Genomic DNA, 57,671 nt, shown 5'->3' on the forward strand with positions numbered 1-57,671 from the left:
GAATAATAGGGTTAGCATGGCTGTCATTGGCAGTTGATATTGGACATAGGTGGCGGATTGCTTGAAAATTTCAACGCCAAAATATCCTGCTGGAATGCCCAGTGAAAAAGTGAACACCAGACTGATTAGGATCACCATTAAGCCTTCACTGCCTAATTGTAAAATCAGCTGACTCCGCGACAGTCCAATAGCTTCAATTAAGCTAATTTCCCGCTTTCTAGAATTCATGCTCGTTAAATTGGAATTTATTAAATTAAATATGCTAATAATCATTAATGCTGAAATAAGACCATTAGCCGCCAATTGAAGCACTTTCTTCATTCCATTGAACTCTTGATATATTTCTTGAAAAGAAGTGAATGTTATTCTCCGATCGGCATTTGCAATCCCTTTGAGGGTTTGCTCTACCTTCCCTTGTTGGCCTTGATCGGCTAAAACACTAATCTGCTTAATACGTTGATCTGAGTCCAATCGTTTAAACAGGTTCTGATGCGCAATAAGAGCTCCCCCCTCTGAAGTACTACCTTTATACGTAACATAATTGGGCAATACACCGACAATAGTGAATACACGTTCTTTCTTTCCTTCTCCATACTTTGCCAATCGTATTTTATCACCCACTTTGTACCTTCCATCTTCCGCGACCGCAATGAGATTATCACCATTTCTCAGTTCTGTAAGCATAGAATCATCTTTCCCGAGCATCTTGAGTGTATTTTTCATTAAGCCATCATCGTAAGCATAAATATCCGTACGAATTTCCGGGTTTTTCATACTCGCCATGTCCTTGAGATGAAGGTTTGCATCTTGTTTGTTATAGATCAAGACATCATACATTTCTGTTAATACTGTCTTGACACCAGTAATAGCATCTACTTGGTTTATAACTTTGTTATTTAACAGATCTAGGTTTACATCAGTTCCACGGTAAGCAGCAGTACTTAATTTATAATCACCAGGCACCATACTTCCAGCCATATTATTAATATTAATACTACTAAGAATACTCCAAGTGACCACAAAAATAAGTCCTGTCAGGGTAATCGATGTTATGGTAACCCAAGTACGTTTACGGTATCGGATCATTTGTGCCAATACCAGAGCAAAACCGCTAATTGAGTTTTTGAATTTTTTTTTGGTCTTATGACTTCTCTTTCCCAAGTCTTCAGCGGGATTATAACGAATAGCTGCAATCTCCGTAATTTTTCCTACTTTTTTAGCAGGAATATAAACAGAAAATACAACGAGAATCTGGCCTGTAATTAAAGCAATACAAGCAATGTTAGGAGACAGTTGAACATATAATTCGGAGCTACCACTAGCCATATTTCCTAAGAAGGGAATAAATGCTGCACTTCCCCCTACACCCAGCAAAAGCCCCATAGAACTCCCAACCAGCGGAATCATAAGTCCTTCCGTAAGAATCATCTTTCGCAGTTGATTAGGAGTCATTCCTATTGCTTTCATCATCCCAAATAAACGGATCTGCTCTGATATATATATATTGAATATGTTATAAATAACCATGGCTGCACTAATTATAATTACAAACACAACAAGGGTTACTTTCAGAATAGTTAACGGATTCTGCTCATATGCGCCATTGTAACGTTCATTTATTTGTATTTGATCATCTTTTAGCTGAGAGCCCTCACCAATTTTGTGAGCCGTAGATGAAGCATTAAAGTCTGAATTCAAAAGAGCAAATAGAACAACATCCGGGTTAGGACTATATTGCCTGGAAAGGTTTTGAGAAATAAACATTAGACCAGCTCTAACCGTTTTACGTACGGCGATATCATCAATAATGCCAACTAGCTTAAATTTTTTTGTTATATGTTCTGTTTCCCCTGCATTCATAACTTGCAAATTCAATGGAATTACTACTCCTATATTAGGAGAAAAGCCAAGTTCCTCAATTACCCATTTATCCAATACAATTTCGTCGTCAGTGACCGGAGCCCTCCCTTGCATTAATTGAATCAGTCCTTCATTAATTCCCTCTATATAACTTATAGCCATATTAATATTTAATTTTTCAAACGTGTCCGACTTAACATTTTTACTGATATAGGAAACATAGTGCTTTTTTATCTTCGGATTATTCTCAATAGCTTGTTGCTGCTCCGGCAACAAATGCTCATACTGCACATGATAGGCACCTAACTCATTAATCGCTTCTCGCTTGCTCCTCTGGTCGTCAGAGTAAAAATAAGTCAGCACCACAAAAATTAAGGCTACGGCTAAAGCAACTGTACCTACAGTCAATAAGGTCCGGCTTTTGTGATGACGTAGATTTTTCAGGGATACATTGTGGACAGTAATCGTATTTTTCATCCTTCTACCTCTACTGCTATGGAACCGTCCACCACTCGAACAGTCCGACCTGCAAGCTTAGCCACTTCGTCATTATGCGTTACAACAATCAAAGTCTGATTATATTTCTCTACGGATAAACGCAGCAAATCCAAAACGTTATTGCTAGAACGGCTATCGAGATTTCCTGTGGGTTCATCTGCGAGCACAATAGCCGGTCTAGCTGCCAATGCACGGGCAATTGCCACCCTTTGCTGCTGGCCGCCAGACAATACTGTGGGCAGACTGGCCCGCTTTTCATAGATCCCCAAAGTATTTAAAATATCTTCAATATAGGTAACATCTGCTTTCTTCCCATCCAGCCCAATGGGTAAAATGATGTTCTCCCACACATTAAGTGAGGGTACCAAATTAAAAGCCTGAAACACAAATCCAATCTGGCGGCGGCGAAACACTGCTAGTTGACTCATTGGCAATGTATAAATGGAAGTCCCATTTATGATGACCTCACCGCTTGTAGGAGCATCCAACCCCCCAATGATGTGCATTAATGTACTTTTGCCTGCACCAGACTGTCCAACAATAGAGATAAACTCACCTTTCGCCACTGAGAAATCAACATTGTGGATTGCCTTCACTTGACCTTCTCCACTGCCATAATATTTACATAATTTCTTTCCTTCCAGAATCATATCGGCGCCTCCCTTTATACGTGGATACAAAAATATCCTCCCCTAAGTGGTTCTCTAGGAAAGGATATCCAATAGTTATCTATTATTTATCAACTTTGGTGCAGCAAAATCGAAACTTTCACACAGGCGCCACCTGACTTATTGTTCGTTAGCTGAATACTGCCCCCTTGCTTCTCAGCCAGTACCTTGCAAATATTCAACCCCATGCCATAATGGCTCTCCTCATCTTCCGCCTTGCTTGTATAAAATGGCGTGGTAGCAAGCTTCAGATCCTGACTTGAGAACCCTTTGCCATCATCATTAACTGTAATCGAAAAGAATCCTTTAACAAATTCAAATCGTACAGAAATCGTCTGACTTGCATAACGAAGCGAATTGGCAATCATATTTTCGTATATCCTGGTAACCATTCCTGTATCAATGTTCAACGATTGTTCAGCGATTTGATTTTCAAATGATAATTCCAATGAATGTTCCCGTGCCAGAAATTCAGCCAAACTGCTTAGTTGTTTCAAAAAAACGGAAACCTCTACTTGGGTCCATGCTACCGAGATATCTTCGAGTTTTTGGGCCTCGCCCATAATTTGCACATAATTCTCCAGCCGTAATATATGTATACTCATGGTTGTTATGGTATCCAGTAGCTTCTCCTTGCTTATTTTATCTTCTGGCAGATATCTATTTAAAAAATCCGCGTAACCTCTTAATACTGTCAGCGGTGTCCGGAGATCATGTGAAAAAGCTGCATTCAACTGTTTTCTGTCCTCTATAGAACGCCACATCTGACGGTTGTTATCCTCCAAAGCAGCTCTCATGCTCTCAAAAGACCTGCACAGCTGCCCCATTTCATCTTCACTATAGTGCGGAATATGAAAATCCAAGTCATTATTGGATATTTTATTAGAAGCTTCGCGCAAAATCCCAATCGGTTGTTTGAGCTTATTATGGTAAAACAACCAGGAGGCCGACAAGGTAGCCAGCCCAAAAAATATCAAAATGGACCAGGAGTCCAGAAAACTGCATAACTTAATAATCTGTTCATCTGTATAAGAATAATCTGTATTGAAGTCCTTCATGTTGTAGACAATGGCTGGATTCTCAATGTCCGCTGAGGTGTAAGAGTCGTTATACTTCAGAAACATATTATTACGTATCTGGCCTGCCCCAGTAATAGTAATCACACTAAGGAGTCCGGCAATAAGGACAAATACAAGCATATAGATCATAAATGTCACCCTAATGGATAAGTTACGCCAACCTTTTATTACCCTACCCATTTATAGCCCACACCCCATACTGTTGAAATGTATATGTGATCACTAACCTCATTAAATTTAGACCGAATTCTTCTGATATGCTCTGCAACAACGATGCTATCCCCTTCATGATCCAGGCCCCAGACTTTTTCATAGATATGTTCTTTATCAAAGACTTGACCGCTGTTCATGGACAACAACTCAATAATACCAAATTCTTTCTTGGCAAAAGAAAGTGCGCGTCCTTTGTAATACACCCCTCTGGCGGAGTAGTCGATCACTAAATCATCTGAAAATCTGGTTTGTGTCTTAACAGATTGTCTTCGTTCACGGCGCAGATGTGCCTCTACCCTAGCTCCAAGCTCATCAATGCTGAACGGCTTCACAATATAATCATCCCCACCCACTCGAAAGCCATTAATTTTATCTGACTCTTCCACTTGCGCAGTCAGGAATATAATAGGGCAGGATACGAAATCCCGTATACGAGTGCACACCTCAAGACCATCAATCTCCGGCATATTAATATCCAGTATAATAATGTCTGGATTATACACTACTTTGCGTAATGCCTCCCCGCCGCTCCGCGCAGTTAAGACCTTATAACCATTTATCTCAAAATAATCTTTCAGCAGATTAACTATATCCGCCTCATCATCAACAATAAGAATTTGATTATTCATAGCTCATACTCCGCCTTCCTCGCCGGTACTTCCCCGTTCCCCGCCGAATATCGCTCCTTCCGCAAGCCCCGACACGAACCGCTGCAGCCAGGCATAGTACTCGGCCGCGTGCTCCAGCTTCTCCAAATCTCTGAGGCAGGCCTGCCGCTCCTCTTCGGGTGTGTCTGGTGCATGGGCCAGTGCCTGGAGGCCCGGGACCCCGGCTTCCATCGCTTCCTGCATGACATCGATCTCCCGCTGAAGCTTCAGGGTGAAGAAGTTCCGGAAGGCCTCGAAGAAGTCCGTCTCCGCTGCGTACAGCTCCTTCCGCTCACGCTTCTCCGGAAGCTTCGTGACCATCCGGGAGGCGATCAGGGAGCGGACTCCGTAGCTCATATTGCTTTTACTCATATTCATGACCTGCTTCATTTCCTCCAGCGTCATCGGCTTGTCCTCGAAGAACATCACTCCGTACAGCTGGCCGAAGGAATAATTCGCTCCATATAAATCCATGGTCTGGGCTATGGCATCGATCACCGGGCCGAGCAGCTGCTCCCGGGGCGAACGGTGCGGATGTTCCTCGCCGAATGCGGCCTGCTTCATCAGGTGGCACCTCATTTTCACATAGAATCGTTCTCTCTACCTTACACAATACCGCAGTTTTACCGCAATTTCCCTACAAATTTTACACAAAATCCGACCGGGCTTTACCCCCGCTTGACCACAAGCCTGCCTCATGAGTGTACAATTTTTTTTGAACAGAGGAGCTGTCCTCTGCATTATACCGCATCAACCAATGTGGATGAAATGGAGAATATGGACGAAAATGACACGTTCAAAATTATTCAGCGGCTTGAAGCCCGTGCTGTTCACTCTGCCGGCCATGATCCCTTTCGCCGTATTCTGGCTCGCGCCGCTGCTGTATGTGCTGTATCTCAGCTTCACGGAATGGGATTTCATGAGCCCGGAGAAAACCTTTGTCGGCTGGCAGAATTATACCGATCTGCTCAGCAACCCCGCTTTTTACAAAGCGCTGAGGGTGACCGTTCTCTTCTGCCTCGGCAGTGTGCTGCCGGTGATCCTGCTGGGACTGGGTCTGGCCCTCCTCATGAACAGAAAGCTGAAGGGCTCGGCCCTCTATCAGATCCTGCTGTTCTCACCTTGGGTGACGCCGACCGTCGCTGTGTCTATCGTCTGGTCCTGGATTTATCAGCCTGAAGCCGGGCTTGCCAATGCGGTGCTGAACTTCTTCGGCCTGGATTCCATCGGATGGCTGCAGGACCCCAAATGGGCATTAATCGGCGTCCTGCTGGTCACGATTTGGAAGTCGGTCGGCTGGGCAATGATCTTCTATCTGGTGGCGCTGCGCAATGTGCCTTCCGACCTGCTGGAAGCCGGGGAGCTGGACGGGGCAAGCCCGGTGCAGAAGTTCCTGCGGATTACATGGCCGCTGATCTCGCCGACTACTCTTTTCTTATTCGTGGTGCAGTTAGTCTCGGCACTTCAGGCCTATGACCAGATTAATGTCCTGACCCAGGGCGGCCCGTCCGGCTCCACCCGCACTCTGCTCTATCTGTATTATCAGTCCGCCTTCGAATCGTTCCAGATCGGAGAGGCCTCTTCCGTTGCTGTCGTCCTGGTCTTGATCTGCATGCTGCTGTCTGTCCTCTCGTTCGGGATCAGCAAGCGGACCACTCATTATCAATAGAAGCTATACCATCAACCCCTAAGGAGGTCTCACCGCTTGCCTATATTCACACGTATCAGCGGGCTGGTCCGCCAGATTTTTTTCGCCGCGCTTGCTCTTCTGATGGCCTTCCCGTTCTATTGGATGGTTACGAGTGCCCTCAAAACCAATGATGAGATCTGGCGCTCCCCGCCCACACTATGGCCTGAAGTGCCGCTGTGGGGTAACTTCGCCGCAGCCTGGAACGAAGCGCCGTTCGCCAGATATATGGGTAACAGTATCTTCGTCGCTGTCTCCATTGTCCTCCTGCAGACAATCAATTCCGGGATGATGGCTTATGCGCTGACGCATATGAAATTCCGCCTGAAGGGCGTTTTTGCCGGAGTGATTCTGTTCGGTTATATGGTTCCTGCAACGGCAGTCTACCTGCCCGGCTACCTGGTCCTCTCCGAGTTACACTTGCTGAACTCCTATGCGGGCCTGATTCTCTCCAACTGTGTGAGTATCTTCTCGATCTTCCTGATTAGGCAGGCCTTCCTTCAAGTCTCGCATGAGCTGGTGGAGGCCGGTGAAGTGGACGGTGCCTCGCATATGCGGATTCTCTGGACGATCCTTGTGCCGGTCACAAGATCCTCATTCGCCGTACTGGCGCTGATTACCTTCATTGACCAGTACAACAATTACTTCTGGCCGATGCTCATTACGAAGGACCCCAGCCTGCAGCTGGTCTCGGCCGGTCTGCGCAGCTTTTTCGTGGAAGGAGGTGCTTACGGACTGAAATGGCCGCTCATCATGGCCGCCAGCGCCTTCACGATTGCCCCGCTGCTGCTAGTCTTCCTGCTGGCGCAGAAAACGATAATGCAAAGTGTCAACATGACCGCAGGCTCAAGTAAAGGCTAAACCCTAAACTTCAATACCCAAGAGGAGAATGATGATGAACGTATCAAGTGGAAACAGCTTCGCCGTCCTTTTAAAGGACCGTACCGTTCCAGCGAGAAATTCTTCTATTTTCAAAAGGTTGTCTGTAGTATCCCTGATCGCCGGACTCTCCGTGCTCACCGCTTGCGGCGGAAATGCCGCTCCCAACAATGCAGTCACAGCGGACGGAGCAGCCGCCGCAGTCCCTGCTGCCAATGCCGCTCCGGCTGGAGGCGCACCGGTCACGATTGAATTCTGGTATGGGCTCGGCGGCAAGCTGGGTGAAAATATGGAATCGCTCATTCAGAAATTCAACGCCTCCCAGCAGGAGGTCATCGTCAAGGGAATCGTGCAGGGGGATTATACAGAGACTGAACAGAAGCTTCAGGCAGCGATTGCTGCCGGGCAGGTCCCGGCGGCGGTCCTCTCCTCCAATATCGATTGGGCGCGCAAGGGTTATTACGCCGCGATGGATGAGCTGATTGCCGGGCAACCGGACTTCAATAAAGAGGATTTCGTCCAGACCTTTCTGAACCAGGGCCAGGTTGACGGCAAGCAGTATTTCCTCCCGATGTATGGATCGACCCAGGTGATGTACTACCGTAAGGATGCTTTTGCGAAAAGCGGCATAGACGCCAGCCAGATTAAGACCTGGGAAGACCTCGCTGCGGCCGCGAAAAAAATGACCGTCTCCGAAGGTGGCAAAACCACCTTCTACGGCTGGGAACCGATGTGGGGCTCCGGCAATATGGTTGATGCCGCTCTCAGCAAAGGAGGCAGTATTCTTAGTGAGGACGGCACCAAGGTCACGATTGATTCCCCGGAGTGGATCGACGCCTGGGAGTTCTTCCGCAAAGCAATTCATGAGGACAAGACGATGCGCATTCATTCGGGCGGGCAAGGCTGGGAGTACTGGTACAAGACAATTGACGATGTGATGAAAGGCCAGGCGGCCGGATACACCGGCTCCAGCGGCGACCAGGGCGACCTCGATTTCAGCGTCGTCTCCGCTATGGAGCAACCGGGCTGGGCCGGAGCCGGCGAAGGCAAACCTGTCGCCGGGGCGAGTATGGCCGGTATTCCTGCCAAAGCCGGAGACGCCGAGAAGCAGGCAGCGATGAAATGGCTGACCTACTTCACAAGCTCCGAGAATACGGCCTTCTGGTCCATCAACACCGGCTACATCTCTGTCCGTGAGTCTGCACTCAAAGATCCGGCATTCGTCGCCTTCAGTGAGAGCAATCCGCAGATCAAGATTCCATTGCAGCAGGCGGCTCACGCTTCCCCTCCGTTCCAGGACCCGACAGGCGGCAAAATTAATGATGCCCTGACCATCGCAGCGGATAAGGTGCAGATTGAGAATATCCCGGCAGCCGAGGCGCTGAAGGAAGCGCAGCAGACGGCTCAGGCGGCACTGGATAACCTGAAATAGAACGGCTGAACTACGCATGCAGGAACAAATATACTGCCGTCTGATGAAGGCGGCGGTTTCTATCTGAATGTGAGAGCATCTTGACTATTCAAATTATGAAGGGGGACGCTGCGTGATTGAGCTTAACACTCCGCAAGGAAACTATCCCATATCGGCCATCCTCTTCGACAAGGATGGAACCTTACTACAGTTCGTATCCCTCTGGGGAAGCTGGGGCGAGTGCTTCCTGGACCAGTTCACCTGGAAGCTTGAGCAGCGCGGACTAAGCTTCCCTGAGCAGCACCGGGCCTCCCTGCTGGGAACGGTTCATGATGCCGCAGGGAAGATCACCGATTACGACCGCAACGGTCCGCTCGCCATGGGCACGATGAGCGATCTGTACGCCATTGCGTCCTGGCAGGGTTATTCTCTCGGCCTATCCTGGGCCGAAGCGGTCGAACTGGTGGACTCCTGCCGGAATGCAGCGGATGCGATGCTGGAGCAGAGCCGTCCGGTCCGTCCTCTTCCCGGGCTGGTGCCCTTTCTGGACGCGTGCGCAGCCCAGGGCACGCCTATGGCCGTAGTGACTGCCGACGAAACTGCGGCAGCCGAGAGTCATCTGCGCTGGCTGGGCATCCGCCAGTATTTCACCGCCGTGATCGGCACCGATCAGGTGGAGCGGGGCAAGCCCTTCCCCGACATGGCGCTGCTTGCCTGCGGGCGGCTGGGGGTATCTCCGGCTGAAGCCGCCGTGATCGGCGATACGAACGGAGATATGCGGATGGCGAAGGCAGCGGGCGCTGCGGCAGCCATTGGGATTGCCGGCGGAATTACCGCCGGGCTGGCGGCAGACACGCGGGCTGCCGGGACTCTTTTGCCGGATGCAGATTGTATCGTGTCCTCTTATGCGGAGCTTGGCGTACGAAGGATGGTACGATGAAGGCCGAAGGGGCCATGGCCTGGGTATTTCTTGCCTTAGCTATTGTCTTCGAGCTGTCTGGAACGGTCTCCATGAAGCTGTCGCATGGCCTCACCCGGCCCTGGCCCTCTGTGCTGATGTTCGTATTCTACGGAATTAGCTTCACCTCACTGAGTGTCGCCCTCACCTCCATCAAGGTTGGAGTCGCTTATGCCGTATGGTCCGGGGCGGGTATCCTCCTGATTTCTCTGGCGGGGGCATTGTTGTTCGAAGAGAGGCTGACGGGCTCCTCCCTCCTATGGGTGACTGTGATTGTAGCCGGAATTATTGGTTTGAACATTAGTACCAAGGGGCATTAGCCTAACGAATAAAAAATATTTCAAGGAGGCTTCGCTTGCCTATGAATACATTTGCCACACCCGGCGTTACTGAACCGCTGTTGACGTTCCAGATTATTACCGACACCCATGTCACGGCCGATCCCGAGCATGAGTACAATCAGAACTTCGGACGGGCGCTTGAGGATATAGCGGGACATGCTCAAGGCAGCAGCGGCATCATGCACATTGGAGATATAACAGACAATGGCTTCCCGGAGGAGTATGAGGAGGTCCAGCGTATTCTTGAACAGCATCAAGCCTCACTGCCGCAGCTTCGTTACACCTTGGGCAACCATGATGTCGGCCTCGGGCATTGGGAATCCCGCCTTGGGATGTATACTTCCCGGATGGGGATGCCGGGCCCCTATCATGACCACTGGATCTCAGGGTATCATTTCATCTTCCTCGGCACGGAGGAAGGGCTGCCTACGTTCTGCAATCTATCCGCTGAACAGCTGCAGTGGCTGGACCGCAAGCTTGGTGAACACGCACCAGACAAACCGAAGTCTAACGGGCAACTGCCGCCTGACCAGGAACAGACTTACCTGCCGGATCAGCCCGTCTTCCTCTTCCTGCACCAGCCGCTGAAGGATACGGTAGCCGGTTCACTGGAATCTCAGGAATGGTACGGGGTAACACAGGATCAGGAGCTGCGTACTATTCTGTCGCGGCACCCGCAGACCTTGCTGTTCACCGGACATACCCACTGGGAGCTGGAGGTCAGCAATACGATGTTTCCCGGCAACGGGCAGACGGCTACAATGTTCAATGCTGCTTCGGTGGCCTACCTCTGGACGGATGCAGATGAACACAAGAGCGGCAGCCAGGGCTATTATATAGAAGTCTATGCTGATAAAGTGCTTGTGCGGGGACGGGATTTCACTACCGGAACCTGGATTGAAGCGGCGCAATATGAGGTGGCGTATCCCGTTAACGCTCTAAGGTAATTCCGTTCGCGGAGCGTCCACCCAAGTGTCCACGCTACTCCTAATTACAATAAAAAGCTGTCCCAATCAGCCAGTTCATGGCGTTTGGGACAGCTTTTTCGTTTACTTTAATATAGCAGTCAATCCGTGTATCTTCTATTTAAAAGCAGGAAGCGCGATGTCCGCGTAATTATCCTCCAGGAACTTCTTCACTTCCGGGCCGCTGATCGCCTTCGCCAGCTTCTGGATGGCTTCGGAATCCTTGTTGTCCTCACGGGCAACGAGGGTGATGGTGAAGGCGGAATCTTCACGCTCGGTGATCAGCGCATCCTTCTTCGGAGTCAGGCCCAGCGGGCTGGCATAGGCCGGCGTCATCGCTACCAGATCCGCATCATCCAGCATCCGGGCCAGCATAAGCAGATCGACCTCCTCGAACTTATAGTTCTTCGGATTGGCAGTAATGTCAGCTTGGGTAGCCTGAATTCCTACCCCATCCTTCAGCGTAATCAATCCGGCATCTGCGAACATTTGCAGGGAGCGTCCAATATTGGAAGGATCATTCGCCATCACAAGCGTTGCTCCCTCGGGCAGATCAGCAATATTCTTGAAGCGTTTGGAGTACCCGCCGTAGATGGCATCATATACAGGCTGAACCGGCACCAGCTTTGCCCCTTTGCTGGCATTGAACTGTTCCATGTACGGGACATGCTGGAAGAAGTTCGCATCCACCTCTTTATTCGCCAGTGCTTCGTTCGGCTGCACATTATCGGACAGCACGACAACCTCCATGTCCACGCCTTCTTCCTTCAGAATCGGCTTCACAATATCGAGGATATCCGTCATTGGCGGAATCAGCGAGGCTACCTTGATCTTCACAGGTCCGGTGCTGGTTGCCGCCGGTGTCTCTTCCGCTTCTTTGCTGTTGCCGCAGCCTGCAAGTGCAAGCGTCAATATAAGCAGTACCAGTGCAAACGTGGTGGTTATTCTTCTTCCTGTTCTCTTCATGATATCTCTCAAGCCCCCATTATTGTATAGTATTCTAGCGTTTGTCCAGCAGTCTGGCTATCGTGCTTCCCGTGAACTGGATGAGCTGCACCAGCACAATCATCACGAGAATGGCATAGATCATCACCTCAGTCTCGAAGCGCTGATAGCCGTAACGGATGGCGAAATCACCCACGCCGCCGCCCCCGACAACCCCCATTACGGTTGAAAAAGAAATGAAGCTGATCGTAGACGCCGTGAGTCCCAGCACCAGCCCTGAACGGGCCTCTACATACAGAAATTTGAAGATGATTCCCAGCTTGGATGCTCCCATCGACAATGCCGCTTCAATCGTTCCCCGCGGAACCTCCAGCAGTGATTGCTCTACCAGCCGTGAGTAATAAGCAATGGCAACGATGGACAGCGGCACCGTGGCCGCCAGTGTGCCAATCGACGTACCTACGACCAGCCGCGTGAACGGAATCAGCGCCACCACCAGCAGCAGGAACGGAAACGAACGGATGACATTGACGATGCTGTTCAGCACCAGAGACAGCCCTCTATTCTCATACAACTGGCCTTTGCGGCAAAAATACAGCAGTGTCCCCAGCGGAAGACCCACCAGCAGCGCAGCGCCTATGGCAATGCCGACCATGACAAAAGTCTCGCCGATAGACTGCCACATCTGATCCTGGTATTTCAGCATACTCTCAAACATCGGATGCCCCCGTTCTGCCGGTGATTCTCTCCCGGAAGGAGCCTGAATGCGTTCCCGGCGGGAGGAAGCCGCCCTCGCCGCGGGAGAAGGAATCTACGATCCGTCCGCCCTCCATGACGGATACCTCAGAACAGATGCTACGCACAACGTCCAGCTCATGGGTAACGATCACGATGGTTACGCCCAGGGAAGCATTGATATGACGCAGCACCTCCAGAATGTCCGCCGTGGTGCCCGGATCCAGCGCAGATGTCGGCTCATCGCACAGCAGCAGCTTCGGACTATTGGCCAGTGCGCGGGCAATCGCTACCCGCTGGCGCTGTCCGCCGCTGAGCTGGGCCGGATATTGCCCGGCTTTGTCTGCAAGGCCTACGAATTGCAGACATTCCTCCACCCGCTTCATCCGCCCTGCACGCGGCACTCCGGCAAGCTCTAGAGAGATCGCCACATTCCGGCTGACGGTAGCATTACCGATCAGGTTAAAATGCTGAAAGATCATACCGATTCTCTGCCGCTGCCGGCGCAGTTCCTTGTCCGGCAGCTCCGTAAGCTGTTGCCCGTCAACCGTAACCGTTCCTGCATCGGGCCGCTCCAGCAGATTCATCAGCCGCAGGAGCGTGGACTTCCCCGCCCCGCTGGCGCCAATAATACCGTGAATGGCACCCGCCTGTACTTCAAGTGATACCTGATCGACAGCCGTATAAGGGCCGTCCTTCAGAGTGAAGCTCTTGCTAACCTGAATCAGCGAAAGAATATGAAGCCCTCCCCTACAGACTGCCTGGACATGCTCCCTGAACCTCAGGACTTATTGTACTATAATTATTTAAAATCTGTTTCATTAAAAATCTCTTTAAATAATAAGGTATTTCTTCCGCTGTGTCATCATTTTTTTCAAAATGATTGCTAAGCCTTTGGAAGAGCAGAGCATTATAAGGATGCTCGCGGCTCTATGGGATTATTCAAGGGAAGCAGGATAGTACCACAAAAACGGGTGCAGTCCCTGGTAGGACTGCACCCGTTTTGCTATTTTGCATACATAAGTCTATTCGCTCTGAACGCTTATTCTTTCACACTGCCGACATTAAGACCCACTACGAAATACTTCTGCATGAACGGATACACCAGCAGTATAGGTACGGAGGCGACCACTGTGATAGCTGCCCGGATCGAAATCGGCGTGACCATCGCCCGTGCTGAATTCTGATCCATCCCCACCCCGTTGGTTACGGTAGGGTTCCCGTTAGAGTTCATCGTTGAAGACAGCAGCTTCATCAGCTCATACTGCAGTGTACTCAGATGTTGCTTGGAGGAGGTGTAGATGAAAGCATCGAACCAGGCATTCCAGGCTCCGACCGCCACGAACAGTGCAATGGTCGCCAGCACCGGCTTACAGAGCGGGAAGACGACCCGCATGAAGATTTTGAAATCCCCGGCGCCGTCGATTCTGGCCGATTCCATCAGACTCTCCGGTATAGTCCCGATGTAAGTGCGGATGACGATCATGTTGAACGCGCTGATCATCGATGGAATAACATAGACCCAGAAGCTGTTCAGCAGGCCCAGGTCCTTAATCAGGAAATAGTTCGGGATCAGACCTGCGCTGAAATACATCGTCAGCACGAAGACTACAGTAATAAACTTACGGAATACGTACTCCCTGCGGCTTAAGGTATACGCCAGCATGGTTGTCAGAAAAATATTAAGCAATGTAGAAATCACTGTACGTGCCACTGAAATCAGGAAAGCATCAAAGATCGTTCCGGTAGCAAAAATCGCCTTGTAATTCTGAAAGGTCCACTGTCGTGGCCATAAGTAAATGCCGCCGCGGATCGTATCATTTCCTTCATTAAATGAAACAGCAATGGTATTGATGAATGGATATAAAGTCACAACCACCAGACAGACCATGAAGACCGTATTGAAGGAAGTGAACAAAAACGGTTCAAGTCTGCCGGTGCCTAGGTTTCTTTTCGCCGTAAAGCCTGCTTTATGCCCAGGGCTAATCTGCCGGTTATCCGCCATTATAACAACCTCTCTTCCCCAAGCCGCTTGGAAATCCCGTTAGCCATAAGCAGCAATGTCACGCTGACCACCGTTTTGAAAATCCCGCCAGCGGTTGCGAGTGAATAATTCCCTTGTGCAAGTCCGTATTTAAGCACGAAAATATCTATCGTTTCGGCCCAGTCTACTACCAGTCCGTTGCCGAGCAGGTACTGCACTTCAAAGCCTGCTTCCAGCACATGTCCTATGGACATAATCATCAGAATAACAATGGTTGCCTTGATGCCAGGCAGGGTTACGTGCATCATTTTCTTGTAACGGTTCGCTCCGTCAATCTCGGCAGCCTCATACAGGGCAGGGTCAATGGAAGCGATGGCTGCCAGATAAATAATCGTATTCCAGCCTACTTCCTTCCACACATGTGAAGCCCCTACGATTCCCCAGAAATATTTGCCTTCACTGAGCCACAGAATCGGCTCTTTAATCAGATGCAGCTTCATCAGAACGATATTTACAATCCCGTCATTGATGGACAGCGAGGTGGCCACAATACCGGTAACGATAATCCATGACAGGAAATGGGGCAGATAGGAGATCGTCTGCACGGTTCTTTTCCAGAATACTTTCTTAATCTCGTTAAGCAGCAGCGCCAGCACGATGGCTGTAACGAAGCCGAGGATCAGATTGATAACCCCCATGGCCAGCGTATTGCGCAGGACACGAATGAAGTTATCATCGGTGAACAAAAACTTGAACTGCTTCAGTCCCACCCATTCCTGCTCGCCGAAGGACTTGGCCGGTCTGTAGTTCTGGAACGCCATGGTCCAGCCCCACACAGGAACGTAGGCAAAAAGGATAATGTAGAGCATTAAAGGCACGGACATCCAGATCAGCTGTTGTTGATTCTTAATCACGCGCCAGGTAATCGGCTGCTTTTTCTTCTTGTTCTTCTTCGGACGCCGGACGCCAGTATCTATTTCTAAGGTCTCATCCATATTCGTTGTCTCCTACTCCATCAAATTAATGTAAGGCGGAAGGCCGGTTGACGGCCTTCCACCTTCTAAAACCCGGTACCAGACCTTACATTATTTACTCCAGTTCTCAATTCTCCACTTAATCTGCTCATTGATCTTGTCTTCGTAAGCCTTCACATTGGCTTTCTCGATCTGTTCCGTATAATCGGTCCATACGGAATCGAATTCGGCCGGCTTGGCAAGAATGGCTTTCGGCAGGAACTTGGTCTGCAGCTCATTTAGCTTGGTACTGGCGATTTTGGCATCCGAGCCTTCAATCAGGTCGATGGACCAGGCAGGATAATACACAGGATTTGGCGGCGGATCGCTGAAGAAGTCCACGTAGGAATTGAAGCCATAGGCATCCAGAACTTCCTTATCGTACGGCTTCAGACCTGCTTTGTATTCTTCCGGCTGTGCAGCGGCATCCGTGGAGTTGCCGTCGCTGTAGCTTCCTTCGGTCTTAGGCAGATATTCGAACAATGATTTGGCCTTGTTGGCCAGCTGCCAGGTTGCATCGGCTGCATCATCACGCTGCTTCTGGGTTCTCATGAATCTGCCGTTCTCAACAATATAATCCTCGCCTTCTACACCCCAGGAGAACAGCTTCTGCCACTTCTCATCCATCAGGGTGTCGAGCAGCTTGATAATCTTCACCGGATCTTTGGCATTAATGCTGATGCCGAAGCCATTGTTAAGATTGAGCACCGCAAGATCGCGGTAGTGGTCTTTGGTCGACTCATCGTATACCAGCGGAAGACCTACATAAGTGCGTTCAATTTTATTCTGAGTCGTCAGTGAATCCTCAGCAGCGTTGAAGTTCCAGTGCTGGTCGAACATCCCCAGAACGGTTCCGCTGGACAGCTTTGCCATATACTGGTCGTAGTTCTGCACAAAGGTTTCTTTGTCGATAATGCCCTTCTCGTTCATCTCGTTCAGCTTCTGATAGTACTTCTTGGCATAATCCTTATTGGCAAATACCTCGGCCACGCCGTCCTTCACGACTACGCCGCCATCATTCGGATGTCCGATCAGATGCTGAGGTGCGTTGAACAGCCCCCAGTTTTTCCAGTCATAGTTCAGAATTTCGAACCCGATGGTCGGGCTTCCGTCGATTTTGGGATACTTTGCTTTATATTGCTCAATCAGGTCAAAGTACTGATCCAGTGTCTTAACCTTCGGATAGTTGAATTCCTTAAGCACTGCTTTTTGAATCCAGAAGGCCGGTCCTGAATACCATGAGCTGTTGACCTTACCGTTATATACACCGTAGTTAGGCAAAATATAAATATGTCCGTCATTCGGGTCCTTCATCATGTTCCAATATTCTGCATAATGCGCTTTCAAATTCGGCGCATGCTCTTCGATCAGGTCTTCAAGCGGGATATAAGCCCCTGCTGCTGTAAGCTTGGTGCTCCCGGTCATAAGGTCCGGATAATCCTGGCCTGCAATCATAACGCCCAGCTTCTGGTTAATATCACCTGCCAGGAATTCCATATCGAAGCTGGCACCGGTCTCCTCTTTGATCTTCTTGTAGATCTTGTTGTCCGGTGTCGGCTGTTGCCCGGCTACCCCGATAAATGCGCTAACCTTGAACGGTTCAACCTTTCCTCCCGTGTTAGCTGAAGCAGAATCCGCTGTTGTAGTCGCCTTTGCTTTGTCAGTTGTAGCAGCATTCTTGTCGTTGCCCCCGCCGCAGCCTGACAGTGCGAAGCTAAGGGTTAATAGCGCAACCAGGGAATACTTAAACGTCATTTTCGACTTGCCCCCCATTAAAGCACCTCCATAGTGTTTGTCTTTAATTTGTAAGCACTTACACAAGTAAATTATAGAGGTGAACTATCCGCTAAAATACGACCGAACTAAAGGTGTACCCCCGAAAATTTTAGAACTTGGCATGCCGGTACTCATTCGGGCCCATGTGCAGCTCCTTCTCGAACCGCTTCAGAAACTGTCCATAATTGGCATAACCGACACGTTCGGCAATCTCTGAGAGCTTCAGCCTGCTCCCGCGCAGGAGCTCAGCCGCAGCCTGAATCCGCAGATGATGCAGCTGCTCATTGAAGGTCATCCCGTTCTTCTTAATCAATAATTGCCCCAGGTATACCGGATGCAGGAAGAAGATCTCGGCCAGCTTCTGAATGCTCAGACTCTCCTGATAATGCTCCCCGATGTACTGGTTGATCTCCCGGACAATCCCATGCGACTTATAATTCTGCTCTTGCACCAGCAGATCTATGGCCTTCCCGCCGTAGGACAATAAGCGGCTGAGCAGCCCGCTCAGCGGGGTCATCGCCTGCTGAATCTCTGATACCTCAACACCCGAGGCCACTCCGCCCTCTTCGCCTGCGGCTTCTGCCCCGGGTGCGAGTGCGAATATCCGGTACATGAGGTGGATTACGAATTTGCGCACCACCTCCGGCGCCACCTGCTGTTCCCGGAAGCTGCGGGCCGCTGCCTCCAGTGCCTCTCGGTAACCATCCGCGTCCAGGAGATTCACGCAGTCCAGCAGAGCATCCATCAGCCCGATGTGGTCATAGTGATAACTGAAGGGCTTGTCCTGCACCGCGCTGTAAGCCAGCACCCCTGCCTGCTCCGGCTCGTAAAAGAAATGTAAAAGAGTCTCTTTGGCCCGGCCATAACTGCCCTCTATGGACACTAAGGAGTCTTCGGGGGTTCCCAGAGCGATGTGGATATTCTCTCCCCCGTACTCGCGCAGCAGGGTAACCAGCACTTCAGCTATTCCGGCAGCGTCCCCGCTGCCTTCCGTCATGCCGTACACGATCCCGAGCAATCCCGCCTCCAGATCCATCGTTACCAATGCTTTATATCCGGTCAGCAGGGAGACTGTACGGCTCCTCACCTCTGTATACAACTCCGGGACTGTCCGGATCAGGCAGATGTTCCAGGAAGTGCTTTCCTTGAAGCCGGGCAGAGTCTCCAGCCATTCCATAAGCTCGGGTTCTCCCTTTTTGCCATATAACAGCCCCTTGATTAAGGTTGCCGCCTCTTCCCCGGAAGCGGTCTCATGGATTCTTCTGCGGTTCGCCTCCTGCTCCAGCTCCAGGCGGATCTCCCGCAGCTCCTCGGTAGCCTCCTCCGGGAAAACCGGCTTCAGCAGATAGTGATTGATTCCGTAACTGATGGCTGTGCGGGCATATTCGAACTCACTGTAGCCGCTCAGAATGACGAACTTGGTCGAATCCGTCCCTTCCTGCCGCCACTCCCCAATCATCTCCAAACCATTCATCAGCGGCATATGGATATCGGTAATGACCAGATCCGGCTGATGCTGTTTCATCATCTGCAGCCCCTCCCGGCCGTTGCCGCAGGTTCCGCACAGCTCGAAGCCCAGCTCCTGCCAATCGATCCACATCTCCATACCTTCCAGAGCGCTAGGCTCGTCATCGATTAATAGAACTTTGTATTTCATCGTCTATACCTCTCTTTCCAGGGAATAATTCTTCTCAAGCAGCTTCAGGGGAATGCCAAAGGTCACTACGGTTCCCTGATCCGGCGTACTGGATATCTCGAAGCGCACCTGATCTGCGTAATTCAGCTCCAGTCTGCGGTATACATTGCGAATCCCGATGTGGGTGCCCGAGTAATCCTCCTTGCGAACCGCGAACATCAGCTCCTTCAGCTTCTCCGACTCCATGCCCTTACCATTGTCGGATACTGTAATCTGCAGCCTGTTATCCAGCACGACCGCAGCCACTTTGATTACGCCCAGCCCCTCAATCGTCTGCAGGCCATGCTTGCAGGAATTCTCGACCAGCGGCTGCATACTCAGCTTCGGTATTTTATAATCCAGGGACTGCTCATCGATCTCAAAGGTATAATCGAATTTATCCCTGAACCTGAATTTCTCAATCCTCAGATACATGTCGATAAATGCGATCTCCTCGCGCACCGGCACCAAATCCTCCTTCCAGCTCAATAGTCTGCGCAGCAGCTTCGACAAGCTTTTTATAATATCGGTGACATCGTTATATTTGTTCTTGGTGCAGACCACCAGAATCGCATTCAGCGTGTTGAACAGGAAGTGGGGGTTCATCTGGCTCTGCAGGAAATTCAGCTCCGCCCTGACGCGCTCCATCTCCAGGTTCTTGCTCTGGATCTCCAGCTTGTACACATCGTTGATCAGGGAGTGGATTCTGGAGGTCATCCGGTTAAAATTGTGGATTAGCCCGCCAATCTCATCCCGGCCCTCATCGATGGCGATCAGCTCGAACTTCTCGTTCGTCACCTTCTGCATATGCCGGGACAGCCGTTTCACCCGGTAGTTGTAGGAGCGCAGCATGATATATATGAATATACTGGTCAAAAGAGTAAGCGTGGTGGCTAGGCCCGCTGCGTACAGCCGGATATCGAGAACCGCCTGGGAGATCCGCTCCCCCTGCGTAATTCCGACAATCCGCCAGCCTTTGAGATAATTTGCCGTCCCTACAGCCATTACCCGAACCCCCTCGCTCTCGTCCTGGCTGTCCCCCCACTGATCGAATACCGGATAGGGATCATCCGTAATATGCTGATAGCCGCTGTCCGCTGACATCACGATCTTGTTCTCCCCATTGATCAGATAGAGGCTCAGGTAATCCCGTTCCCGGACGATAATGTCATAGATCTCACTAAGGTCCAGATCGATCCGCAGCACCTTCTCATAGTTGTTCAGATTACGGTAATTGTCCATGGTCTCAATAATGCTGAGCGTCGGGGTGGATGAAGCCAGATTCTTGTTCTCCATGATCCGGTAAGCAGCAACATAGACCTGGGTAGTGGCCTTCTTGGCCTGCCGGTACCAGTCACTGAACCATACTTTATCGTTCATTACCTGATAATTCCCCCCGGATACAACCGTCTGGTTGTTCGTGAATATACTGATTCGTTCCAGCTGGTTATTGACAGGCATATAGCTGTTCATCCGGTCTCTCAATTGTTCGTTGAACATACTGTAGAATTCGATAGAGTCCGTATAGGTCCGGTCCAGCATCTCGTACAGATTCTTATCCGCAGCCAGCGTGTAGCCGACAGAGACTCCCCCTTCAATAAAATCATGGATGTCCTTCCGCGCCCGCTCCATGGAAATCTCCAGATTCTGCTGCTCCCGCGATTTGATGAGATCTGTAATCCGCTCCAGGAATACCAGATTCAGCACCATGATCGGCAGGAGCACACCCACAATGTAGATGAGATAGAACTTGTAGCTTAGCGGAATATCATTGACGATGGTGCCGAATTTAAACCGTTTTGTCGCCATCCCTCACACACACCCGGCTTTCCTATCATTATAGAATTTATATGTTTTCGGGGTCCCCGCAAAGTACCTGAGTAACCTTCGAAGCCACAGCCCCACTTTGTGGGGTTACTTTAGATTTCGGGGTCCCCGCAAAGTATCTGAGTAACCTTCGAAGCCACAGCCCCACTTTGTGGGGTTATTTTATCATTATAGAATTTATATGTTTTCGGGGTCCCCGCAAAGTATCTGAGTAACCTTCGAAGCCAACGCCTCACTTTGTGGGGTTATTTTAGAGCTGTTTATTGTTGTGGGCATTCTTGTACACCGAAGGTGATGAACCCACCTTATTCTTGAACTTATCGATGAAATAATCGGTATTGGAAAAGCCCACCTGCACCGCAATATCCGATATCTTAAGCTGGGTGCGCTTGAGCAGGCTTTTGGCCGCTTCGATCCGCTTCTCATTCAGATAATCGCTGAAGCTACGCCCCGTCTCCTTGCGGAACAACTGGCCCAGATAGGCAGAATTCATGTGGAACTGCCTGGCGAGATCCTGGAGCTGCAGCTTGCTGCGGAATTCCAGATCTACATATTGAATAACATTATAGATGGTGTTCCCCTCGTTATGGGCCCGCAGCTCGTTGAGGTACGCTGCGGTCTCCAGGCAGAGCCGGTCCACATACAGGCTGAGCTTGTAATAGTCCCTGAGCCCGCCCAAGTTGCCGTACTCCTTGTGCATCGCACACATAATCTGGTCGGGGTCTCCCTGCATCTCAGCAATACTCCGGCATAAGGTCATCTCCAGATGGGCTACCTCAGCCTGTGCAGCGTCAATACTCACCCTCTTGGCGGTAATGGCTGCGAATGCTTCCCTGGCAGCGGCCCGGATTCTCTCAGGCACGCCTTCCTTCACCTCATCCAACACACGCGTAAAATGCCCGTCAGTGAATTCGGGAGTCAAGCGGGCCGTACGCAGGTCGTAGTAGTAGAAAATCCCGCCCCGCTCCTTCCGGTATTTAAGCCCCCAGACCTCAAGCGTCTGGGTGTACAGCTCCTGGACCGCGCGCAGGCCTTGCCCCCGGCCGCTGATCATTACAGCCACCGGCACCCCCAGCTTCGCTGACTGCACCTTCTGCACCTGAGCGGCTGCTGCCTCCAGCGCTTCCGTGGACAGTCCGGCTGAGCGAATCAGAAGCCCGGCCCTTCCGGCCGGGTCCTGGAACACATAGCCCAGGTGATCCGGGAAGCCTTCGGTATCCCCTTCATTCAGGCTCACCGTACCTGAACCTGAAATGGCAGCAGCAAGAATGCATTGCAGCTCTGTATCAGGCTGAAGCCCCAGCAGACCGGAGGCGGCGTGTTCCAGCTCCTGACTCCAATCCCCCTGGACACAACGGCTGATCAGATTATGCACCAGAATATTATGCTTCTTCCGTTCCTTTAGTCTGGAAGCGGTTTCATAATGGATAATAGCTCGGATCTTCCCGAGCAGTTCCTCGATCTCCTCATCATCCACCGGCTTCAGCAGGTAGCCGTCCACCTTGTGGCGCAGCGCAGTCCGGGCATAGTTGAAATCGTCATATCCGCTCAGGATCACGAACCGGGGCGGCGGGTCTACCGTTTCCTTCACCGCCGCAATCAGCTCCAAGCCGCTCATCACCGGAAGATTGATATCCGTCAGCAGCAGATCCGGCCTGTGCTCCCGGATCAGCCGCAGGGCCTCCCCGGCACTAAGCGCTTCAGCGCATACCTCGAATCCGGCTTTCTCCCAGTTCACCATCGTCCGGAGTCCTTCCAGAACCCAGGGTTCATCGTCCACAATCATGACTTTCAGCATGAGCTCCGCTCCCATCTCAATAATCAAAATTTGGTAAGTAATAGAATTACAAGTAATGCTAACATACAAGTTCAATCATGTGAATGTTAACTTGAGCGGATGTCATGCCCTTATCTAGCATTACTTATTCAGCACAAACAGGGAAGAACGCAGCCTGTGTGGCATGGCTGCGGACTTCTCTGTTATCAACTTACCTTCTTAGCGGCATATTGTAATCGGTTTTTCACCTACATTCGGCAAACTTTCCTTTCCATACGAGAACAAAATGCCTGCGGCATCCCCATTGTGATCGGTTTTTCGACCATATCCGGCCCACACGCCTCTGCCGCACCGAATGTAGTCGGTTTTTCGACCACATTCGGCCCACACGCCTCTGCCGCACCGAATGTGGTCGGTTTTTCGACCATATCCGGCCCACACGCCTCTGCCGCACCGAATGTGGTCGGTTTTTCGACCATATCCGGCCCACACGCCTCTGCCGCACCGAATGTAGTCGGTTTTTCGACCATATCCGGCCCACTCGCCTCTGCCGAACCGAATGTGGTCGGTTTTTCGACCATATCCGGCCCACACGCCTCTGCCGCACCGAATGTGATCGGTTTTTCGACCATATCCGGCTGTTCGGTGAAATCAGAGAAGTCATTCCTATTACTGATCCAGAATATAGTCATCCTGCCGATGCTCCAAGACACTTACCCCCAACTTTATGCACAACTTATCCATATCGGACGCAAATCACAATTTCCTAATCAACAAAAAAGCCGCCCAACCGCACCGGATGTTTTCACCTGAAAACATCCAGTGCGGGGCGACTTCATAAAAAGCGCTCAAATATAATTAGTATCTGTATTATCCCTGTTTCGCTTCCCCCAGCTCCGCCCGCAGCTTCAGGAACACCTGATAGCTCCGCTCCGCGACCTCAGAGATGGCGATCGGGTGGAAGCCCGGCAGATCCGCATACAGCAGGTCGTTCAGCGGTGCGGTCCATTGGACCGGCAGCTTGGCAGCACCCAACTTCGCTCCCATAATAGAGCCAACGGTCGCGCCGTTGCAGTCCGTATCCATCCCGGCCGCGACCGAGGTGACCACTGCTTTCTCGAAGTCATCGCCGCCGTAGATCAGCGAGGCCGCCACAATAGCAGCGTTGTTGTTCGTATGCACCGGGTCGTAATGGCTGAACTCGTTCCAGAGGGTGCTGACCAGCTCACGCTCACTGCCTGCCTGCTGTGCAATTTCAACTCCCCGCAGCACATCTTTAGCCAATCTGCTCGTCTGCGGAATCTCACTCAGGCCGATCTGGACAATCTCCTGATTGCTGAGGCCTGCGAAAGCTGCTGAGATCATTGCTGCATTGAACATCTCGCCGTAGATCCCGTTCTTCACATGCGAGAAGGAGGCATCCCGCCAGCCCAGCTCTGCCGCTAATTCGGGATGTCCGGCCGCTCCATAAGCCAGGGCATCCGCGCGGATCGCCGCACCGATCCATTCCCGGTACGGATTCAGATGCATCCGTACCCGCTCCTGCCGCAGCGGCCAATCCGCCGGCTTCTCCCCGTGCAGATGGGAGGTCTCCTGAGCAAAGTTCATATAGCTCTGCGTTTCGGCCGTGCAGACCTGACTATAGGTCAGATGCCCGTGCCACAGCTTGCCGATATCCCAGGAATCCCAGTTCAGCCCTTTTTGCTCCAGCAGCATCAGGCCAAGCACGGTATAACGGATATCATCATCGCTCTCCATGTAGCTGATCTTCTCACGCGTGCTGGTGAATGACCAGTCGCTTAAGCCGAGGCCGTATTCCTCGCGTGCCGTGGAATACTCAGGAGTATAGCCTGTAATCGGCCAGGCATCCGCACCGCGGAACCACAGCTCGATATTCTCCCAGCCGGTTCGGCCATCCTTCCCGTACAGGTAGTCCCAATATTCCAACGGCTTGCCCAGCGCGCAGCCGACACTCCGCCCGAGCCAGGCCCCGTAGAACCTGTCTCGCCACTGGTCCGGCGTCCAGTCCACCGCAAGCTTGCGCGGACCTTCCGGACGGAGCTGCCGGATCCCCGTCAGATCCGAAGGCTCCTTATAAGGAAAATCAGCGGATACTGGAAGTGCCATCAGCTCCCGGTAGACCTCCATCAGCTTGTCCTCATCGCTCCCGGCCGCATCCAGCTTCTCCGCCAGACTGCCCGGCTGGCAGCCTTCCTCGATCCGCTGCTGCAGCTCGAACCTTACCGTCTCCTGCAGACGTTCCCAGCCCGCCATCCGCTAGGATTCTCCTGCCGGAGACCCCAGCTGCCGGTCTAACCGTTCCAACGAATCGAACAGCAGCTTCATGAAGGCTTCGCGGTCTACACCAAGGAGTACCTCCGTATTCGCAGGCTGGTCCGGCTTCTTGCGGCGGTCCGCCACAGTCATGCCGCGGGTAAGCTTGCCTTCGGTCTCTACGGTTACATACAGGTGCTCGGATTCGAACAGCTCCGGGTGCAGCAGCCAGGCAATGGCGCAAGGGTCATGCAGCGCATTGCCGACAAAGCCCATTTTCTTCCCGTAGATCGAATAGAAATCCAGCAGCTCACCGACCATGACGGACACGGGACCGCGCGTCTTCAGCTCCTGAATCTCCTCTTCGAAGATCGCCGCTTTATCTGTCACATCCAATCCGCTCATGACAATCGGAATGCCGGATTCGAAAACGATCCGCGCCGCCTCCGGGTCTACATAAATATTGAACTCCGCTGTCCGGGTCACATTGCCGTAAGCCAGTCCGCCGCCCATCAGGGAGATCTTCTCGATCCGCTCCTTCACTTCCGGGTAGGCCGTAATCAGCAGGGCGATATTCGTCAGCGGGGCGGTAGGCACCAGAGTGATCTTCTCTTCCGAGGCGCGGATAATCTCCAGCATGAATTCTACTGCCCCCTGCTCTACGGGCTTGAACTTGCTCGCCGGTAGCGCCGGGCCATCCATGCCTGACTCCCCGTGGGCTTCCTCTCCGGTAACAAGCTTGCCCAGCAGCGGCGCCGCAGCGCCCTTGGCTACCGGAATATCTGCATTTACAAAGCTGAGAATCTTGAGGGCATTGTCGGTAATTTTATCCAGAATCTGGTTGCCGCCAACGGTTGTAATCCCCCGGATATCCAGCTCTCCCGGATGTGCCAGCGCAAGCAGAATGGCAATCGCGTCGTCATGCCCCGGATCGCAGTCAATAATGATAGGTGTTGGCATCGTTGTCGCTCCCTTAGGTTAGTTGTGAGTGGCTAGATAAGACGCACTAAAGAGTTGAACTTGAAGCTTGGTCGTCGCTGCGGTGAACATTTGGACTTTCGGCCGCTGTTGTCACCAGACCGCTTCTTTTTGCTTTTCGTTAATTTCTTTCGTGCGTCTTATCTACCTGGTTTATTTCGTAATAGTAGCCTTCAGCTTCTTATTCTTCTTCCGTGTCTCCGAGATTGCGTAGATGATCAGACCGATCACCGTTGCCACATAAGGCAGCGTAGCGATCAGCTCCGCCGGAATCTTCAGCACCTGCAGGGCATTGGATAACGCGTCAGCTGCGCCGAAGAGCAGCGAGGTCAGCGCTGTGCCCACGGTGGTACTCCGGCCCATGGATTCAGCGGCGATGGCAATCCAGCCCCGGCCGGCGATCATATCGCGGGTGAACAGCGACAAGTAGCCCATCGACATATAGGCTCCGCCCAGACTGGCGAAGAAGCCGCTGAGCAGCAGCGCGCTGTACTGGATACGGACCACACTGACGCCCACCGATTGGGCCGCATGCGGATTCTCGCCTACAGAGCGGATACGCAGCCCCAGCGGTGTACGGTTGAGCAAATAATAGACTACGAGTACCGACAGTATAGAGAAATACGTCAGAATGTGGTGCCCCGACAGGATCGGGCCCAGCACTGGAATATCCTGCAGGAGCGGAATATCTATACTCGGCAGCACTTTACTCGCCAAGGAGGTGGAAGAGCCTTTGTCACCGCTCAGCAGATACAGAATAAATACCGTACCGCCGGAAGCGAACATATTGATCGCCACCCCGCCGAGAATAATGTGGGTCTTGAACTTTAAGGTGAAAAAAGCCAAAATGCCCGCAATCAGCGTTCCCGACAGCACCGCCCCAAGCAATCCCACCCAGGCGCTCTGCGTATAGGCGCTCACAATAACCCCGGCCAGCGCCGAGACCAGCATGATCCCTTCCATCCCGATGTTGATGATTCCGGCACGGTTGGAGATCAGCGCCCCCAGTGCAGCGAACAGAATCGGCGTGGTTACACGCAGGACAGAGAAGGCAAAATCCGTCGTCAGAATGACATTCAGCAGACTGTTCATGCTTCCTTCGCCTCCTTCAGCAGCATGCGGTTCTTCCAGAACTTAAGGAACTGCTCAGCGGATATCAGCAGAATAATGACAGCCTGAATGATCGAGATCATCTCGGACGGCACATCGGAGAGGCGCGACATCATATCGGCGCCAATGCGGATATAGGCCAGGAAGAGCGCCGAGACAATGACGGAGAACGGATTATTCTTGGCCAGCATGGCCACCAGAGCACCATCCATACCGTAGCCCGGCAAGGAGGTCCACTGAAACCGGCTGTACATCCCGAGCACTTCCACCGAGCCGCCCATACCGGCAATGAACCCGGCGATCAGATGGACCAGAATGATCACCTTTGCCGTCTTCATGCCTGAATAACGGGCGAAGTCGCGGTTAACCCCGGTCATCCGCAGCTCATAGCCCCATTTGGTCCGGTACAGGAACAGGTGGGCCAGCACAATAAGCACCAGCACAATAATAAGTCCGGTGTGAATCCGCGTCCCTGCAAACAGCTTGCTGAGCTGGGCCGTTTTCTCGAATTTAAAAGAAACGTTGGCAAAGGCCTTGGCATCCCGCAGATGATAGTTCAGCAGGTACAGCCCCACCCCAAACAGGATGTTATTGAACATCAGCGAGGTTACCAGCTCATTGGCGTTCCACTTCGCTTTGAGAATACCGGGGATGGCTGAGAGCAGTGCCCCTACGATCGAGCCCGCAAGAATCGCCACTACCGGATGGAACCAGCTGTTCAGGCTGAGATGAATCGCCAGCGCAGTAGTCACGACACCGGAGAAATAGAAGATCCCCTCCGCTCCCAGGTTGAACATATTGGCCCGGAACAGCAGGGAGACCGCAAGACCAGTGAACATCAGCGGAATCGCCATCTCAATGACGTTGCCGATATGGCCCTTCGTGGACAACGGCTCCCAGAGGAAGATTCCGATCGTCTTCACCGGGTGATCACTGACCAGCGAGATAATCAGGAACGCGATAATAAGTGCAATGACGATGACCGCCGCTGTGCGGATCGCCTCGAAATATTTGACTTTAAACATGATTTGCGGCCCTCCCGGTCTGCTCTTTGTCCTGCCGGTTAATTCCCAGCATGTAGAGCCCCAGCTCTTCCTCACCGACTGCTGACGGATTATCGAAATAGGCAACAATCTGGCCCTCATACATCACGAGAAGACTGTCGCTCAGCTCCAGAATTTCATTCAAATCCGCTGATACCAGCAGCGTGGCACAGTTCGCCGAGCGCAGCTCCAGCAGCTTCTGGTGAATGAACTGGGCAGCCCCGATATCAACGCCCCGGGTCGGCTGCTCGGCGATCAGCAGCTGCGGATTCGTGGAACACTCCCTGGCTACGACTACCTTCTGCATGTTACCGCCGGACAGCATGCCGATCGGCTGCTGCGGGCCGGAGCAGCGCACCTTGAATTCCTCCACCAGCGCAGAGGCCAGCGCAGCAATTCTTGACCCGTGCAGGAAAGGCCCTTTATTCATATCCTTCTGACGGTAGCGCGTGGAGATCAGATTGTCGGCAATGCTTGCATCTCCGGCAGAGCCCTGGCGCATCCGGTCCTCAGGGATATAGGATACCCCCAGGTTGCGGATGTCCAGAATATCCAGCTCACGGATATCCTTCCCCTTCACCTGTACCGACCCGCTGCCGCCAACCCCGCGCAGGCCACCGGTCAGTGCCTCGATCAGCTGCGTCTGTCCGTTCCCTTCAACGCCGGCGATGCCGACAATCTGACCTTCACGGACCGAGAAGCTGATCTCGGAGAGCAGCGCTTTGCCCTGGCTGTCTGAGACGCTCAGCCCTTCCACCGCAAGCACCGGCTTGCCGTAGGGAAGATCGCTTTTGTCATACTTTAGCACCACATCCCGTCCAACCATCAGCCGCGAGATCTCCTGCTCTGTTACTTCCTTAGTATCGAAGACGCCTTCACTCCGGCCGCCGCGCATGATGGTAATCCGGTCACAGATGGCTTTGACCTCCTTCAGCTTGTGCGAGATGAACACAATCGTGTGTCCCTGCTCCTTAAGCTGCTGCAGCTCATGGAACAGCTCCTCCGTCTCCTGCGGAGTCAGCACTGCCGTTGGCTCATCGAGAATGAGAATCTTGGCCCCGCGCACCAGCGCCTTCAGAATTTCCACCTTCTGCTTCATGCCGACACTTAGGTCCTCCACCTTCGCCTTGGCATTCACTGAGAGATTATATTTACGTGCAGTTGCTTCAGTCAGGCGTACGGCCTCTGCATAATTGAAGCCAACGCCCTTCTTCGGCTCCATACCGAGCACCATATTCTCCGCCACCGTAAAAGAAGGCACCAGCATGAAATGCTGATGCACCATCCCGATACCGCGATCAATCGCGTCCTGCGGGGACTGCAGCTTCACTTGTTCTCCCCGGATGTAGAGCCCGCCTTCGCTTGGGCTCTCCATTCCGAACATAATTTTCATCAGAGTCGATTTACCGGCTCCGTTCTCACCCGCAATCGCATGGATCTCGCCTTCGCGCAGGGAGAACTCAACGTCCTTGTTGGCAACCACACCGTTCGGATACACTTTGGTGATTCCCCGCATTTCCAGCAGAGCATTTGCCATGGGTCATCAACGCCTTTCAACCAAAGTTTTATTCATGTCCTTAAGGTTTAACGGCATTACGGATCGCTTCCACTTCAGAAGTCTCCATACCCATTGCATTATCCACCTTAATTTCCTTATTGATCAGCTTCTGCTTCACTTCTTCAATCTTGGTCTGCAATTCCGCCGGGAATGCCGCCTTGTAGATCTCGTTCTCGGCAATGCCCACGCCGTCTTCAACGAAGCCAAGCACATCGCGTTTACCCATTTCAAGCGTGCCGTCCTGCAGTTTCTTCACTGCGCCAAGGATGGCCGAATCGATTTTTTTAATTGCAGAAGTAACGATCAGGTTGGCTTTCACACTATCCGTATCCTTCAGCAGCATCGCCTGGTCAGAATCGACGCCGATCGCATATTTGTTCTTTTCCTTCGCTGCATCGAAGATGCCAAGGCCCGTACCGCCCGCTACGTTGAAAATAATATCCACACCCGAGTTATACTGGATCAGCGACAATTCCTTGCCCTTGGCAGGGTTCACGAAATCTCCGGCATAAGAGACCGCTACCTTCACTTCCGGATCCACATACTGTGCTCCCTGAATGTATCCGACCAGGAAGGCATTGATGCCGGGAATGTCCATTCCGCCCAGGAATCCGATCACATTGTCCTTGTTGGCATTAGGCATATCAGACTGGGTAGCAAGCGCCGCAGCCGCTCCGGCCAGGAAGGAGACCTCATTGGTCGAGTAAGACATATTGTACATATTGGCAGGCGCTTCCTCGATGTCGGTGTCATAGTTAATGAATTTTTTATCGGGATTTGCTTCTGCCGTTGCATTGAACATTTCTGTAATTTCCGAGCCGCCGGAGATGACAACATCCCAATCCTCAGCAGCGATATCATTAAAAGTCGGCTCCCATTTCGTCTTGTCAGCGCCCATTTCCACAACCTTCGTCTCTGCGCCAAGCTCGCTTTTCACCTTCTGCAGACCATTGTTCGCCGCATCAAAAAACGACTTGTCCCCCAGCGTTCCCGGAATCAGCAGCACCACCTTGAGCTTGTCCCCCGCAGCCGCGCCGCCGCCTTCCGCATCCGTTCCCGGAGTTGCTGTCGCACCATTCCCGTTCCCGGACTTGTTGTTCCCGCACGCAGCGACCAGTACCATAACTGCCAGCAACATTAAAGTGAGCATTTTCTTTTTCATGTTCTAAGTTCACACCCCTATTTGTAATAGATCCACCCTGCCTGAATAGCATAAAATCCCAATTACACGTTTTGTTGGTCCCATCGAATCGGGCAGCATGAATAAGCGACTGTTGAAATTCTGAAAATAAGCATTTTACTCTGAAAACCAAACATTTCATGTTACATTTCGCTAAAAAACCGTAAAATATCCGAACAAGATGGCCAGTCTAGTTGAGAATCTTCGGTTTTATTGATAAGATCATATCAAATGAAAACATAAATATTTATATATTTTCGGTCATGTTTTTGTACGATTCGGCTAAATGACGATCAAGGGAGGCTCATCATGGATCGTGTCCTATATATTGTAAATGCAGAACATGAAGCAGGTACCTATATCCCTCCGCACCAGCATGAGTGCTTCGAGCTTGTCTATTACATCCACGGTCAGGGCACCTGCAGCATCGGCCAGCGCAGCTATCACTTCCGGCCCTCTACCTTCGCCCTCATTCCGGCCGGCTTCAAGCATGATGAGAATCATCAGCCCAGCCCGGAGGTGCTGTTCGTCGGCTTCCACTGCGGCAATCCGGTGATCAATTCGCTGTCCGGTGTGTTTGACGATGATAAAGAGCACACAGTACTACAGACCCTGCAGCGGATGAGCGCTGAGTTCAAGCGCAAGCGCGACGGGTTCAGCGAGCTGCTGAATCTGCAGATGAGTGAAATTACCGTCTATCTCCAGCGGCTGCTCAGCGCCTCCGATTTCCATTCCCCGGCAGAGGATCAGATGCAGTATGTGCTCAATTATATGAACGAGCATTACCGCCACAAGCTCTCGGTGGCCTCGCTGGCAGAGATGTCCGGTTACAGCTATGACCGCTTCCGGCATCTGTTCAAGGAGCGGTTCATGCACTCTCCCCACCGTTATCTTTTACTAAAACGCCTGGATTATGCCAAGTCGCTCCTCCTGCACAGCCAAATGCATATTTCCGAGGTCTCGGCTGCAGCCGGATTCGTCAACGACGCCCAGTTCTGCAATATGTTTAAACGGGAGATCGGCCTCTCCCCGCGCACCTTCCGCATTCAGAGCAGAGTCATATAGGGAATAGCCCCCTCCCCTGTCACAAGTAGCTTTTGTACACGAATCTTGCATTTGTTCACTGCGCAGGGGTCCGGCCTGTTCACAGTTATAAGCTTGTTCTACTGTCCTGTTCATAGTCTGGAGCTTATAATCGTACTATGAACATTTATGACAAGGACGGTACCCGCAAGAATACACAGTGAGTTAGGGGGCTACTTTGGATGAGACTGAACAAGATCGGCAATCAACGGGCATTGTACAGCAGACTGCTAGTCAGCATTACGCTTTGCGTCTCCTTAACCTTTCTGGTCTCCACCATCATTTATTACAACTACTATATCGGCGTAGAAAAGAAACAGACCTTCCAGTCCGACCTAGGCAACCTCACACAGACCAGCCGCGAGGTCGTGAACATGACGGATGCTGCGCAATCGCTTTCTTTTCAAATCTACCGCAACAGCACCATCTCCAAAATCGTGTTCTACGATAAGCCGGACATCTACGATGTCACCGCCGCCATGTCCGAGCTGGGCAACTATCTAAGCTCCATGCCTTATATTGAATCCATCTATGTATATAATCCCAAGGGCGGACAGCTGTATGTTGCCTCCTCCCATGGTCAGAACGGTGTGTATACCGAGAAGGAGCTGGTCGATACCTCCATTCTGGATATCCTGAGCCACTATCAGAACTATAAGGCGTTCACTCCCATTCCCAGAGTCTATTCCAACGGCGCACAGGAGAACGATCAGGTCCGTGCCTACACCTTCCTGTGTCTGGATGCGATCGGCTGGGACCGGGCCATTAATTCGGCGGTGATTGTGAATATTTCGGCTCCGTGGATCAACAAAGAGATCGCCAGCCCGGCGGATTCCACCAGCGCGACCTATATTCTGGATGATCAGGGCGCCTTCCGCTCCAGCAACAGCCTGAAGCAGCAGGAGCTGACCCCGGAGGAAGCAGGATTCATCGAGCAGCGGATCAAGGGCCGGGAGGCCGGGTATTTCATCGCTCCCTTCGGGGGCGTGAACTCGCTGATCTCTTATACGGCACCGGATGATTTAAGCTGGCAGTATGTACGAATTACGCCGTATGAGATCATTACGAAGCAGACCAACAACATCCGCAACACCACCTTGCTGATCGCAGGTCTGGTGCTGGTGGCCGGCATCGGCCTCTCCTGGATCATGTCCAGAAGCCTCTACCTGCCGATGAACCGGATTGTCAGCGAGATGCATATTCTGGAGACCGAGAAGCGCGACAGCATGTTCATGATCCGGCAAAATACACTGCGGGACCTGATCCTCGGCCTGAAGCCTTTGCAGTCCATGCAGCAGGTAGAGAAGCTGCGCCAGCTCGGCATTCATTTCACCTTCAATGATGATTACCGGCTGATCCTGCTGCGGATTGACCGTTACCGGGAGTTCCGGGAAGCCCGCTCCTCTTATCTGCTGGCCTCCAAATTCGCCATTATGAACATCGTCTCCGAGATCTGCGGCCAGACCTACCGCGTGGAGACTGTGGATATGAACGATGACGGGATTCTGGTGCTGCTGAACATTATCGATCCCATGGAATATACGGATACCGGCCTAATCGAAGCCCTGCTCCGGCAGATTCAGCAGGCCTGCTCCGACTATCTGAAGATCAGCCTTACCCTGACCTACAGCCATATCGACCGTAATGCCAGCCATCTGCATCAGCTCTATCAGCAGGTCCGCGAGGCGTCGAATCACCGCCTGTTCTATGGGCATGGCAGTATCCTGAATGCCCGGGACATCTGTGCGCTGGAGTCCAGCACTTATCATTATCCGGCGGACAAGGAGAAGAGGCTAGCGGATGCGCTGCTGAGCGGCAAGCTGACGGACGCCGCCGAGCAGTTCAGCGCGATGATCCGCGAGACCGGAGCCTTCCCTTACCAGACCGCGCAGTTAACCGTGTCCAGGCTCAGCGTCACCGTTAGAGAGATCGTGAACACTATCCAGAAGCGTAACCGCTTACAAATCGATGGAATGGCCGAGCTGCCGAGCCTGGACGCTATCGAGACGATAGAGGAGCTCGAGGAGGCCTTCACCGCCCTCTTCCATACCCTGCAGGAGCAGCTGGCCGGCAAAAAGAACACCAAGCAGCACGACCTCATCTGCCAGATCAACGCCAAGATCAATGAGGATTACATGAAGCCTCATCTGAGCCTGAACCAGATCGCCGATGAACTGGACATGTCACCCATCTATATCAGCCGCCTCTACAAGCAGCAGACCATGAACAGCATCGTCGATGTCATCCTGGAGGTGCGGATGCGCGAAGTGTGCGCCCTGCTGGAGAACACCGACCTGCCCGTCACCGCGATCGCCGAGCGCTGCGGCTTCACCAGCAGCTCCTACCTGCACCGGATGTTCAAGCGCAGCTTCGGTACGACGCCTACCGACTACCGCCGGTTAAAGAGTGTGCGGACTATATAAATCGTATTTGTAAGTTTTCGATCTGGGGCGGTGGCCCCAGTTTAGATTCAACTTGTTAACATTTTCACAATTGAAAATGTTAAAAAACACGATATACTAAAATCACATAAGATTGGTTTGCTAACTGAGGAAATTGTACAGCAAGCAAAAATCATATCTTCTTATTTATCCGGGAGGTGTCTTTTTTGGAAGACGTTATTAATTTTGTTCAAGCTTTCAAAGGTCTGGAGGAGCGGATCGATGAATTTATTAATGAGGATTCATTCCTGGAATATTTAGAAGGATCAGAAGCAGTTGTTGAAGGAGGAGCTTATGTGTGGTCCAAATTAAAACCTGCTGAAATTAGTAAACAGGATCACATTAACTCAGATTATATGAAATTAGCAGAAGAGGTCAGAAATGTTTTGACAAATGAACACAGTCCGCATATTGAAAAGTTTGAACGGAGTTGTGCCATAGTATTAAACTATATTCGGCAAGACACTCTGCTGTGGGTTCCTGGACTGAAAAACGTAATTGAAAATATAAAATCAGAACTGGACTTACAGCAATTTTTCATAGAATTGACTAGATAGCACACTTTATCATCCATGGTACAGTAACGCTTTGGTGGAACACCAAGCCTTCTTTTAATCGCTTTGGTGGAACATCAAGCCCTCTTTTGTTCGCTTTGGTGGAACACCAAGCCCTTCTCCGTGTGCACGGAGAAGCTAGGGTACGCTTCACCTCAAGCCCGTCTCCAGATTCGTGGAGACGGGCTCTTCTGCTCTCCCCACCTGCCACGGAGGCTGTAGGGCTGACGCGGCAAGAGGGCCGGGGTTGACGCAGGTGTCCCAGCGCTTAAACAGCGGAGAAAACGGAATGAATGTGGAGAAGCGGAGCGTTCGCCTTTGTGTCCGGATTTTCACCGCTAAGGTAAAATCAAAAAATCCGGACACAACAGCGATCGGAACATCGTTCCGTTTTCGGAGCGTCCACCCAAGCGCCATCGCCACTCCAGCACCAACTTCGGCTCCAGCTCCAGCCCCACCCCAGCACCCCCGGGCACAAAAAGCCCCAAAAGCCATTCGGCTCCCGGGGCTCCCCTCATTATTTTAGACCTTTTTCAGCAACATAAGCCTCCCACTGCTTCGTCCACTCCGCCTGAATCTTCTCCAGGCCCGCCTGCTTGGCCTTCTGCATGAAGGTCTCCAGGCCCTTATCCACATCATCCACCAGTCCGGCCTCCAGCGGGAACAGGTACTGCTTCTCTACCTGCTCAAGCGCAGCCTTCTCTGCCTGATAAGAGCTGTAGTCCTCAGCGAAGCCAAGGAACAGGTCCGGCTTCTGGATTTTATCCAGCTCATCAAAGATCGCCTTGACCCCGTCAAAACCCTTGTCGAACAGCATGAACTCCGGATTTCTCCAAGCCCAGCCGTTCATACCCTCACGGGTGAAGCCATTGGAGGTACTGGTGCCGACCAGCTTGTAATAGCCGTCTTCTACTGTGTAGTTCTTGCCTTCAATGCCGTATTGCGTCAGCTGATTATACCGTTTGTCGAGCACCATCTTCTGATAGAAGGCAAGCGCCCGCTCCGGGTTCTTGCTGCTCTTCGGAATAGCGAACCCGTTGTGAATCGGATGTACAGGGGTCGCATAGCCGGTGGTTAAGCCGAAAGGAGAATACGCCAGCTCCCAATCCGGATGAGTTGTGCTGATCTTCATCTTCATATCATTGAACCGGTTAGGATTGTCCCCGAACATGCTGGCCGCTTTACCTGAAGTGACCGGGTCCTGCATCGTATCCTTAATATTCAGCACATTCTTTGGAATGAAGCCTTTATCGGCCCAGCGCTTCATCATCTTCAGCTCTTCTTTTTGCTCCTCGGAGCCCCAGTAGGAGTAGACCGTGGACGGAGAATCATACTTCACACCCATGCCGTACGGCAGCGCGCCGACCATTTTATGCAGCTCCGTATAGATATAATGGAGATTGTTCCCCACATCGCTATTGAGGGACATCGGCATCATATCCGGCTCGTTTTTGACAATGCCGTCCATGTAAGCCTCATAGCTGGCCAAGTCCTTGGGCTCCGGGAGATTGTATTTCTTGCGCAGATCCTCGCGGTAGACGAACCCGTTGGTTACATACTCCTTGAAGGTCGCCGGAACCGTGTAGATTTTACCGTCAACCTTAACATCCTCCCACATTTTCTCTGGGACGAACTTCTGCAGCTCGGATGCCGCCTTAGGCAGCAGATCATCCAGTGCCAGGAAGGCACCGCGCTTCGCATAGGATTGATATTGCGTCCAGTCTGCCGTAAAAATCAGATCAATTGCCTGCCCGGAGGACAGCAGCAGCTTATACTTCTGATCCCAGTCCGTCCAGCTGGTGAAGTTGAACTTCACCGTGGCGTTCAGGTCTGCTTCAGCCATTTTGTTGACCTCCGCCTGGATGGCCGGAAGATCCTTAGGAGCATCGCCGAGCATATAGAATTGCAGCTCCACCTTCTTCGAGGTGTCGATTCCGGTATCCGCTGCCTTCGCCGCTCCCTCTGATGCAGCCGGTGTACCTGCGTTGCCGTCCTTCCCGGCGCTGCCGGTATTGCCATTGCTGTTCCCCCCGCCGCAACCGGCCAGGAGCGATAGAGCGAGCATCCCCGTTGTAAGCGTAACCAAAGATCGTCTGCCTGCTTTCTTTCTCATGAATGAACCCTCCTAGAATTTGTTGTAAGCCCACGCTTTCCCGATGCCCTCGTGCAGTTCTCTACCCGGAAGCATACCATCCTTGTGTCTAACTCTATGTTAGCCGATATAGCAGATGTACGGTAAAGGTACAGTCTGCCAGCCGGTTCTAACCTTTGACCGCTCCGATTGTCAGACCCTTCACGAAATAACGCTGGATGAACGGATACAGGAACAGAATCGGTCCCGTGACCACAATCGCCATCGCCATCTTGGTGGATTCTGTCGGCAGATCACTGCCTAAGCTGACCCCGGTACCCGCGCCCATATTGGCGATGAAGGAGGCTGAGTTGATGACATTGTACAAATGGAACTGCAGCTGATACTTATGCGGATCATTAATGAACAGCGATGAGGAGAACCAGTCGTTCCAGTAAGCCAGCGCAAGGAACAGGCCTACCGTAGCAATTCCGGGCATCGAGAGCTGCAGCACAATGCGCCAGTATATTTTGAAATCCCCCGCCCCGTCAATCTTGGCCGATTCGAACAGCTCCTCCGGCACCGCCGAGCGGATGAAATTCTTCATCAGAATAATCAGGAACGGCGTCATCAGGCCAGGGAAAATCAGCGCCCCGTAAGAGTCCGTTAGATGCAGATACTTGGTGATCATAATGTACCAGGGCACCAGTCCCCCGCCGAACAGGGTCGTGAAGTAAATATAGAACGAGAAGGTATTGCGGTATTTGAAATCCTTGCGGGCCAGCACATACCCGGCCATCGTCATGAAGAACAGTCCCAGCGTCGTCCCCGTCACCGTAGTAAACAGCGTCACCCCATACGCCCGCAGTACCTCATCAGGGAAGGTGAATACCGTCTTGTAGCCCTCCAGCGAGAACTGCGCCGGGATGAAATGATACCCATCCTTGATGATGGACTCATTAGCCGTCAAGGAAGCCGAAATAATCAGCAGGAACGGAATCAGACAGGCTAAGGAGCCCAGTATAATTACGGTGTAAGCCACTGCCTGGAGTAGCCTGGTGTACGAGTCGTCTTTGATTTGCATGCTCTTTCTCTCCTTCCGCAGCAGGTTCCGCACAACCTAGAACAAGGCGTAATCGTCATTTATTTTACGGATGATATAGTTGACCGTCATAATCAGGAAGAAGCCGAACAGTGATTGGTACAGGCCGGCCGCCGTGGCCATCCCGACATCGAAGGTCACCTTGAGCGAGCGGAACACGTACGTATCCAGAATATCCGTTGTATTGTACAGCACCCCGTTATTGCCAATCAGCTGGTAAAAGAGGTCAAACTGCCCCTTCATAATACTCCCCAGCGAGAACAGCAGCAGCATGACGAAGGTCGATTTCAGCATCGGCACCGTGATATACCAGATCCGCTGAAAAATGTGGGCACCGTCAATTTTGGCCGCTTCATAGTATTCCTCGCTGATGCCCGTGATGGAGGCCAGGTAGATGACCATGCTATAGCCGAGATTTTTCCAGAGATAAAAGAGAATGATCAGGAAAATCCAGATAACCGGATTATTATAGACATCCACCGGATTCGCCCCGAACTGAGTCAGCAGCGTATTCAAGAAACCGTTATCATAATTGAACACATTGTAGACGATAACGCTCAGAATAACGAACGATACGAAATACGGCAGGAACATGACCGACTGGGTCAGCTTCTTGAACCACTTCACCCGCAGCTCGCTGAGCAGAATCGCACAGATAATTGCCAGCACATTCCCGAGTAAAATAAAAGCCAGATTGTAGCCGATCGTATTGAGCGTCAGCTTCACCAGCGTGCCGGACTTCCAGAGGAATTCAAAGTTCTTCAGCCCCACGAAGGGAGCATCGAACAGCCCGGAATTGAAATCAAACTGCGTGAACGCATAATAGACCCCGACCATCGGAAAATACGAGTTAATTAGAAAGAACAACAGCGTAGGCAGCAGCATCAGGAACAGAATCCGGTTATGGACCAGCTCATGCACGAAGCCCTTCTTCCTTGTCTTCCGGGTGCCGGACTCAAGCTGCGGGGACAGCCCGCCTGTTCCCTTCAAGGGAAGCTGGGTGACGAGCGGTATACCGGTCTTGCGTTTGCGGTGTCTCAAAGCCTTCACTCTCCTATGCCTATAGATAAGTTGCCGCGTCACTGGGTTCGAAGCCTCTGCCCGTGGGCCTTGATGGCCCCTGCGGCTTCGTGAAATCCAATGTATGACCTGAGTATAGAAGAAGCCTCCTGCGGCTGAACAGTGAAGCTTCGGGATATTCCTGTACTTTACGGCTAACCGCACTGTGCACTTATCATACATTTGTGCAGTAATCGCAAGTTCAACGCAAATAAGCCCCCGGAGTACTCCTTAAGGAGAAGAATCCGGGGGAATTCGGGTGGTCGCGCTGGACCTATCCACAGCCTTACGATTTAAACTTGCCTGTAATAAATTATAGGTGATATACTCTGGGAAATGTACTAATTCTCCAACCTAAACTTTCAATATCCAAACTTTCTTCAGGAGGCCAGCCCATGAACCCGCTTCTGTTCCGCATCCCTCCCCTGCCGCATTATATAGCCAGCGGCCTCAATCACTGCCAGCCCGGCTATCAGCACCGGAGCCGCCAGCAGATCAAGGTATTTGACTTGCTCATTGTCCAGCAGGGATGCCTGTATATCGGCGAGGAGGAGCAGCGCTTCACCGTGAAGGCAGGCGATGCCTTGATCCTTCGCCCCGACTGCCACCACTTTGGAACCGAAGGCTGCAAGGAGGATACGGCCTATCATTGGCTCCACTTTCAGACCTTCCATGACCTGCCCGCCTTATCGGTGACAGGGTCCGCTTCCGGCACTCTGACTGAGACTACAGGAGAGCATCCCGCTTCTCTATTCGATATCAGCTCCTTCAATCTGGTGTTATCGCAGTTTGTTAACTTACTTCTGCCGGACAGAGCTTACGAGGTATTGGAGCAGCTCACGCAATTGCAGGCCACCGCCCACCTCGAAGCCGTCCGCTTCAGGCAGCAGCTCCTCTTCCAGGATCTTCTGCAGCAGCTGGCCGCTTCTGTGAACCCGGAGCACCGCAGCTCCCAAACCACCCTATGTGCCGAGCAGGCCGCCTCCTATCTCCGCACCCACTACCGTGAAGAGATTACAACCGCCATGCTGGGAGACAGCCTCAACTTCCATCCGGTCTATATCGCCCGTTGCATGAACAAGGTATATGGCTGTTCACCCATGGAATATCTGCTCCGCTACCGTATCGGACAGAGCAAGCTGCTGCTGATGCAGACCAGCTTCCCGATCTCCCGGATTGCCGGAGAGGTCGGCTTCAACCAATCCTCCTACTTCAGCTCCAGCTTCATGAAGCTGGAGGGGTTGTCGCCGCGCGAATACCGGCAGCGCTTCTCATGAAACAGGCCATCAGCGAAGAATACGCTGATGGCCTGTTTACTTAGTGATGATTACGCCTCCGGCAATGCCGCCGTCAGCGTGAACTCGAATTCCAGCTGCTGACCCGCTGCGATCCGGTATTCCGGATGCACCGGCGCTCCCCAGCTGTCATCCCCGCCCACACCCATCTGCTGTGCCGCGAGGGTGACAACCGTGTAGTGCACCTTAGGCAGCTCATAAGCATGTGCTGCCTGCTCCAGCTCGAACGCTGTATACGGTGACAGCGTACATTCCAGCGGCTGGCCCGCAGCCGCCTGAACTTGCAGCCCATACCCCCGGCTGTCCGTGATGCTCACCTCACGGACGCCCGTCCGGTTGCCGGATTCCTGCGGCACCAGATACGGTGACGGCAGCTCCGTCACCTTACGCCGGAAGCGGGTGAGCCGCGCTCCATACGCGCGGTCACTGTAGTTCTCTTCCGGTCCGCGGGCATACCACTCGGAGGCCTCGTAGTCTGCCGGCATCCGGAAGGATACCGCCACTACCGGCACATCCGGCAAGCCGTCTGCTCCGGTGTAGACCATCCGGACACGGACGCTGCCGTCGGCATGGACCGTGTATTCAATGCTTGCCTTCAGCTCACTGCTGATGCTGAAGGCGTAGTCGAAGCTGACCGTAGCCCGGTCTGCTTCGGTGTGCAGGCTGACCGCCGTACACTGGCGGGCCAGACTGGCCGCGAACCAGCCGCCGGCATGGTACCCCAGCGCGGTCCCTTTGTCATTGTCGGTGGTGGCCCGCCAGAACAATGGAGCCGGCGGAGTCGCAATCATCTCACGCCCACCGTAGCAGAGCGACACCAATGTGCCCGCCTGCTTGGAGAAAAGCGCGGAGAAGCCGCGGCCGCTCACCCCAATGTTCACATCCCCTTCAATGACGCGGAACTCCGCTGCCGCAGGCAGCAGTGCCTTTTTCCCGCCTGCTGTTACCCCGGCTGCTTCTACGCGGAACACATGCTCTCCATAAGCGGTCTCGAACCCGGAATCCGCCCATAGTTCAGCTTCCTTCAGCACCAGACTTGCCACCAGCGCGTACTCTCCCGGCTCTGCTGACACCTCCGGCAGTTCCAACGGAATCCGTGCTTCCCCCTGCGCGGCCACATGGATCTCCTTCTGCCCCTTGAAGATCTCCCGTCCTTCTCTCAATAACCGGAACTCCAGCAGCAAACGCTCCGTCCCTTCGAACAGATTGCCGTTGATCACCGTCACGGCATCCGCTTCAGGAACAAGCCGGATGTTCTGGTAGAGGAACTTCACCTCCTGCATCTTCGGCGTAAGGTTCCGGTCAGCGAAGACGATCCCGTTGCCGCAGAAGCTATAGTCCGTCGGCCGGTCATTGAAATCCCCTCCATACGCCAGATACTCTTCACCGTACCGGTTCTTGGCTACCAGCGCCTGATCGATATAATCCCAGATGAAGCCGCCCTGATATAGCGGATACCGGCTCTCCAGCTCGATATATTTATGGAGTCCTCCAACCGAATTCCCCATAGCATGCATATACTCACAGCTGATATACGGCTTATCCGGCTGATTCTCCAGGTATTCCACAATGTCGGCGGGCTTGGCATACATCCGGCTCTCCATATCACTGCTGTCATTATATTTGCGGTTATGGAAGACTCCTTCATAATGCACCAGCCGTCCCGGATCAGCCTTGCGGAAGTAATGGGACACCTTGAGAATGACCTCACCCGCATACGATTCATTGCCGCAGGACCAGATCAGGATCGACGGATGATTTTTATCGCGCTCCAGCATCGATACCGCCCGGTCCATGACAATCCCATCCCACTCCGGCTTATCCCCGGGGATGTTCCAGGACGGCTCAACGGCGCCCATCTTCTGCCACGAGCCATGGGATTCCAGATTCATCTCATCAATCACATACACCCCGTATTCATCACACAGCTCATACCAGAGCGTCTGATTCGGATAATGCGAGGTCCGCACTGCGTTGATATTATTCTGCTTCAGGATGATGATATCCTTAATCATATCTTCCCTGGAGATGTTCCGTCCTGTGCGGGGGTTGAACTCATGGCGGTTGACGCCTTTGAACATGATCCGTTGGCCGTTCAGCAGCATCAGCTTGTCCTTCAGCTCGAACACGCGGAAGCCCGCCCGCTGCACAATCGCCTCCACCAGTTTCCCTTCGCTATTACATACAGAGATACAGACGTTATACAGGTACGGATTCTCCGCGCTCCACAGGAACACCTTGCCTGCATCCATACTCAGAGCCGCCTTGCCCGCCACAGCCCGTCCTTCTGCTGTCGCCACCACAGCGCCTGCCGCATTCTTCAGCTCCATTCGGATCATAGCCTCGGCCTCTGACGCCATGCGAAGTTCAGCCGTTAACTTGCCTTCCTCATAGGAAGCATCCAGCCCCGCCTGAATCCGCAGATCCTTTACATGCAGCTCAGGAATCGTATACAAATACACCTCACGAAAAATCCCCGAGAACCGCCAGAAATCCTGATCCTCCAGCCAGCTCCCCGTGCAGCGCTGATAGACCTCAACCGCGAGCTTATTGGCTCCTTCCTGCAGATAGGGTGTCAATTCAAATTCCGCAGGGGTGAAGCTGTCTTCACTGTAGCCGACGAAGTGCCCGTTCAACCATACATAACAAGCCGCCTCTACCCCCTGAAAAGAAATAAAGACCGGTCCCTTCCCCATATTCTCCGGCACCTCAAAAAACTTCACATAGCTGCCCACCGTATTACTGCTCACCGGAATCTCCGGCGGTCTTACAGCATCCAGACCGTCCCAAGGGTACATCGTATTCGCATATTGCGGCCTGCCGTACCCCTGGAGCTGAATATGACCCGGCACCTGGATATCCCCCCAGCCTCTCGTATCATATTCCGTCTTATAGAAATCCTTAACACGGGCTGCCGCATTCACCGCATAGCTGAATTTCCAGTCTCCGTTCAGAGAGTGGCGCAGCGCCATGGGGGCTTGTCTCTCCGCTTCCTCCATCGTTCTATAATACCGGTGGTCCGAATGCGCTTCCAACCGGTTCACCTTAAATACAGATACATCGCTCAGCCAATCCAGACTAGGTTCATTGCCTGACATTATAGTGTCCTCCTTCATCTTCTTGAAGTGAATCTGTTCCTTATTCTACCCAAAGTTTGCCCCGGCTCCAAGAAGCGGATCACAACTTCGGTGCAGATAACTTACTTTTCAGGTGGTTTTATGATTTCCGGAGGCTTTCGCTTCATTCTCCAATGACGCAAAATAAGCGATCTTATGGTCAATCTTCCTGGCAAAGCTCTGAAAGAACTTAATCTTCTCATCGATATGCTGTTTATGCTCCTGCAGCAGCTTGCGCTGATCGGGCAGACGGTCCCTGCCTTCCTGCGAGAACGCAATGAATTGCTTAATGTCCGCTATAGCCATTCCGGTATCCTTCAGGCAGCAGATTAGCGAGATCAGCTCCAGATCCTCATCATTGAAGCAACGGTTACCGTTCACATCCCTTGCCACAACCGGCAATACACCCTCCCGTTCGTAGTAACGCAGCGTATATTGGCTCAGTCCGCTTTTTTGTGCTATGGTTTTGATGCTGTATCCCATCATGCAGCTCCTTTCTGCCAACCATGGCTGGCTTCACCTATATGTAAAGGTAACACCAATCCGTTTCTATGAACAGCCACTCTATGATTCTATTGACTTACACCTAACTCTAAGGTCTAAGCTTACACTATACCCTCATTTAAGGAGTGAATAATTAATGGTAAAAAGAATTAATGTGGCTAACGGTACACTTGAGGTGTCCGAGATTTCACTCGGCTGTATGCGAATCGCTGATTTGTCTCCCAAAGAGGCTGAAGTCCATATCCACAGCGCCCTTGAGGTCGGCATAGACTTTTTCGACCATGCGGATATTTATGCCGGCGGCAAAGCGGAGGAAGTATTCGGGGATGTACTGGCTGCAAATCCCGGCATGCGCGACCGGCTGATGATTCAGGCCAAATGCGGCATCCGCAATGGCTTCTTTGACTTCTCCAAGGAGCATATCGTGAGCTCAGTAGAGAACAGCTTGAAGCGGCTGCAGACCGATTATGTAGATGTCCTTCTCCTCCACCGCCCCGACACCCTGATGGAGCCTGAAGAAGTAGCCGAAGCCTTCGATGATCTGGAGCGCAGAGGGCTGGTCAAGCATTTCGGCGTCAGCAACCAGAACCCTCTACAGATTGAGCTGTTGAAAAAGAATGTCAAGCAGCCCCTCCTCTTCAACCAGCTTCAGCTCAGCATCATGGTTACCGGCATGATAGATTCCGGCTTCAATGTCAACATGACCAATGCGGGTTCCGTAGTCCACGATGGCGGAATCCTGGAGTACAGCCGTCTGCACGATATGACCATCCAGCCATGGTCGCCGTTCCAATACGGATTCTTCGAGGGCGTATTCCTGGGCAACGAGAAGTTCCCTAAGGTGAATGAAGTGATTAACCGTCTTGCCGCAGAAAAAGAGGTAACCGATACCGCCATCGCGACCGCCTGGCTGCTTCGCCATCCGGCCAAAATGCAGCCGATTGTCGGCACCACCAACACTGCGCGCCTGCTCGACATCGCCAAGGCCTCAAGCATCACCCTCAGCCGCGAGGAATGGTACGAGATCTACCGCGCAGCGGGAAATGTGCTGCCTTAACGAAGATAAGGGCGACGCATAGACTGCGCCGCCTTCTATTATTAATCTCCACAAGAATTGCTAGTTCAGTAGCAGCGTTTTAATAGTGATCTTTAACGCCTCGTCTTCAACCTCCGCCAATTCACATTAACTTCCTCCATTATAATCCTTTACCTTTTGTAAAACCGGATTGCCGCCGCGCGAATACCGGCAGTGCTTCTCATAAGTAGTTTTCATTCGTCTATACTTTACACCTTAGCAGGCTATTACTTGGTGCGTTCAACTATTAGCCTGCGATTTCTTCAATTATTCGTGATGAGAAAGTCGTTGACGGAGTACTTTAAAACAATTCTTCCTGGCTAAGAGAAGCCGATCATCAATATCCCCTTGAGTCTCTACCAGCCTTGACCATTCTAAATATAAAAATTCTAAATAGTAAGCCTCTCGTATCAACTCCTCACTGGATAACTCATGAAAGTATTCTTCCGTCTGTTCTTTTACCGGACTATAAGAGAGCTGTTTCTCTGAACGATACTGAGCTTCAACTATTGAGATAGGATGACCGCAAACTGAACATAATGTCTGAATGAAATAGTTCTCATTTCCGTCCCTTTTAGACTTTTTTGCCACGTACTGATCGACTGATCCACATACATTGCATACTGGGATATAATCATAAGGCAAGATGCGCACCTCCAAGTGCTGTAATCATAAATTAATTGGTAATCATACTATAACATGCGAACGTATATTCGTAATACAGGGAATTTCCATACATTTTTTATCTAGATTTATATTAAGCCTATGTTTCGCTCCTCTATTTAAAAATTACGACGGGGAGCATCCTTTAGTCATATATGGTCATAAAAAATGAGCTGTCTGCTCCAATCTCCATGACAAGCTCATTTTATTTAATATCCTAAACTGGTACGCAAACTTTTAGTGGAAGGTTAATTGCACTATATAATCTTTTTCTGTTTTTTCAGTAAATCACCTCTTTTTTAAACCTCCCCGTCATCTTATATAAATATACTATGGAAATTCACTGAAATATGGGTGAATCTGCTAATTGGAATCTCAGAGTTAATATTTTCAATATTTAACCATTAATACAGGGTAAAATTAAGAGAAGATCTATGATAATATGTTGAAGGAGGGGATTCAAAGTATTTTCTGTGAAGGCCCTCATCTAATTTGATAGAATTCTAGTCGGAGGTGGATAATGGTGAGAGCATTTAGAGTTCCTGTTTCAAAAAGAACCCATGTCATTGTTAGTAACCTCCCTCATATAAATGTAATGAAAAAGTGGAACCTTAAGAATGTTATAACTAGCGAGGGGATCTGTTAAAATGGACAATTTAATGAGTGAAGCCCAGGTAACTGCCATCGCTAATGAACTACAGCGCCGTGTTCATTCAGGTGAAGCTAAAGATAATATTGTTGTAGTCACTTTACTTTCTATGGCAAAAGCCGGTAGGTTAAGCTCTATGAATATTAATAAAATTTTGCATGATATCTATGATGACAAAGTAAAAATTTTGGCTGTGTTAATTGAAGCTCAGAAAGTAATAGACGAAGAAATGGTTAATTCTATCATAAAAGAAGTCAGGGCCACTTAACCGTGGCCTTTTAATTTGCATTGTTTTTTCGCTTGCAAATTATTACATCATGAAGTTATACTGAGATGCTTTCATATACCCCAATACAACTTGTTAATTTAAAGGAGGAGAATTAAATGAAACCAGCAAGACGAGCTCTTTTACTTATGTCCACAATTCAAGAAATGATTCAAACCGCACAGACTCTGACAAGTGAATCCGATCTTGATGAGATTATGGACGCGCTCCACATGGCCGGTTTAAATGCCGAAGAACTTGTAGAGAATTATACTTATTTCGAAGCAATTCAGATTGTCTGCAAGGTTTTTGCGGATATCCAAGTTACACAAGCTGAGATAAATGAATTAATTGATGAGGAGAATGGAATTATCCGCTAAATCCCCCTAATCTTTCATTTCTATCGTTTTATTCTACGAATCTTCCCCTTAACTACTTCAATAAATATCTTTTTCCCAATCTTTCATCTGTGTTATCCCCTAACGAAATATAAAACCATTCTATCCTTAACTTCATTTGATATCTCTCGTATAAAACATCGACAGGAAAGAGTACCATCGATAATTCATTAATGGGAGGAATTATACATTGATTCAAGAAAAACAACTCTACTCCAATAATTTCTTGGTGGTAAATTATGAATCATAAAGCCTATAGGGTAACTTACACGATCAACGGATCAGAAATTATCGTTTTTGATTTCTCCAGTACTGCTGACACAATGGAATTCGTGATAGAAGAAGCAGTAAATAAAATCAGGATAGATCAGCCTGATTATCATAACCAAGTTGAGGATTTAATAGGATTCAGTATTTTATGTCTCCCATCATATCAATAAAATAATACGCATTTAGTTCTATTCGGCTAAGTATACAGCAATAAACGACAGCTATCGACATTTTGTTAATGTTATATTTATCTAAACATTGATAAAAAAGCACGACTTTAGATTTATATACGAACATAAGTTCGTATAATATAATAGGTATAGGAACAATTTAATTGATACAATATACCTAATATTTAATTGTTGTTGATGGGATATAGGGTCAACTCGGGAGGAATCAGACTACACAATGGGGACTGAAACACTGGATGAACTTTACGCTCTAGGGGAAATGGACGTATTTTTTCAGAAAAGCAAGGAAAAAGTGGAAAAACGAGTACATGGAATGCGTCTCGCAGGCACCGATGGTGAAGATGTTGTACAGGAAGCTCTAATAAAAGTTTACCGTTATCTTCCTAAATATGACAGCAGCAAGGCTAAAGTATCGACTTATTTGGACCGCATCGTAACAAGCGCCATCCGTGATTGTCTGAAAAAGGCTGGAGCGAGATCTAATTTGCAGGTTGTTAATGCTATCCCGTTAACTACTTTTGAAGGTGCTGACGATACACAAGTCACCTATGAGGCAGGGGCAGAGGATCTGGGCTATGAAAATGCTGAGCTCATGATGGATATCATGGAACATCTAGGGCTAACAGAACGCGAAAAAGAAATGTTTCAGCTGCGTGTGTCGGGATATGAATTCAAAGAAATCGCACAGGTGTTTAATATCAGTAGGGGACGAATGTCCCAAATTTGGAGTGATATTACAACAAAATGCGCTGTAGTCATTTGAATGAATTACTTTTAAACTCCACCTAAATTCACATCCCTTCCTCACGTATATAGTGATTGGAAGGGATTTTTATTTTTCAGGAGGCTAATGTTCGATAATTTGAAATACCCAAGAGAGATAATCCATGCTACCCCAGCCGGCTCCATCACCCGAAGATTACGGGAACTGCAGAAGAGCACAATCAAAATGAAAGGAATGAACATGTATGAACAGACGACAAATCTATACTCACAACATCACTGAAGAGGAGGTCCTCTCTCTTACCGGCAAATATATTTCCGCACCACAAAACACCCATACAGGTTCAGCTGGAGAATCCGTAAATGCTTGGTTTGCAGGCCAAGTTGCGGGTTATGAGAAAGCTGTCATTTCCTTCGACTATATCAATCAGGAGTTTTTAAGCACGCCACTTATATATATCAATTTGCTTATGACTGACGGCGCAGGATGGGTTCTCTCTAAAGAAGAGCTTGAAATTCAAATTATCACCAAAGAAGAGTTCGACAACATTCTTGCAGAACATCTGGCTAATCAAGTTGTTGACAACGAAATTAAGAGACAGATAGAAGATCCCATCGGACTCTAGTAAAGGCAACCCATAATTCCCCCCTCAAAATACGCCTTCCATGAAAAATTCATATTATATGAGGTGTCCTCACTTGAGCAGTTACCCCGAACATATACGCAGTAACTTGGAACACGATAAGAACTTCTATTCTTTAACTATTATGTCTAATATAAATCTTGCCCAAAGAGATTCAGATTTCTTGGGTGATCTATTAATTTATCATGAGACCTTGATATGGCACAGCGTGCATAAATACATTGGCAAGCCCGAAAAGCTTGTTCAGAATTATTGTGTGGAAAAAGATGATATTGTTCAACTCGGCCGCTTGGGTTTCATTAAAGCAATTATGGCTTTTGATACCGGACGAGGAGTTAAATTCTCTTCTTACGCAGTACCCTCCATCGTTCGTGAAGTCCGTTGCTACCTTCGAGATAACGCCCCGATTATTCGGCCAACCCGAACTGCACACGAATTGATAAATCAAATCAACAACTTAACAGGTAACGGTTTCGAAGCTGATTCTGTGGAGCATCTGGCAAAAACGCTGAAGAAACCAGAGGACCAGGTTAGAAAAGCTTTGATTATTGGGCCAAGAGTGAAGTATTTACAGGAGAAAGTAAGCGATCGCTCCAGCGTAGACTCAGACCCTACTTATATGGACTTTCTAACCAGCAACAACAACACAGAACAAGAAGCTACTGACAGAAGCTATGTCGAAGATGTAGTAGCTTCAATTCAAGAATATCTTTCTGAGCTAGAGCTGCGGGTTCTTCAGCATCGTATCTCCGGTTTAAACCAGACCCAGACCGCAGAAAAAGAAAACATTTCACAAATGCGTGCCGGGAGAATTATGAGAAAAATTGCAGAACTGCTGCTAGATTCAAAAACCAGCATGACTCTTCTAGATCTGGATTCTGCAGAAGTGATAAACCACTACATTGACCGGTACTCTTCTGGAAACAAATAAGAAAATAAAAAAACCGAGTATAAATACTCGGTTTTTTGCTTTTAATTGGGCAGCGCTATGACCTGCCTGTGATAATCCCTATTTGTTTTAATAATCCATTGATATAGTTAGAGCCACGTGAAGCGAGCACCCCGCACAGAATAATAGATGCATAGTGCCCGGGCCCAGTAAGGTTGAATAGATCCGTTTTGAAAGTAAAGGCCAGGGCCACACCGACTACTATAGATAAAAGATAAGTTTGCTTGTCTCGGATTGGGATGGCTTGTTTCAGGATCTCAGTTAAAGCTTCGGATAAAAAGGCCACTACGGCCATTAGTGTAATCACGTTCATCTCATTTCCCCCCTTACTTAATGCCCCTGTTTATAATTACAGTATTGATGAACAAAAGCTCGGAAGCCGTGAGTTTCTTTGCTACTGCCTTATCGATCCATGTATAGTCTGTGATGAGTTTTTTATTGTAAAGCTCTTTGAGCTGATTAATAAGTATCGTCCATTGATTAACTGACAAGTTCAAGTGTTCTTCCTCCTCAAATGTTATTGAATCTTGTAAATTATCCGGGCCTAGAGAATCGCGAGTCTCCAGACGACTATGAACTCTCTGTTTAAAGCGTTCAAATTCGCTCGGGTTCTTGACCCAAGGGAGCGGGCAATCCTTCCAGCCTACAACCCCTTTATGTGTAAAGATTACTTCCGGGAATCCTTCATGCTGAATAAGATACACTACCAAATCTACAGCATTATTGAACGTATCCTCATGAATTGCCCCATCCGTCTCAATGCACATCTCGATGCCCACTGTAGAATTATTCGGGTACGAACCAAGCTTCGCTAGAGCTTCCGTAAGGTACGGCTGCTTACTGCCACAATGGTAGCCCATCTCATCAAATGGTAAGGACTGGACAATGGTTGTACGGTCGATCTGAATGTGAGCACTCGCGTAACGGTTGGTTGTCGAGTCACCAGACTTCTGATTCTTTAAACTGATAAAATAGTTGCCGATTGCCTGTGCAGAAGCTCCAGGATCAGCTGTGTAGTGCATTACAATACCCCGCTTGGCCACAAGCTTTTTCCCTGGACGTGAGAAACGGTTGACTGGTATTAGCTGCTGCTTAATCGTTAACAAAACACTCACCTCCGTCTCGTTGATTGAGGCGTTTCTCCAACTCTTCAATTCTGGCAGTCGCCTTTATATAATCCAGCTCCAGCGTTGTATACTTCTCTTTCCAATTCCGCAGCTCATCCTCAAGATGCAGGCTCCGTTCACGCCAAATTTTCATTTCATCACGCAGAGACTTAATCTCTTCTCTAAGCTCTTCCCGAATCTGTTTCTGTTCCTGGGAGAGCTGCTGGCGGTCGCTGAGCGTAAGATCCTTCCGGTTATTAAACTTAGTTACGGCTACACTCCCTAATGCTGTAACTAGCACGCCCGCCAGGGCTACTAACGCATTAACGTCCATGCCTTTGCTCCCCCACCTTCATATAGGCCCAAGAGGACAACAAGGCGTAATTGAGATAAGCGCCCCATCCAATCGAGGCCTGATTCCCAACGAATAGCAATGAGCTGATGAAAGGACAACGATGACTCAACAGGCTTACACCGGTTGACGAGTTTTCTAAGTTGCTTATGCAACGGCAACACTCCTTTGAGCTCATAGTTACAACTAGGGTAGATATTATTGCAGTTCTATAGCTTCGATGATGACACGGTAATCAGCGGCCGAACCTGAAGTATGCGTATTTTTTACAGCAATATGGATACTCTTGGTTATATCTTCATCCACGTATGGGATATCCACCAAGTCGTAAATCCCGTCTGTGGAATTGCTGGTGCTGTACTCGGTTGTGTTAACATACACTACTTGCGCCATATCATCTAATGCCGATGCTGCGCCGCGGACTAGAGTGACTTCACAGCTCGACATCGTCCCTACGGGGATTACCTTAATAGTCTTGATTAATAGCTTATCTTTTCCAGTCACAATGCTTTTCCTTTGAATGCTACCTGAAGGTATCGAATGTAATTGAAAGTCAAGAGTTACAAGCTTCATAACTTCACCTACTGTCTTCTGGTATTGCAGCATGAAAAAATTACCGTTCACATATTCAACTCCTTTTAGGCAAGTAAGCAACCGGATATTTTCGTGGCCTCTTCGTTTCCCCCCTGCCCAACCCGCTGATTGAAATACCGGTCAGTTCTCTGGAATTTTGGCGTTCTGTTTCCATAATGACGTACTGAGGTACAAACTGAGTGAAGGAACGGATACCATATCTATACCTTGTTGCTACTCCAGACCCGTGCGTCTCTGGCTGTGCTTTTGGATTGAAAATCAAACTCTGTGGAGGGATTACCTTCAATGGAATGGATCCGGTACGGCTTGGGGCAGTAGAACCAGTAAGTTCAAGAGGAGGGCGGGGAATAGTGCATAGCACCTCATACTGAGGGATTGGTGCTTTATATTTCCTTTCAAGTTGTTTGGACACAACGTTCAGTCCTACAAGGTTGTGGCGCAGGTGGACTTGTCCGACTTTCTGAATTAAGGTGAAGGTTTCGATTTTAACCACCTCTTATCATAATTGCGATATAACGCCTACACGAGACGAACTGCTATCGTAGTACTTGGAAGGAAGCTGCTGCCATTCGTAGTTAGCTGGTACACCTTGTGTTCATCTCCGTTAACTGTAATCTTGTCGCCTGCTGTAACCCCCGAGTAGTGTAAAGCCAGTATATCCATCAGTTCCCCTCGCGCTCCCTCATACATATTAGCGCAAATGACAGGATTACCATTATATAGAGCACCCCATCCCGGATTTAAGGGAACAATAACGCTTTGCCCCTGGTATACGTTATAGTACTGCTGAGAAGTGATGTCTCGCAGACAACGGATGCCGTTATCCCCCTGATATGAGACGCCTATTCCCTGCCCGGTTGAATTGACCTCAGCACTGTACCGTTTCATAAGTCCTGCGTAGGCAACCATGCTAACGTTATTGTTTGCGTAGGGATCTCCTTTTGTACAGAGAATTATTCGATCTTTTGTCACTGAAAGATCGTACTCACATAGCAAGGCAGTATCAACAGCAACCGAAAAGATAACAACGTTTCTCTCATATTTTACTGAACTAACCGTCCCATCTTCACCAATCAGTTCAGCTATGGTCAAGATGAGCTGATTGCCGGATGTTGCTTTAGAGTTTCCAGCATCTATTCTCACAAAAAGATTATCGGTTCCGTTAACTCCGGTAGAGGTCAATGCAAGTGTAGAGTCTGTTTCATTGACTACTGTCCACAGGGCAGCAACTTCTGCACTTTTCATGTGTGCCACGAGTGAATCATAGAGCTGATTAATTTTAACTTTCCCTGAAAAAGCAGACATGTTTAGACCTCCCTAATTGATTTTGAACAACAGCACACGTTGGCCGTTGTTTGGCAGTATGGCGGAGTCAAAAAAGCGGGGGGCGCTGTAGATCCCTTGACCAGAAGCGTTATACCAATTTACTCCGGAAGGTTTATTAATTGTCGGGGAGGAATTAACATGAACAACATAATATTCATCTTCGCCCGTAGTCATAATGGAGCCATCAGGGTATGCAGAGAGTGCCGATTGCTTTAATACAGCTGTCCGCATACCGTAGAACTCGCCACGGACGCCCTCTGTGGGGTTATATACATAAAAAGGGGAGACAAAGATTGCCCCGCCTACTCCTGGGGATGGCTGCTGAGATTGGGGCAGAAAATTATAGTAAGTGTACTTTTCTTTTGCTCTGGAGTACTTGACCAAACCACGCCCAAAATTTAGGTGGTATGAGGATACGCCTGCCATAATAGCATTATGGTTGATACCTACAGGAACATGAGGAAAGTAACCGTAGAAGTCTTTAGATACTAAAGGGTCTTCTTCCTCAAATGGCTTACAGCGGCCCAGGTACAGGCGAATTGGGTAATGCCAATTGGGGTAAGTCAACGGCTCTGAAGTAATCATTACAAACTCCTTTTGAGAGATGACTACAAATTTCTGGGCACCTGCAGCACTGGTCTGATTTGCTCCAGTGTAACAACCTAAGCCAACATCAAAGTATGCTCCGCCCCATCCTCCAAATGTAGGGGCTACTGCGGAAGCCGCTGATACCGAGTCGGTCATGCAATCTACTTTTGGTGTCGCATTTTTAAACAGACCAAACCGCATAGACGGAGGGAAGTTGTTATTGGCTGGCACGCTCAAACCTAATGTTATTACCATATCAGGATCTTTTTTGTTGGTAAGAACAATTCCACCATTAGTTATAGAATTCCCTAGTGATGTTGTAGGCAAATATTTTATGTTCCAAAAGGGATCATCTGCCATTTGGTTCGTCATTTCCTGCATGAAACTATGCAGCGCTATGGAGGGCATATCATAGCGCCGAATATTTGCCATTGGCAATTTCATCGCCTCCTCAGATTTTAAATAGCATTACACGGATTCCTGCTGGTAGTGTTACTGAATCAAAAAAATTATAGCCGTAGGTATAAATACTGCCGTTGTGCGTGGCTCCTGCAGAATAAGGGTACCAACTACCTGCCTCAATATGGCAATGAAGCACATAATACCGCGCACCGTCAATATCAATAACAGAGCCGTCAGGATAAAAATTTGTGTTTTTGAAAACAGCAGTGTTCACGTCCCAAAAGGTACCGCGTACCCCCTCTTCGGCATTCCCGATTAAGAATGGCGACATAATAACCCTTCCCCCAGGCCCTGGTGAGATAATTTGGGAGCTGCCTACAAACTCATATTCTCCGTATAACTGGTTGGAGCGATTTTTCTTAGTAACCCCACGGCTAAGCACGTAACCGTTTAGGTTGCCATACTCAACAGCCGAATTACCGGTTAAACCTAACGGAAGGTAACCAAAGATTCCAAAGAACTCCTTCCCATATACAGAGTCTTCTTCCTCAAACGCCTTACAACGGCCTAAATACAAACGCACAGGGTAATCAGTGTCAGTATAAGTAATTGGTGTAGTCATTATAAACACATACTCTTTATGCGTGATAACAATCATCTGAGAAGCCGCATTTGCATTACTTGTTTTAGCGGGATATCCATTGTTATAACTTTGAAGCGGCAAATCGTAGGCCGTGGTTTTTGTGCTATCGGAGTAACAGTCTAATACAGGCGTGGTGCCTTGCTTCTTCAATCCAAAACGTAAAACAGCACCATAACTTGCGTTCCAATCTACCCCTACCATAAACTCCATGTAAGGGTCTTCCTTATTTGTTAGTTTAATAACACCGTTGGTTGCTCCATTAATTCCATTTGTGGGGGTTAATGTGACAACTGTCCAAAAAGGATCATTTACGAGCAGATTCCCCAGCTGAGTAACGAAGGATATGCGGGCATAGCTGGGAAGTGAATAACGCCGGATTGCTCCTAAATCATAGGCCATTTTGTCCCTCCTTATAGCTTTTAGTAATATCCACGGCAGTTAAGTTCCCTTCTGCATCATATTGAAATGTTTTCACCACAGTGATCCCTCCCTTAATTACTGTTTCGATCTGGAGTAGATTGTCCACATTATAGGTATATTCCGTCCTCTTCAGTGTGCTACGGGGGGTTAGCTTATCAAAGACAGTCTCCGTTGATATGTTTTTGCCTTCATACTCATACTCCACGCTTACATCTATCATTTCCGCCAGGTATGCCAGGCTTGCCTGAAGAGTGCTTAATGTCCCTCCGTTCAGTAATGAAATCATCATAGTGCCTCCTATCGGACCGTTAAGGCCATAATTTTCGCTTTGAACGTCGTAGTTAGCGCACCAGTATTTTTAATCCTGCAGTGCAGTTTGGAAGTCCCGTCACCATCAATGTATATCATATCGATATTGTCGTAGATCCCTTCCTCTGCACTACCAGTACTGAAGGTAGTATCATTTTTGTAGAGCTTCTCTGCAATACTGGTATCTGCATTGCTAAGAATGCTCAACTCCACATCACAAGCGCTTAGCTGAGGAACTACTCTTACTGTCTTAATATTCAAGTTTCGGGTATTAAACGGGGTCGATATTACTTGTTCCTCACCGCTCAGTAATCTTGCCTCAAACTCGACAGTGATGGGCTTGTTATCATACGTCAGCATCATCCACGCCTCATTCATTTATTCACCCCCTTTATGAGAGGAATATGTGGATTAGGGAAATCCCTGTATCTTTTTGGTTTAGAAGAACCTCCTTGGAGAATTCCTTGAAGATTAGGTCTTTGGATAGCACTGTACATTAAGGGAGGGGAATACAGAGGAATTACCGGTTGGATTATACTAGCGGCTCTTTCGGTCAGCCCCCTAGGGGTACCACTGGTGGTGAGCGGGACTGGATTTTGAATTAAAAGAGGGTAATGTAGAGAAATTGATGTCTGAATTATATTAGCTACTCGTCCGATCAGACTGTGAGGAGTGCCCTTCGTGATTACTGGAATTGCAAATTGATTAATCAACGGGGATTGATGTGAGATTGCACGGGCATAGATACGTATTCCAGATAGAGGAGGAGTTACACTGCCCTCTAATGAGGCCATAATTTTTCAGCTCCTTTATCCCATATATACGGCCACTTTCGTGCCTGTAAAATTATTGAACTGAGTTGATGAAGTTGTTTGAGGGCTGAGAGAATAGACGGTATATGCCTTTCCTCCCACATTTATAATGTCCCCTAGATTCACACCGACAGGAGGTACGTGATAAATATCAGGGAGTTCTCCGCGAGCGCCCTCTACTGCGTTTGCAAGTACCTGCGGGTAAACATTATAAGCACCGGCAGGACCGGGATTTGTGGGCACAAGAGTGGAATACGCTTTGTATAACGAACTCGCTGTGCCACCGGATACATCCTTAACTGCACGGAATCCATCTTCATTAGATCGGTAGCTTAGACCGATGGAGAACGCATTAGCTGCCGGGGTCCCTGTACTGTATTGATTAATAAGTCCAATAAAAGCCATATTAGATACCCCTGTTGTCGAATTAACGTCACCAGATACCCAAAGAACAATCCGGTCTACAAGAACGGACATGTTATAATCTATGAGTCCATTTGTATCCACGATAGTGCTATGGAATGTAAAAACCCGGCTAATTGCAATTGAAGGGGGAGGAATACTACCGTCTGTTGTTGACATGTTGTCTGATATCGTGATTTTAATCGAATTTCCAGTAGCATTCTTGCTGGTATCAGGCTCCAGCTTCAGGAACATCTTCTCTGAACCTGAAGAACCTGCTGACTTCACAACCAGCATGGACGTACTCTCAAACACCACGCTCCAGGAATCATCATTAATACTCTTCAGGTTTGTCACCAAAAAACCAAATAGTTGATTAATTTTAATCTTATTACTGAAAAAAGCCATATCCTTCTGTCCTCCTTTATATTTTGAAAAGCAGCGCCCGCTGTGGCTTGTCCGCACCAACGCGTAAAAAAGAAGTATCAAAAAAATACCATCTTCCGTATATCTGATTGTTGCTTCCTGGAGCAGTTATGTTATAAGACTGCGGGGCTAATTGATCAACGACATGGAATACATAA

Annotated in this window: 53 protein-coding genes (2 of these 53 running past the window's edge); 16 read left to right on the forward strand and 37 right to left on the reverse strand. The window is 49.9% G+C overall.

What is annotated here, in order from left to right:
- From NYE26_RS25675 to NYE26_RS25695, 5 genes are all read right to left on the reverse strand, one after another.
- Positions 1–2,337 carry the 5' portion of an FtsX-like permease family protein gene (locus NYE26_RS25675; protein WP_339251108.1) on the reverse strand. It extends 93 nt beyond the left edge of the window, so 2,337 of the gene's 2,430 nt are visible here — the first part of the coding sequence; it begins with the start codon at positions 2,335–2,337; its stop codon lies off the left edge, out of view.
- Positions 2,334–3,008 (reverse strand): ABC transporter ATP-binding protein, encoded by a 675-nt coding sequence (locus tag NYE26_RS25680; RefSeq protein WP_339251110.1) that lies wholly within the window; start codon positions 3,006–3,008, stop codon positions 2,334–2,336. Before NYE26_RS25680 ends, NYE26_RS25675 begins: the two co-directional genes overlap by 4 nt.
- A gap of 89 nt (positions 3,009–3,097) precedes the next feature.
- Entirely contained in the window at positions 3,098–4,234 is a 1,137-nt protein-coding gene (locus tag NYE26_RS25685) for a HAMP domain-containing sensor histidine kinase (protein ID WP_339251111.1), read from the reverse strand.
- 38 nt (positions 4,235–4,272) lie between these two features.
- Positions 4,273–4,947 carry a response regulator transcription factor gene (locus NYE26_RS25690; RefSeq protein ID WP_036731187.1) on the reverse strand — a complete coding sequence of 225 codons (675 nt, stop codon included), beginning with the start codon at positions 4,945–4,947 and terminating at the stop codon, positions 4,273–4,275.
- Positions 4,948–4,950: 3 nt separating this feature from the next.
- On the reverse strand, positions 4,951–5,529 hold the full coding sequence (locus NYE26_RS25695; RefSeq protein WP_339251113.1) for a transcriptional regulator: 579 nt from the start codon (positions 5,527–5,529) through the stop codon (positions 4,951–4,953).
- A gap of 223 nt (positions 5,530–5,752) precedes the next feature.
- Here NYE26_RS25695 and NYE26_RS25700 point away from each other — a divergent pair, with 223 nt between their 5' ends.
- The 6 genes from NYE26_RS25700 to NYE26_RS25725 all read left to right on the forward strand — a co-directional run bounded on the left by NYE26_RS25700 (position 5,753) and on the right by NYE26_RS25725 (position 11,188).
- Complete coding sequence (locus NYE26_RS25700) at positions 5,753–6,634, forward strand: sugar ABC transporter permease (protein WP_036731118.1); 882 nt, start codon at positions 5,753–5,755, stop codon at positions 6,632–6,634.
- A gap of 36 nt (positions 6,635–6,670) precedes the next feature.
- The gene (locus tag NYE26_RS25705) at positions 6,671–7,513 is read left to right on the forward strand and encodes a carbohydrate ABC transporter permease (protein WP_051478477.1); all 843 of its coding nucleotides are present in this window, start codon (positions 6,671–6,673) and stop codon (positions 7,511–7,513) included.
- 118 nt (positions 7,514–7,631) lie between these two features.
- Positions 7,632–8,963: an ABC transporter substrate-binding protein gene (locus tag NYE26_RS25710; protein WP_339251115.1), complete on the forward strand. Its 1,332-nt coding sequence runs from the start codon at positions 7,632–7,634 to the stop codon at positions 8,961–8,963.
- A gap of 112 nt (positions 8,964–9,075) precedes the next feature.
- A complete protein-coding gene (locus NYE26_RS25715) occupies positions 9,076–9,882 on the forward strand; it encodes an HAD family hydrolase (protein ID WP_036731116.1) in 807 nt (268 codons plus the stop codon).
- 14 nt (positions 9,883–9,896) lie between these two features.
- Positions 9,897–10,220 carry a multidrug efflux SMR transporter gene (locus NYE26_RS25720; RefSeq protein WP_339251117.1) on the forward strand — a complete coding sequence of 108 codons (324 nt, stop codon included), beginning with the start codon at positions 9,897–9,899 and terminating at the stop codon, positions 10,218–10,220.
- 41 nt (positions 10,221–10,261) lie between these two features.
- A complete protein-coding gene (locus NYE26_RS25725; RefSeq protein ID WP_339251119.1) occupies positions 10,262–11,188 on the forward strand; it encodes a metallophosphoesterase in 927 nt (308 codons plus the stop codon).
- Positions 11,189–11,323: 135 nt separating this feature from the next.
- Here the strand turns inward: NYE26_RS25725 and NYE26_RS25730 are convergent, their stop codons facing one another.
- The 16 genes from NYE26_RS25730 to NYE26_RS25805 all read right to left on the reverse strand — a co-directional run bounded on the left by NYE26_RS25730 (position 11,324) and on the right by NYE26_RS25805 (position 31,063).
- Entirely contained in the window at positions 11,324–12,172 is an 849-nt protein-coding gene (locus NYE26_RS25730) for a MetQ/NlpA family ABC transporter substrate-binding protein (protein WP_339251121.1), read from the reverse strand.
- 34 nt (positions 12,173–12,206) lie between these two features.
- A complete protein-coding gene (locus tag NYE26_RS25735; RefSeq protein WP_036731110.1) occupies positions 12,207–12,869 on the reverse strand; it encodes a methionine ABC transporter permease in 663 nt (220 codons plus the stop codon).
- A complete protein-coding gene (locus NYE26_RS25740; RefSeq protein WP_339257617.1) occupies positions 12,862–13,623 on the reverse strand; it encodes an ATP-binding cassette domain-containing protein in 762 nt (253 codons plus the stop codon). The genes NYE26_RS25735 and NYE26_RS25740 overlap by 8 nt, the downstream gene beginning before the upstream one ends.
- A gap of 305 nt (positions 13,624–13,928) precedes the next feature.
- A complete protein-coding gene (locus tag NYE26_RS25745; protein WP_339251124.1) occupies positions 13,929–14,891 on the reverse strand; it encodes a carbohydrate ABC transporter permease in 963 nt (320 codons plus the stop codon).
- A complete protein-coding gene (locus tag NYE26_RS25750) occupies positions 14,891–15,865 on the reverse strand; it encodes an ABC transporter permease subunit (RefSeq protein WP_209878954.1) in 975 nt (324 codons plus the stop codon). The genes NYE26_RS25745 and NYE26_RS25750 overlap by 1 nt, the downstream gene beginning before the upstream one ends.
- A 90-nt stretch (positions 15,866–15,955) precedes the next feature.
- Positions 15,956–17,656 (reverse strand): sugar ABC transporter substrate-binding protein, encoded by a 1,701-nt coding sequence (locus tag NYE26_RS25755; protein ID WP_339251127.1) that lies wholly within the window; start codon positions 17,654–17,656, stop codon positions 15,956–15,958.
- A gap of 112 nt (positions 17,657–17,768) precedes the next feature.
- Positions 17,769–19,316 carry a response regulator gene (locus NYE26_RS25760; protein WP_339251129.1) on the reverse strand — a complete coding sequence of 516 codons (1,548 nt, stop codon included), beginning with the start codon at positions 19,314–19,316 and terminating at the stop codon, positions 17,769–17,771.
- A 3-nt stretch (positions 19,317–19,319) separates the two neighbouring features.
- Positions 19,320–21,143, reverse strand: coding sequence for a histidine kinase (locus NYE26_RS25765; protein WP_339251130.1), 1,824 nt, complete (start codon positions 21,141–21,143; stop codon positions 19,320–19,322).
- A gap of 268 nt (positions 21,144–21,411) precedes the next feature.
- Positions 21,412–22,959 (reverse strand): response regulator transcription factor, encoded by a 1,548-nt coding sequence (locus NYE26_RS25770; protein ID WP_339251132.1) that lies wholly within the window; start codon positions 22,957–22,959, stop codon positions 21,412–21,414.
- Between the two features lie 227 nt (positions 22,960–23,186).
- Entirely contained in the window at positions 23,187–23,630 is a 444-nt protein-coding gene (locus NYE26_RS25775; RefSeq protein ID WP_339251134.1) for a hypothetical protein, read from the reverse strand.
- Positions 23,631–23,808: 178 nt separating this feature from the next.
- A complete protein-coding gene (locus NYE26_RS25780; RefSeq protein WP_339251136.1) occupies positions 23,809–25,212 on the reverse strand; it encodes an ADP-ribosylglycohydrolase family protein in 1,404 nt (467 codons plus the stop codon).
- Between the two features lie 3 nt (positions 25,213–25,215).
- A complete protein-coding gene (locus NYE26_RS25785; protein WP_339251138.1) occupies positions 25,216–26,172 on the reverse strand; it encodes a nucleoside hydrolase in 957 nt (318 codons plus the stop codon).
- A 171-nt stretch (positions 26,173–26,343) separates the two neighbouring features.
- Entirely contained in the window at positions 26,344–27,282 is a 939-nt protein-coding gene (locus NYE26_RS25790) for an ABC transporter permease (protein ID WP_339251140.1), read from the reverse strand.
- Positions 27,279–28,325 carry an ABC transporter permease gene (locus tag NYE26_RS25795; protein ID WP_036731087.1) on the reverse strand — a complete coding sequence of 349 codons (1,047 nt, stop codon included), beginning with the start codon at positions 28,323–28,325 and terminating at the stop codon, positions 27,279–27,281. Before NYE26_RS25795 ends, NYE26_RS25790 begins: the two co-directional genes overlap by 4 nt.
- On the reverse strand, positions 28,318–29,880 hold the full coding sequence (locus NYE26_RS25800; RefSeq protein WP_339251142.1) for an ABC transporter ATP-binding protein: 1,563 nt from the start codon (positions 29,878–29,880) through the stop codon (positions 28,318–28,320). Before NYE26_RS25800 ends, NYE26_RS25795 begins: the two co-directional genes overlap by 8 nt.
- Positions 29,881–29,920: 40 nt before the next feature.
- Positions 29,921–31,063: a BMP family ABC transporter substrate-binding protein gene (locus tag NYE26_RS25805; protein ID WP_036731083.1), complete on the reverse strand. Its 1,143-nt coding sequence runs from the start codon at positions 31,061–31,063 to the stop codon at positions 29,921–29,923.
- Between the two features lie 327 nt (positions 31,064–31,390).
- On the opposite strand from NYE26_RS25805, the gene NYE26_RS25810 reads away from it, so the two are divergent.
- From NYE26_RS25810 to NYE26_RS25820, 3 genes are all read left to right on the forward strand, one after another.
- A complete protein-coding gene (locus tag NYE26_RS25810) occupies positions 31,391–32,146 on the forward strand; it encodes an AraC family transcriptional regulator (RefSeq protein WP_076085625.1) in 756 nt (251 codons plus the stop codon).
- A 200-nt stretch (positions 32,147–32,346) separates the two neighbouring features.
- Entirely contained in the window at positions 32,347–34,587 is a 2,241-nt protein-coding gene (locus NYE26_RS25815; protein WP_339251144.1) for a helix-turn-helix domain-containing protein, read from the forward strand.
- A gap of 185 nt (positions 34,588–34,772) precedes the next feature.
- Positions 34,773–35,162, forward strand: coding sequence for a hypothetical protein (locus NYE26_RS25820; RefSeq protein ID WP_209878977.1), 390 nt, complete (start codon positions 34,773–34,775; stop codon positions 35,160–35,162).
- A 514-nt stretch (positions 35,163–35,676) separates the two neighbouring features.
- On the opposite strand, the gene NYE26_RS25825 is transcribed toward NYE26_RS25820, so the two are convergent.
- From NYE26_RS25825 to NYE26_RS25835, 3 genes are all read right to left on the reverse strand, one after another.
- A complete protein-coding gene (locus tag NYE26_RS25825) occupies positions 35,677–37,272 on the reverse strand; it encodes an extracellular solute-binding protein (protein WP_339251147.1) in 1,596 nt (531 codons plus the stop codon).
- Between the two features lie 148 nt (positions 37,273–37,420).
- On the reverse strand, positions 37,421–38,314 hold the full coding sequence (locus NYE26_RS25830) for a carbohydrate ABC transporter permease (protein WP_339251149.1): 894 nt from the start codon (positions 38,312–38,314) through the stop codon (positions 37,421–37,423).
- Between the two features lie 36 nt (positions 38,315–38,350).
- A complete protein-coding gene (locus tag NYE26_RS25835) occupies positions 38,351–39,217 on the reverse strand; it encodes an ABC transporter permease subunit (RefSeq protein ID WP_235192047.1) in 867 nt (288 codons plus the stop codon).
- 569 nt (positions 39,218–39,786) lie between these two features.
- Here NYE26_RS25835 and NYE26_RS25840 point away from each other — a divergent pair.
- Positions 39,787–40,668 carry a helix-turn-helix domain-containing protein gene (locus NYE26_RS25840; RefSeq protein ID WP_076085611.1) on the forward strand — a complete coding sequence of 294 codons (882 nt, stop codon included), beginning with the start codon at positions 39,787–39,789 and terminating at the stop codon, positions 40,666–40,668.
- 50 nt (positions 40,669–40,718) lie between these two features.
- On the opposite strand, the gene NYE26_RS25845 is transcribed toward NYE26_RS25840, so the two are convergent.
- Positions 40,719–43,784, reverse strand: coding sequence for a glycoside hydrolase family 2 TIM barrel-domain containing protein (locus NYE26_RS25845; RefSeq protein WP_339251152.1), 3,066 nt, complete (start codon positions 43,782–43,784; stop codon positions 40,719–40,721).
- A 108-nt stretch (positions 43,785–43,892) separates the two neighbouring features.
- Positions 43,893–44,288 carry a MerR family transcriptional regulator gene (locus tag NYE26_RS25850; RefSeq protein WP_083685759.1) on the reverse strand — a complete coding sequence of 132 codons (396 nt, stop codon included), beginning with the start codon at positions 44,286–44,288 and terminating at the stop codon, positions 43,893–43,895.
- Positions 44,289–44,442: 154 nt separating this feature from the next.
- Here NYE26_RS25850 and NYE26_RS25855 point away from each other — a divergent pair, with 154 nt between their 5' ends.
- From NYE26_RS25855 to NYE26_RS25880, 6 genes are all read left to right on the forward strand, one after another.
- Positions 44,443–45,363 carry an aldo/keto reductase gene (locus NYE26_RS25855; protein ID WP_339251154.1) on the forward strand — a complete coding sequence of 307 codons (921 nt, stop codon included), beginning with the start codon at positions 44,443–44,445 and terminating at the stop codon, positions 45,361–45,363.
- Positions 45,364–46,691: 1,328 nt separating this feature from the next.
- Positions 46,692–46,961 (forward strand): hypothetical protein, encoded by a 270-nt coding sequence (locus tag NYE26_RS25860; RefSeq protein ID WP_339251156.1) that lies wholly within the window; start codon positions 46,692–46,694, stop codon positions 46,959–46,961.
- A gap of 116 nt (positions 46,962–47,077) precedes the next feature.
- Positions 47,078–47,338, forward strand: a complete 261-nt coding sequence (locus NYE26_RS25865; RefSeq protein ID WP_339251158.1) for a hypothetical protein — start codon at positions 47,078–47,080, stop codon at positions 47,336–47,338.
- 696 nt (positions 47,339–48,034) lie between these two features.
- Positions 48,035–48,580, forward strand: a complete 546-nt coding sequence (locus NYE26_RS25870) for an RNA polymerase sigma factor (protein ID WP_339251160.1) — start codon at positions 48,035–48,037, stop codon at positions 48,578–48,580.
- 205 nt (positions 48,581–48,785) lie between these two features.
- Entirely contained in the window at positions 48,786–49,166 is a 381-nt protein-coding gene (locus tag NYE26_RS25875) for a hypothetical protein (RefSeq protein ID WP_339251162.1), read from the forward strand.
- Positions 49,167–49,347: 181 nt separating this feature from the next.
- Positions 49,348–50,115, forward strand: coding sequence for a sigma-70 family RNA polymerase sigma factor (locus NYE26_RS25880; RefSeq protein WP_339251164.1), 768 nt, complete (start codon positions 49,348–49,350; stop codon positions 50,113–50,115).
- A gap of 55 nt (positions 50,116–50,170) precedes the next feature.
- Here the strand turns inward: NYE26_RS25880 and NYE26_RS25885 are convergent, their stop codons facing one another.
- The 11 genes from NYE26_RS25885 to NYE26_RS25935 form a co-directional block, all read right to left on the reverse strand.
- Positions 50,171–50,446: a hypothetical protein gene (locus NYE26_RS25885; protein ID WP_339251166.1), complete on the reverse strand. Its 276-nt coding sequence runs from the start codon at positions 50,444–50,446 to the stop codon at positions 50,171–50,173.
- A 13-nt stretch (positions 50,447–50,459) separates the two neighbouring features.
- Positions 50,460–51,239: an N-acetylmuramoyl-L-alanine amidase gene (locus tag NYE26_RS25890; RefSeq protein ID WP_339251168.1), complete on the reverse strand. Its 780-nt coding sequence runs from the start codon at positions 51,237–51,239 to the stop codon at positions 50,460–50,462.
- Positions 51,226–51,573: a hypothetical protein gene (locus tag NYE26_RS25895; RefSeq protein WP_339251170.1), complete on the reverse strand. Its 348-nt coding sequence runs from the start codon at positions 51,571–51,573 to the stop codon at positions 51,226–51,228. Before NYE26_RS25895 ends, NYE26_RS25890 begins: the two co-directional genes overlap by 14 nt.
- Before the next feature lie 216 nt (positions 51,574–51,789).
- Complete coding sequence (locus NYE26_RS25900) at positions 51,790–52,215, reverse strand: hypothetical protein (RefSeq protein ID WP_339251172.1); 426 nt, start codon at positions 52,213–52,215, stop codon at positions 51,790–51,792.
- 489 nt (positions 52,216–52,704) lie between these two features.
- Positions 52,705–53,490: a hypothetical protein gene (locus NYE26_RS25905; protein ID WP_339251174.1), complete on the reverse strand. Its 786-nt coding sequence runs from the start codon at positions 53,488–53,490 to the stop codon at positions 52,705–52,707.
- Between the two features lie 12 nt (positions 53,491–53,502).
- A complete protein-coding gene (locus NYE26_RS25910) occupies positions 53,503–54,537 on the reverse strand; it encodes a hypothetical protein (protein WP_339251176.1) in 1,035 nt (344 codons plus the stop codon).
- A 13-nt stretch (positions 54,538–54,550) separates the two neighbouring features.
- Positions 54,551–55,543 (reverse strand): hypothetical protein, encoded by a 993-nt coding sequence (locus NYE26_RS25915; protein WP_339251178.1) that lies wholly within the window; start codon positions 55,541–55,543, stop codon positions 54,551–54,553.
- Positions 55,533–55,853 carry a hypothetical protein gene (locus tag NYE26_RS25920; RefSeq protein ID WP_339251180.1) on the reverse strand — a complete coding sequence of 107 codons (321 nt, stop codon included), beginning with the start codon at positions 55,851–55,853 and terminating at the stop codon, positions 55,533–55,535. The genes NYE26_RS25915 and NYE26_RS25920 overlap by 11 nt, the downstream gene beginning before the upstream one ends.
- An 8-nt stretch (positions 55,854–55,861) precedes the next feature.
- Positions 55,862–56,251: a hypothetical protein gene (locus tag NYE26_RS25925; protein ID WP_339251182.1), complete on the reverse strand. Its 390-nt coding sequence runs from the start codon at positions 56,249–56,251 to the stop codon at positions 55,862–55,864.
- Positions 56,252–56,682: 431 nt separating this feature from the next.
- Positions 56,683–57,495: a hypothetical protein gene (locus NYE26_RS25930; RefSeq protein ID WP_339251184.1), complete on the reverse strand. Its 813-nt coding sequence runs from the start codon at positions 57,493–57,495 to the stop codon at positions 56,683–56,685.
- Positions 57,496–57,511: 16 nt separating this feature from the next.
- Positions 57,512–57,671, reverse strand: the 3' end of a protein-coding gene (locus NYE26_RS25935; protein WP_339251186.1) for a hypothetical protein. The gene runs 806 nt beyond the window's last position; only the last 160 of its 966 coding nucleotides appear in the window; the start codon falls outside the window, past its right edge — the gene reads right to left on this strand; its stop codon occupies positions 57,512–57,514.

The organism is Paenibacillus sp. FSL P2-0136 (assembly GCF_037975325.1).
GTDB classification, from domain to species: Bacteria; Bacillota; Bacilli; order Paenibacillales; family Paenibacillaceae; genus Paenibacillus_AQ; species Paenibacillus_AQ silagei.

Excerpts from the sequence above, each read along its gene's own strand:
- NYE26_RS25680 (WP_339251110.1), bottom strand. The coding sequence starts at position 3,008 with ATGATTCTGGAAGGAAAGAAATTATGTAAATATTATGGCAGTGGAGAA.
- NYE26_RS25685 (WP_339251111.1), bottom strand. The coding sequence starts at position 4,234 with ATGATCTATATGCTTGTATTTGTCCTTATTGCCGGACTCCTTAGTGTG.
- NYE26_RS25690 (WP_036731187.1), bottom strand. The coding sequence starts at position 4,947 with ATGAATAATCAAATTCTTATTGTTGATGATGAGGCGGATATAGTTAAT.
- NYE26_RS25695 (WP_339251113.1), bottom strand. The coding sequence starts at position 5,529 with ATGAAGCAGGCCGCATTCGGCGAGGAACATCCGCACCGTTCGCCCCGG.
- NYE26_RS25700 (WP_036731118.1), top strand. The coding sequence starts at position 5,753 with ATGACACGTTCAAAATTATTCAGCGGCTTGAAGCCCGTGCTGTTCACT.
- NYE26_RS25720 (WP_339251117.1), top strand. The coding sequence starts at position 9,897 with ATGGCCTGGGTATTTCTTGCCTTAGCTATTGTCTTCGAGCTGTCTGGA.
- NYE26_RS25725 (WP_339251119.1), top strand. The coding sequence starts at position 10,262 with ATGAATACATTTGCCACACCCGGCGTTACTGAACCGCTGTTGACGTTC.
- NYE26_RS25730 (WP_339251121.1), bottom strand. The coding sequence starts at position 12,172 with ATGAAGAGAACAGGAAGAAGAATAACCACCACGTTTGCACTGGTACTG.
- NYE26_RS25735 (WP_036731110.1), bottom strand. The coding sequence starts at position 12,869 with ATGTTTGAGAGTATGCTGAAATACCAGGATCAGATGTGGCAGTCTATC.
- NYE26_RS25745 (WP_339251124.1), bottom strand. The coding sequence starts at position 14,891 with ATGGCGGATAACCGGCAGATTAGCCCTGGGCATAAAGCAGGCTTTACG.
- NYE26_RS25750 (WP_209878954.1), bottom strand. The coding sequence starts at position 15,865 with ATGGATGAGACCTTAGAAATAGATACTGGCGTCCGGCGTCCGAAGAAG.
- NYE26_RS25755 (WP_339251127.1), bottom strand. The coding sequence starts at position 17,656 with ATGGGGGGCAAGTCGAAAATGACGTTTAAGTATTCCCTGGTTGCGCTA.
- NYE26_RS25760 (WP_339251129.1), bottom strand. The coding sequence starts at position 19,316 with ATGAAATACAAAGTTCTATTAATCGATGACGAGCCTAGCGCTCTGGAA.
- NYE26_RS25765 (WP_339251130.1), bottom strand. The coding sequence starts at position 21,143 with ATGGCGACAAAACGGTTTAAATTCGGCACCATCGTCAATGATATTCCG.
- NYE26_RS25770 (WP_339251132.1), bottom strand. The coding sequence starts at position 22,959 with ATGCTGAAAGTCATGATTGTGGACGATGAACCCTGGGTTCTGGAAGGA.
- NYE26_RS25775 (WP_339251134.1), bottom strand. The coding sequence starts at position 23,630 with ATGACTATATTCTGGATCAGTAATAGGAATGACTTCTCTGATTTCACC.
- NYE26_RS25780 (WP_339251136.1), bottom strand. The coding sequence starts at position 25,212 with ATGGCGGGCTGGGAACGTCTGCAGGAGACGGTAAGGTTCGAGCTGCAG.
- NYE26_RS25785 (WP_339251138.1), bottom strand. The coding sequence starts at position 26,172 with ATGCCAACACCTATCATTATTGACTGCGATCCGGGGCATGACGACGCG.
- NYE26_RS25790 (WP_339251140.1), bottom strand. The coding sequence starts at position 27,282 with ATGAACAGTCTGCTGAATGTCATTCTGACGACGGATTTTGCCTTCTCT.
- NYE26_RS25795 (WP_036731087.1), bottom strand. The coding sequence starts at position 28,325 with ATGTTTAAAGTCAAATATTTCGAGGCGATCCGCACAGCGGCGGTCATC.
- NYE26_RS25800 (WP_339251142.1), bottom strand. The coding sequence starts at position 29,880 with ATGGCAAATGCTCTGCTGGAAATGCGGGGAATCACCAAAGTGTATCCG.
- NYE26_RS25805 (WP_036731083.1), bottom strand. The coding sequence starts at position 31,063 with ATGAAAAAGAAAATGCTCACTTTAATGTTGCTGGCAGTTATGGTACTG.
- NYE26_RS25810 (WP_076085625.1), top strand. The coding sequence starts at position 31,391 with ATGGATCGTGTCCTATATATTGTAAATGCAGAACATGAAGCAGGTACC.
- NYE26_RS25815 (WP_339251144.1), top strand. The coding sequence starts at position 32,347 with ATGAGACTGAACAAGATCGGCAATCAACGGGCATTGTACAGCAGACTG.
- NYE26_RS25825 (WP_339251147.1), bottom strand. The coding sequence starts at position 37,272 with ATGAGAAAGAAAGCAGGCAGACGATCTTTGGTTACGCTTACAACGGGG.
- NYE26_RS25830 (WP_339251149.1), bottom strand. The coding sequence starts at position 38,314 with ATGCAAATCAAAGACGACTCGTACACCAGGCTACTCCAGGCAGTGGCT.
- NYE26_RS25835 (WP_235192047.1), bottom strand. The coding sequence starts at position 39,217 with ATGCTGCTGCCTACGCTGTTGTTCTTTCTAATTAACTCGTATTTTCCG.
- NYE26_RS25840 (WP_076085611.1), top strand. The coding sequence starts at position 39,787 with ATGAACCCGCTTCTGTTCCGCATCCCTCCCCTGCCGCATTATATAGCC.
- NYE26_RS25845 (WP_339251152.1), bottom strand. The coding sequence starts at position 43,784 with ATGTCAGGCAATGAACCTAGTCTGGATTGGCTGAGCGATGTATCTGTA.
- NYE26_RS25850 (WP_083685759.1), bottom strand. The coding sequence starts at position 44,288 with ATGATGGGATACAGCATCAAAACCATAGCACAAAAAAGCGGACTGAGC.
- NYE26_RS25855 (WP_339251154.1), top strand. The coding sequence starts at position 44,443 with ATGGTAAAAAGAATTAATGTGGCTAACGGTACACTTGAGGTGTCCGAG.
- NYE26_RS25860 (WP_339251156.1), top strand. The coding sequence starts at position 46,692 with ATGGACAATTTAATGAGTGAAGCCCAGGTAACTGCCATCGCTAATGAA.
- NYE26_RS25865 (WP_339251158.1), top strand. The coding sequence starts at position 47,078 with ATGAAACCAGCAAGACGAGCTCTTTTACTTATGTCCACAATTCAAGAA.
- NYE26_RS25870 (WP_339251160.1), top strand. The coding sequence starts at position 48,035 with ATGGGGACTGAAACACTGGATGAACTTTACGCTCTAGGGGAAATGGAC.
- NYE26_RS25875 (WP_339251162.1), top strand. The coding sequence starts at position 48,786 with ATGAACAGACGACAAATCTATACTCACAACATCACTGAAGAGGAGGTC.
- NYE26_RS25885 (WP_339251166.1), bottom strand. The coding sequence starts at position 50,446 with ATGAACGTGATTACACTAATGGCCGTAGTGGCCTTTTTATCCGAAGCT.
- NYE26_RS25895 (WP_339251170.1), bottom strand. The coding sequence starts at position 51,573 with ATGGACGTTAATGCGTTAGTAGCCCTGGCGGGCGTGCTAGTTACAGCA.
- NYE26_RS25905 (WP_339251174.1), bottom strand. The coding sequence starts at position 53,490 with ATGTCTGCTTTTTCAGGGAAAGTTAAAATTAATCAGCTCTATGATTCA.
- NYE26_RS25915 (WP_339251178.1), bottom strand. The coding sequence starts at position 55,543 with ATGGCCTATGATTTAGGAGCAATCCGGCGTTATTCACTTCCCAGCTAT.
- NYE26_RS25920 (WP_339251180.1), bottom strand. The coding sequence starts at position 55,853 with ATGATGATTTCATTACTGAACGGAGGGACATTAAGCACTCTTCAGGCA.
- NYE26_RS25925 (WP_339251182.1), bottom strand. The coding sequence starts at position 56,251 with ATGAATGAGGCGTGGATGATGCTGACGTATGATAACAAGCCCATCACT.
- NYE26_RS25930 (WP_339251184.1), bottom strand. The coding sequence starts at position 57,495 with ATGGCTTTTTTCAGTAATAAGATTAAAATTAATCAACTATTTGGTTTT.